Annotated in this window: 55 protein-coding genes and 3 tRNA genes (2 of these 58 cut by a window edge); 25 read left to right on the top strand and 33 right to left on the bottom strand. The window is 66.6% G+C overall.

Annotated features, from left to right (window positions below; all coding sequences use genetic code 11):
* Positions 1–853: the 3' portion of a PQQ-dependent sugar dehydrogenase gene (locus EDC25_RS00565; RefSeq protein WP_243695088.1), read on the top strand. The gene continues 362 nt to the left of window position 1, outside the view; the window shows 853 of its 1215 coding nt (coding positions 363–1215); its start codon lies off the left edge, out of view; it ends in the stop codon at positions 851–853.
* 176 nt (positions 854–1029) lie between these two features.
* Here EDC25_RS00565 and EDC25_RS00560 read toward each other — a convergent pair.
* From EDC25_RS00560 to ppsR, 4 genes are all read right to left on the bottom strand, one after another.
* Positions 1030–1105: transfer RNA gene (locus tag EDC25_RS00560), tRNA-Glu, on the bottom strand.
* Between the two features lie 59 nt (positions 1106–1164).
* Positions 1165–1240 (bottom strand) — tRNA-Ala (locus EDC25_RS00555).
* 132 nt (positions 1241–1372) lie between these two features.
* A complete protein-coding gene (locus EDC25_RS00550) occupies positions 1373–1891 on the bottom strand; it encodes a DUF1249 domain-containing protein (protein WP_123521827.1) in 519 nt (172 codons plus the stop codon).
* A 47-nt stretch (positions 1892–1938) separates the two neighbouring features.
* Positions 1939–2754 carry a posphoenolpyruvate synthetase regulatory kinase/phosphorylase PpsR gene (ppsR, locus tag EDC25_RS00545; protein ID WP_123521828.1) on the bottom strand — a complete coding sequence of 272 codons (816 nt, stop codon included), beginning with the start codon at positions 2752–2754 and terminating at the stop codon, positions 1939–1941.
* Between the two features lie 120 nt (positions 2755–2874).
* Here ppsR and ppsA point away from each other — a divergent pair, with 120 nt between their 5' ends.
* Positions 2875–5247: a phosphoenolpyruvate synthase gene (gene ppsA, locus EDC25_RS00540; protein WP_123521829.1), complete on the top strand. Its 2373-nt coding sequence runs from the start codon at positions 2875–2877 to the stop codon at positions 5245–5247.
* Between the two features lie 57 nt (positions 5248–5304).
* On the opposite strand, the gene orn is transcribed toward ppsA, so the two are convergent.
* On the bottom strand, positions 5305–5874 hold the full coding sequence (gene orn / locus EDC25_RS00535; RefSeq protein WP_123521830.1) for an oligoribonuclease: 570 nt from the start codon (positions 5872–5874) through the stop codon (positions 5305–5307).
* Positions 5875–5924: 50 nt separating this feature from the next.
* On the opposite strand from orn, the gene EDC25_RS00530 reads away from it, so the two are divergent.
* Positions 5925–6383 carry a DUF2721 domain-containing protein gene (locus tag EDC25_RS00530; RefSeq protein WP_123521831.1) on the top strand — a complete coding sequence of 153 codons (459 nt, stop codon included), beginning with the start codon at positions 5925–5927 and terminating at the stop codon, positions 6381–6383.
* Between the two features lie 6 nt (positions 6384–6389).
* On the opposite strand, the gene tadA is transcribed toward EDC25_RS00530, so the two are convergent.
* From tadA to EDC25_RS00495, 7 genes are all read right to left on the bottom strand, one after another.
* Positions 6390–6890 carry a tRNA adenosine(34) deaminase TadA gene (gene tadA, locus EDC25_RS00525; protein ID WP_123521832.1) on the bottom strand — a complete coding sequence of 167 codons (501 nt, stop codon included), beginning with the start codon at positions 6888–6890 and terminating at the stop codon, positions 6390–6392.
* 103 nt (positions 6891–6993) lie between these two features.
* Positions 6994–7068, bottom strand: a tRNA-Val gene (locus EDC25_RS00520).
* Positions 7069–7137: 69 nt separating this feature from the next.
* Complete coding sequence (locus tag EDC25_RS00515) at positions 7138–7560, bottom strand: OsmC family protein (RefSeq protein ID WP_123521833.1); 423 nt, start codon at positions 7558–7560, stop codon at positions 7138–7140.
* 75 nt (positions 7561–7635) lie between these two features.
* The gene (locus EDC25_RS00510) at positions 7636–8652 is read right to left on the bottom strand and encodes an FAD:protein FMN transferase (protein ID WP_240639638.1); all 1017 of its coding nucleotides are present in this window, start codon (positions 8650–8652) and stop codon (positions 7636–7638) included.
* A 31-nt stretch (positions 8653–8683) separates the two neighbouring features.
* Positions 8684–9490 (bottom strand): DUF4198 domain-containing protein, encoded by an 807-nt coding sequence (locus tag EDC25_RS00505; RefSeq protein ID WP_123521834.1) that lies wholly within the window; start codon positions 9488–9490, stop codon positions 8684–8686.
* Between the two features lie 22 nt (positions 9491–9512).
* Entirely contained in the window at positions 9513–10031 is a 519-nt protein-coding gene (locus EDC25_RS00500) for a DUF2271 domain-containing protein (RefSeq protein ID WP_123521835.1), read from the bottom strand.
* Between the two features lie 13 nt (positions 10032–10044).
* Positions 10045–10617, bottom strand: a complete 573-nt coding sequence (locus tag EDC25_RS00495) for a PepSY-associated TM helix domain-containing protein (RefSeq protein ID WP_240639646.1) — start codon at positions 10615–10617, stop codon at positions 10045–10047.
* Between the two features lie 290 nt (positions 10618–10907).
* Between EDC25_RS00495 and EDC25_RS00490 the strand changes: the two genes are divergently transcribed.
* The 9 genes from EDC25_RS00490 to EDC25_RS00450 all read left to right on the top strand — a co-directional run bounded on the left by EDC25_RS00490 (position 10908) and on the right by EDC25_RS00450 (position 19835).
* Positions 10908–11774, top strand: a complete 867-nt coding sequence (locus EDC25_RS00490; RefSeq protein WP_123521837.1) for an SPFH domain-containing protein — start codon at positions 10908–10910, stop codon at positions 11772–11774.
* Positions 11775–11792: 18 nt separating this feature from the next.
* A complete protein-coding gene (locus EDC25_RS00485; protein WP_123521838.1) occupies positions 11793–11978 on the top strand; it encodes a type II toxin-antitoxin system antitoxin in 186 nt (61 codons plus the stop codon).
* Between the two features lie 14 nt (positions 11979–11992).
* Positions 11993–13360 (top strand): alpha/beta hydrolase, encoded by a 1368-nt coding sequence (locus tag EDC25_RS00480; protein ID WP_164484004.1) that lies wholly within the window; start codon positions 11993–11995, stop codon positions 13358–13360.
* A complete protein-coding gene (locus EDC25_RS00475) occupies positions 13357–13608 on the top strand; it encodes a DUF5808 domain-containing protein (protein ID WP_123521840.1) in 252 nt (83 codons plus the stop codon). Before EDC25_RS00480 ends, EDC25_RS00475 begins: the two co-directional genes overlap by 4 nt.
* Before the next feature lie 50 nt (positions 13609–13658).
* Complete coding sequence (locus tag EDC25_RS00470; RefSeq protein ID WP_132577156.1) at positions 13659–15113, top strand: transglutaminase-like domain-containing protein; 1455 nt, start codon at positions 13659–13661, stop codon at positions 15111–15113.
* Between the two features lie 186 nt (positions 15114–15299).
* Positions 15300–16244 carry an AAA family ATPase gene (locus tag EDC25_RS00465; RefSeq protein ID WP_123521842.1) on the top strand — a complete coding sequence of 315 codons (945 nt, stop codon included), beginning with the start codon at positions 15300–15302 and terminating at the stop codon, positions 16242–16244.
* On the top strand, positions 16244–17188 hold the full coding sequence (locus EDC25_RS00460; RefSeq protein ID WP_123521843.1) for a DUF58 domain-containing protein: 945 nt from the start codon (positions 16244–16246) through the stop codon (positions 17186–17188). The genes EDC25_RS00465 and EDC25_RS00460 overlap by 1 nt, the downstream gene beginning before the upstream one ends.
* On the top strand, positions 17185–19275 hold the full coding sequence (locus EDC25_RS00455; RefSeq protein ID WP_123521844.1) for a transglutaminase TgpA family protein: 2091 nt from the start codon (positions 17185–17187) through the stop codon (positions 19273–19275). The genes EDC25_RS00460 and EDC25_RS00455 overlap by 4 nt, the downstream gene beginning before the upstream one ends.
* Positions 19272–19835 carry a Slp family lipoprotein gene (locus EDC25_RS00450; RefSeq protein ID WP_123521845.1) on the top strand — a complete coding sequence of 188 codons (564 nt, stop codon included), beginning with the start codon at positions 19272–19274 and terminating at the stop codon, positions 19833–19835. The genes EDC25_RS00455 and EDC25_RS00450 overlap by 4 nt, the downstream gene beginning before the upstream one ends.
* A 23-nt stretch (positions 19836–19858) precedes the next feature.
* Here the strand turns inward: EDC25_RS00450 and fur are convergent, their stop codons facing one another.
* Complete coding sequence (fur, locus tag EDC25_RS00445) at positions 19859–20275, bottom strand: ferric iron uptake transcriptional regulator (protein WP_377599297.1); 417 nt, start codon at positions 20273–20275, stop codon at positions 19859–19861.
* A gap of 85 nt (positions 20276–20360) precedes the next feature.
* Here fur and EDC25_RS00440 point away from each other — a divergent pair, with 85 nt between their 5' ends.
* Together EDC25_RS00440 and EDC25_RS00435 are read left to right on the top strand one after the other, a co-directional pair.
* Positions 20361–20777 carry an outer membrane protein assembly factor BamE gene (locus EDC25_RS00440; protein WP_123521847.1) on the top strand — a complete coding sequence of 139 codons (417 nt, stop codon included), beginning with the start codon at positions 20361–20363 and terminating at the stop codon, positions 20775–20777.
* 113 nt (positions 20778–20890) lie between these two features.
* On the top strand, positions 20891–23089 hold the full coding sequence (locus EDC25_RS00435; protein WP_123521848.1) for a M3 family metallopeptidase: 2199 nt from the start codon (positions 20891–20893) through the stop codon (positions 23087–23089).
* Positions 23090–23093: 4 nt separating this feature from the next.
* Here the strand turns inward: EDC25_RS00435 and EDC25_RS00430 are convergent, their stop codons facing one another.
* Together EDC25_RS00430 and EDC25_RS00425 are read right to left on the bottom strand one after the other, a co-directional pair.
* Positions 23094–23414 (bottom strand): RnfH family protein, encoded by a 321-nt coding sequence (locus EDC25_RS00430; RefSeq protein WP_205984943.1) that lies wholly within the window; start codon positions 23412–23414, stop codon positions 23094–23096.
* Positions 23411–23860, bottom strand: coding sequence for a type II toxin-antitoxin system RatA family toxin (locus EDC25_RS00425; RefSeq protein WP_123521849.1), 450 nt, complete (start codon positions 23858–23860; stop codon positions 23411–23413). Before EDC25_RS00425 ends, EDC25_RS00430 begins: the two co-directional genes overlap by 4 nt.
* A 116-nt stretch (positions 23861–23976) precedes the next feature.
* Here EDC25_RS00425 and smpB point away from each other — a divergent pair, with 116 nt between their 5' ends.
* A complete protein-coding gene (gene smpB / locus EDC25_RS00420) occupies positions 23977–24480 on the top strand; it encodes an SsrA-binding protein SmpB (RefSeq protein WP_123521850.1) in 504 nt (167 codons plus the stop codon).
* A gap of 274 nt (positions 24481–24754) precedes the next feature.
* Positions 24755–25321: a DUF4124 domain-containing protein gene (locus EDC25_RS00415; protein WP_164484005.1), complete on the top strand. Its 567-nt coding sequence runs from the start codon at positions 24755–24757 to the stop codon at positions 25319–25321.
* Positions 25322–25829: 508 nt separating this feature from the next.
* Here EDC25_RS00415 and EDC25_RS00410 read toward each other — a convergent pair.
* Positions 25830–26375, bottom strand: coding sequence for a GGDEF domain-containing protein (locus EDC25_RS00410; RefSeq protein ID WP_132577155.1), 546 nt, complete (start codon positions 26373–26375; stop codon positions 25830–25832).
* A gap of 107 nt (positions 26376–26482) precedes the next feature.
* Positions 26483–27340 (bottom strand): bifunctional methylenetetrahydrofolate dehydrogenase/methenyltetrahydrofolate cyclohydrolase FolD, encoded by an 858-nt coding sequence (gene folD / locus EDC25_RS00405; protein WP_123521853.1) that lies wholly within the window; start codon positions 27338–27340, stop codon positions 26483–26485.
* Positions 27341–27419: 79 nt separating this feature from the next.
* On the opposite strand from folD, the gene EDC25_RS00400 reads away from it, so the two are divergent.
* Positions 27420–27731, top strand: coding sequence for a DUF1244 domain-containing protein (locus EDC25_RS00400; RefSeq protein ID WP_123521929.1), 312 nt, complete (start codon positions 27420–27422; stop codon positions 27729–27731).
* On the opposite strand, the gene moeB is transcribed toward EDC25_RS00400, so the two are convergent.
* The 10 genes from moeB to ndk form a co-directional block, all read right to left on the bottom strand.
* Complete coding sequence (moeB, locus tag EDC25_RS00395) at positions 27728–28870, bottom strand: molybdopterin-synthase adenylyltransferase MoeB (protein ID WP_123521854.1); 1143 nt, start codon at positions 28868–28870, stop codon at positions 27728–27730. The two genes, EDC25_RS00400 and moeB, sit on opposite strands and share 4 nt — an antisense overlap.
* 9 nt (positions 28871–28879) lie before the next feature.
* Positions 28880–30097: a molybdopterin molybdotransferase MoeA gene (locus EDC25_RS00390; protein WP_123521855.1), complete on the bottom strand. Its 1218-nt coding sequence runs from the start codon at positions 30095–30097 to the stop codon at positions 28880–28882.
* A complete protein-coding gene (gene mobA / locus EDC25_RS00385; RefSeq protein ID WP_123521856.1) occupies positions 30082–30690 on the bottom strand; it encodes a molybdenum cofactor guanylyltransferase in 609 nt (202 codons plus the stop codon). Before mobA ends, EDC25_RS00390 begins: the two co-directional genes overlap by 16 nt.
* Before the next feature lie 103 nt (positions 30691–30793).
* Entirely contained in the window at positions 30794–32221 is a 1428-nt protein-coding gene (gene der, locus EDC25_RS00380; protein ID WP_123521930.1) for a ribosome biogenesis GTPase Der, read from the bottom strand.
* Positions 32222–32289: 68 nt separating this feature from the next.
* The gene (bamB, locus tag EDC25_RS00375) at positions 32290–33429 is read right to left on the bottom strand and encodes an outer membrane protein assembly factor BamB (RefSeq protein ID WP_123521857.1); all 1140 of its coding nucleotides are present in this window, start codon (positions 33427–33429) and stop codon (positions 32290–32292) included.
* Positions 33426–34055, bottom strand: a complete 630-nt coding sequence (locus tag EDC25_RS00370) for a YfgM family protein (protein ID WP_123521858.1) — start codon at positions 34053–34055, stop codon at positions 33426–33428. Before EDC25_RS00370 ends, bamB begins: the two co-directional genes overlap by 4 nt.
* Before the next feature lie 179 nt (positions 34056–34234).
* The gene (locus tag EDC25_RS00365; protein ID WP_164484007.1) at positions 34235–35101 is read right to left on the bottom strand and encodes a helix-turn-helix domain-containing protein; all 867 of its coding nucleotides are present in this window, start codon (positions 35099–35101) and stop codon (positions 34235–34237) included.
* An 89-nt stretch (positions 35102–35190) separates the two neighbouring features.
* Positions 35191–36033 (bottom strand): type IV pilus biogenesis/stability protein PilW, encoded by an 843-nt coding sequence (pilW, locus tag EDC25_RS00360; RefSeq protein ID WP_123521860.1) that lies wholly within the window; start codon positions 36031–36033, stop codon positions 35191–35193.
* Positions 36020–37153 (bottom strand): dual-specificity RNA methyltransferase RlmN, encoded by a 1134-nt coding sequence (rlmN, locus tag EDC25_RS00355; protein WP_123521861.1) that lies wholly within the window; start codon positions 37151–37153, stop codon positions 36020–36022. Before rlmN ends, pilW begins: the two co-directional genes overlap by 14 nt.
* Before the next feature lie 7 nt (positions 37154–37160).
* Positions 37161–37586: a nucleoside-diphosphate kinase gene (gene ndk / locus EDC25_RS00350; protein WP_123521862.1), complete on the bottom strand. Its 426-nt coding sequence runs from the start codon at positions 37584–37586 to the stop codon at positions 37161–37163.
* Between the two features lie 328 nt (positions 37587–37914).
* Between ndk and EDC25_RS00345 the strand changes: the two genes are divergently transcribed.
* Together EDC25_RS00345 and EDC25_RS00340 are read left to right on the top strand one after the other, a co-directional pair.
* On the top strand, positions 37915–40287 hold the full coding sequence (locus EDC25_RS00345) for a 3-hydroxyacyl-CoA dehydrogenase/enoyl-CoA hydratase family protein (RefSeq protein WP_123521863.1): 2373 nt from the start codon (positions 37915–37917) through the stop codon (positions 40285–40287).
* A gap of 19 nt (positions 40288–40306) precedes the next feature.
* The gene (locus EDC25_RS00340) at positions 40307–41503 is read left to right on the top strand and encodes an acetyl-CoA C-acyltransferase (protein WP_123521864.1); all 1197 of its coding nucleotides are present in this window, start codon (positions 40307–40309) and stop codon (positions 41501–41503) included.
* 490 nt (positions 41504–41993) lie between these two features.
* Here the strand turns inward: EDC25_RS00340 and EDC25_RS00335 are convergent, their stop codons facing one another.
* From EDC25_RS00335 to EDC25_RS00325, 3 genes are all read right to left on the bottom strand, one after another.
* On the bottom strand, positions 41994–42899 hold the full coding sequence (locus EDC25_RS00335) for a hypothetical protein (protein ID WP_132577154.1): 906 nt from the start codon (positions 42897–42899) through the stop codon (positions 41994–41996).
* 81 nt (positions 42900–42980) lie between these two features.
* The gene (locus tag EDC25_RS00330) at positions 42981–43973 is read right to left on the bottom strand and encodes an LLM class flavin-dependent oxidoreductase (RefSeq protein ID WP_123521866.1); all 993 of its coding nucleotides are present in this window, start codon (positions 43971–43973) and stop codon (positions 42981–42983) included.
* Between the two features lie 140 nt (positions 43974–44113).
* Positions 44114–45265, bottom strand: coding sequence for an NAD-dependent epimerase/dehydratase family protein (locus EDC25_RS00325; RefSeq protein ID WP_123521867.1), 1152 nt, complete (start codon positions 45263–45265; stop codon positions 44114–44116).
* A gap of 222 nt (positions 45266–45487) precedes the next feature.
* Between EDC25_RS00325 and EDC25_RS00320 the strand changes: the two genes are divergently transcribed.
* Entirely contained in the window at positions 45488–46573 is a 1086-nt protein-coding gene (locus tag EDC25_RS00320) for a sensor domain-containing diguanylate cyclase (protein WP_132577153.1), read from the top strand.
* Between the two features lie 42 nt (positions 46574–46615).
* On the opposite strand, the gene EDC25_RS00315 is transcribed toward EDC25_RS00320, so the two are convergent.
* On the bottom strand, positions 46616–47686 hold the full coding sequence (locus tag EDC25_RS00315) for an NHL repeat-containing protein (RefSeq protein WP_123521869.1): 1071 nt from the start codon (positions 47684–47686) through the stop codon (positions 46616–46618).
* A 189-nt stretch (positions 47687–47875) separates the two neighbouring features.
* Between EDC25_RS00315 and EDC25_RS00310 the strand changes: the two genes are divergently transcribed.
* The 5 genes from EDC25_RS00310 (at position 47876) to EDC25_RS00290 (ending at position 51887) form a co-directional block, all read left to right on the top strand.
* Positions 47876–48664 (top strand): M15 family metallopeptidase, encoded by a 789-nt coding sequence (locus EDC25_RS00310; protein WP_123521870.1) that lies wholly within the window; start codon positions 47876–47878, stop codon positions 48662–48664.
* 46 nt (positions 48665–48710) lie between these two features.
* Positions 48711–49322 (top strand): ZrgA family zinc uptake protein, encoded by a 612-nt coding sequence (locus EDC25_RS00305; RefSeq protein WP_164484009.1) that lies wholly within the window; start codon positions 48711–48713, stop codon positions 49320–49322.
* A gap of 75 nt (positions 49323–49397) precedes the next feature.
* The gene (locus EDC25_RS00300) at positions 49398–50108 is read left to right on the top strand and encodes an ATP-binding cassette domain-containing protein (RefSeq protein ID WP_123521872.1); all 711 of its coding nucleotides are present in this window, start codon (positions 49398–49400) and stop codon (positions 50106–50108) included.
* The gene (locus tag EDC25_RS00295; RefSeq protein ID WP_123521873.1) at positions 50108–51361 is read left to right on the top strand and encodes an ABC transporter permease; all 1254 of its coding nucleotides are present in this window, start codon (positions 50108–50110) and stop codon (positions 51359–51361) included. The genes EDC25_RS00300 and EDC25_RS00295 overlap by 1 nt, the downstream gene beginning before the upstream one ends.
* Before the next feature lie 40 nt (positions 51362–51401).
* Positions 51402–51887: a DUF3299 domain-containing protein gene (locus EDC25_RS00290; RefSeq protein ID WP_123521874.1), complete on the top strand. Its 486-nt coding sequence runs from the start codon at positions 51402–51404 to the stop codon at positions 51885–51887.
* A 530-nt stretch (positions 51888–52417) separates the two neighbouring features.
* Here EDC25_RS00290 and secF read toward each other — a convergent pair.
* Together secF and secD are read right to left on the bottom strand one after the other, a co-directional pair.
* Positions 52418–53407, bottom strand: a complete 990-nt coding sequence (secF, locus tag EDC25_RS00285; RefSeq protein ID WP_123521875.1) for a protein translocase subunit SecF — start codon at positions 53405–53407, stop codon at positions 52418–52420.
* Between the two features lie 18 nt (positions 53408–53425).
* Positions 53426–55071, bottom strand: partial view of a protein translocase subunit SecD gene (secD, locus tag EDC25_RS00280; protein WP_338108951.1) — the 3' portion only. 217 nt of this gene lie beyond the right edge of the window; the window shows 1646 of its 1863 coding nt (coding positions 218–1863); its start codon lies beyond the right edge, outside the window — the gene reads right to left on this strand; the stop codon is at positions 53426–53428.

Raw genomic sequence — 55071 nt, 5'->3', positions numbered from 1 at the left:
CATCGTCCTGCACCCGCGTTTCGCGGAGAACCAGGTGGTGTACCTGAGCTTCGCCGAGCGCGAGGGCGACCTGCTCGGTTCCGCCGTCGCGCGCGCCCGGCTGGCGCTGGACGACAGCGGCACCGGCAGCCTGGATGATCTGCAGGTGATCTGGCGCCAGGTGCCGAAGAAGTCCGGCGATGGCCACTTCGGTTACCGGATCGCCTTCGATGGCGACGGCAAGTTGTGGATCAGTTCCAGCGAACGCAAGGAGTTCGATCCGGCGCAGGACATGGCCAGCAACCTGGGCAAGATTGTCCGCCTCAACGACGACGGCAGCGTTCCCGCGGACAATCCCTTCGCCGACCAGGACGAAGTGGCGGCGCAGGTGTGGTCGCTGGGCCATCGCAACATCCTGGGCCTGGCCTTCGATGGCGACGGTCGCTTGTGGGCGCACGAGATGGGCCCGATGGGCGGCGACGAGCTGAACCTGATCCAGCGTGGCGCCAACTATGGCTACCCGCTGGTCTCCAACGGTGACCACTACGACGGCACGCCGATTCCCGACCATGAAACGCGACCGGAATTCAATGCCCCGGTGATCACCTGGACACCGGTGATCTCGCCGGCCGGTTTCATGATCTACGACGGGGAATCGTTCGCCGACTGGCGCGGCTCCGGCTTCATCGGCGGCATGTCGTCGAAGTCGCTCGTGCGCATCCAGTTCGATGGCGACAGCGCCCGCGAGGCCGAACGTTTCGACATGGGCCGGCGGATCCGCGAGGTTGAACAGGGTCCGGACGGCGCGATCTGGCTGCTGGAAGACGGCACCCGCCAGGGCGGCGGCTGGCTGCTCAAGCTCACGCCGCGGTAAGAGCGGCTGGCGGCGACGGCGTGCCGTTCCGGCATGCCCTGCCCGCCTGGCATCTGGAAATTCGATCGGATCCAGAAACAAAAATGCCGGTGTGCATCCATGCACACCGGCATCCGTCCGGCAGTTGCCGGAGACTGCATCTTTCTTGAAAAAGCGCCCACAAGCGCTTGAAAAGATGGCGTCCCCAAGGGGATTCGAACCCCTGTATCCACCGTGAAAGGGTGGTGTCCTGGGCCTCTAGACGATGGGGACGCAGCGAAAAATATCGCTAACGAGGAGCTAAGACCTTGAATTCTTGAGATTTGACCTGTTGGTGGAGCCAGACGGGATCGAACCGTCGACCTCTACAATGCCATTGTAGCGCTCTCCCAGCTGAGCTATGGCCCCACACGAGGGACGCGCAGAATACCGACGTCGTCCGGGTTCGTCAACACGTCTTTTGAAATTCCTTTGGACTGCGTGACTTGCACTGGAAAGTTTGTGATCAACTTGAACCCGGTGCCGCGTTTTCGTCCATTTTCAGCCCCCCGGAACTGCCCCTGCCTCCTCGCCCGCCGCCAGATCGGCGCCAGCCGCGGCACCATCGATCATGAGCGTATGCGTGCCGTGGCCGTGCCCGGACAGGTAATCGAGCCAGCGGCTCAGGAAGGTATTCATGCGCAGGCGATGCTCGACCACCGTGCGCGCGGCGGGGAAAGGTCCCAGCACGTCAACCAGCTGGCGGCCCGGCAGGCAATGCGTGGCCTCGGCGACGCGGGCGTCCGCATAGATGCGCAGCATGGCGGAAGGCGTATGCAGGCCGGTCGCCGGATCCAGCAGGTCGTAACTCAGGCGCACTTCCGTCGTGTAGGCATGGCGTTCGACGATTTCCAGCAGCACATCGAAACCGTCGTGCACGCTGGAACGGTAGCGGTCCGGCACCAACGTGGAAGGACTGAACAGTTTTTCGAGACGGTTGAAGTTCTCTTCGTACAGGTCCATGAGCCACACGAAGCGCCGGGAAAGCAGGCGTTCGGGGGACAGCTGCAAGGTCGTCATGCGGCCAGCATACGCGAGTGCAGGCGCGGCGCACCACCCTGCCCCGCTCAGTACATGTGTCGCTGGATATCCAGCGCGCTGAGGATCTTGCTGGCGATCTCCTCGATCGAGGAATTGGTCGTGCTGACCCAGGGCAGGCGCTCGACGCGCATCAGCTTTTCGGCGGCAGCGACTTCCCATCGGCACTGTTCGGGCTTTGCATAGCGGCTGCCGGGACGACGGGTTTCCCTCACCTGTGCGAGGCGGACCGGGTCGATGGTGAGACCGTGCAGTCGGGCGCGGTACGCCAGCAGCCGATGCGGGAGCTCCTGCTTTTCCAGGTCTTCCTCGGTGAGCGGATAGTTGGCGGCGCGGATGCCGTAGTGCAGCGCAAGGTACAGGCAGGTCGGCGTCTTGCCGGACCTCGAGACGCCGACCAGGATCACCTCCGCCTCTGCATAGTTCACGTCTATGCCGTCGTCGTGGCTGAGTGCATAGTTCGTGGCGTTGATCCGCGCCTCGTATTCGTCGAAGTTGACCAGGCCATGCGCCTTGCCGACGCGCGGCGATCGCTGCATGCCAAGTTCGTCTTCCAGCGGCGCGATGAATGGCGCGAACACGTCGAGAACCAGTGCCCCGCTCTCGCTGAGCACGGCGGTGATGTCCGGATTGATCACCGAGCTGATCAGGATGGGCCGCAGGCCGCTGCTGCGGACGTGGGCCTCGATCTTCGCGACCGCCATCCGGGCCAGTTCAACGGTATCGACAAAGGGAATGCGGACGGTCTGGAATTCCACCCCTTCGAACTGGGTCAGGATGGTGTGGCCGATGGTTTCGGCGGTGATGCCGGTGCCGTCGGAAACATAGAAAACCAGTCGCCTCATTTCGCGTTCTCCCTGTGGCCGGAATCGCCCCGTCCGGCGGGATTTTCTTGCCCGGGACGCTGCGCCGCATCATCATAAGCGCCCGAGCGTGCCGTTTTGCCTTTCTCAAGGAGATTTCCCTTGTCCGAGCTGATTCTGTGGCTGGATCGCCTGCGCTTGTCCGATCTGACGAAGGTGGGCGGAAAGAACGCCTCGCTGGGTGAAATGATCGGCAACCTGGCCGGTGCCGGCGTCTCGGTGCCAGGTGGTTTCGCGACCACGTCGGCGGCCTTCCAGCGCTTCCTGGCCGATTCCCGCCTGGAGCAGCGCATTGCCGACCTGCTGGCGCCGCTTGACGTCGACGACGTCGAAGCGCTGATGAAGGTGGGCAAGGAAATCCGCGAATTCGTGGTCAACGCGCCGTTGCCGGCCGACCTCGACAGCGCGATCCGGGACGGCTACCGCCAGATGTGCGAACGCGCCGGTGCCGAAGTCGCCGTCGCCGTGCGCTCGTCGGCCACCGCAGAGGACCTTCCCGATGCGTCGTTCGCCGGACAGCAGGAAACCTTCCTCAATGTCCAGGGCGAGGATGCAGTCGTCCAGCGTGTGAAGGATGTCTTCGCGTCGCTTTACAACGACCGCGCCATCGCCTATCGCGTCCACCATGGCTTCAAGCACGAGGACGTTTTCCTTTCTGCGGGCATCCAGCAGATGGTGCGCTCCGACCTGGCCTGCTCCGGCGTGCTGTTCACGCTGGACACCGAGTCCGGTTTCCGGGACGTCGTCTTCATCACCGGCAGCTACGGCCTCGGTGAAATGGTGGTCCAGGGCGCCGTGAATCCGGACGAGTTCTATGTCCACAAGCCGACGCTGGCGAAGGGCAAGCCGGCCATCCTTCGTCGCACGCTCGGCGCGAAGCAGCAGCAGATGGTCTACGCCGAACCGGGCTCGGCCGAGCGCGTGCGCATCGAGCCGGTTGCGGCCGAACGGTCGCGCCGCTACTGCCTGAGCAATCAGGAAGTCGAGGCACTGGCCCGCCAGGCGCTGATCATCGAGCAGCACTATGGCCGGCCCATGGATATCGAATGGGCCAAGGACGGCGTGACCGGCGAATTGTTCATCGTCCAGGCGCGCCCGGAAACCGTGAAGTCGCGTGCCCGTTCGACCACGATCGAGCGCTACCACCTCGAGCGTCGCGGCGAGATCGTCTGCGAAGGCCGTGCCATCGGGCAGCGCATCGGCACGGGGGTCGCCAAGGTGGTGAAGTCGATCGCCGAAATGAACCGCGTGCAGGCTGGCGACATCCTCGTCACCGACATGACCGACCCGGACTGGGAACCGGTGATGAAGCGCGCCGCCGCCATCGTCACCAACCGCGGCGGCCGCACCTGCCACGCGGCGATCATCGCGCGCGAACTGGGCATTCCGGCCGTCGTCGGTTGCGGCAACGCGACCACCGCCATTGCCGACGGCAGCGAAGCGACGGTGTCCTGCGCCGAGGGCGATACCGGTTTCATCTACGCGGGCATCCTGCCTTTCGAACGCAGCGAGACCGAAGTGGACCGCATGCCGGAAGCGCCGCTGAAGATCATGATGAATGTCGGCAACCCCGAGCGCGCCTTCGACTTCGCCATGCTCCCGCATCGCGGCATCGGCCTGGCGCGGCTGGAGTTCATCATCGAACGGCAGATCGGCGTGCATCCGCACGCGCTGCTGGCTTTGGACGAACAGCCGGCCGACATCAAGGCCGCCATCCTCGATCGCATCGCCGGCTACGACGATCCGGTCGAGTATTACGTCGACCGCCTCAAGGAAGGCATCGCCACCTTGACGGCGGCGTTCGCGCCCCACCCCGTCATCGTGCGCCTGTCCGACTTCAAGTCGAACGAATACGCCAACCTGCTCGGCGGCCGAAAGTACGAGCCGCACGAAGAGAACCCGATGATCGGTTTCCGTGGCGCCAGCCGCTACGTGGACGATGCGTTCCGTGCCTGCTTCGCGCTGGAGTGCCAGGCGGTCAAGCGCGTGCGCGACGACATAGGTCTGGACAACTGCTGGGTGATGATCCCCTTCGTGCGCACCGTCGACGAGGCGAGGCATGTCATTGACATCCTCGCCGAGAACGGCCTGCGTCGCGGCGAGAACGGCCTGAAGATCATCATGATGTGCGAGGTGCCGTCCAATGCACTGCTCGCAGACCAGTTCCTCGACCTGTTCGACGGCTTCTCGATCGGCTCGAACGACCTGACCCAGCTGACGCTGGGCCTTGACCGCGACTCCGGCCTGATCGCCCACCTGTTCGACGAACGCAACGAAGCGGTCAAGAAGCTGCTGTCGATGGCGATCAGCGCCTGCCGCGAGCGCGGCAAATACATCGGCATCTGTGGCCAGGGCCCGTCCGACCATCCGGACCTGGCCGAATGGCTGATGGACCAGGGCATCGAGTCGGTGTCGCTGAATCCCGATACCGTCGTCGACACCTGGCTGCGACTGGCGCGACGCCGCAACGCGTAAGCGGCGTATCCGTCTGCAGGATCGATACAACACGCCCCGGCCAGCCGGGGCGTGCTGTCATGTGGCGGCCGGCGGCGGCGCCATGAAGGCGTGGAAATGGTTGCGATAGTGGCGCAGTTCGGCAACGGAATCACGGATGTCCGAGAGTGCGGTATGTGCCGAGGTCTTCTTGCCGGCATCGGCCACCTCGGGTGCCCAGCGTCGCGCCAGTTCCTTCACGGTGGAGACGTCGAGGTTGCGGTAGTGCAGCCAGCGTTCCAGGCGCGGCATGTAGCGGGCCAGGAAACGGCGGTCATGGCCGATCGTGTTGCCGCACAGCGGCGACTTGCCCGCCACTGTCCATTCGCGCAGGAATGCGAGCGTACCCTGCTCCGCCGCCGTCATGTCGTGCGGTGATTCGACGACGCGCTGCCACAGGCCCGAACGGCCGTGCTGGTTGCGGTTCCAGTCGTCCATTGCCTCGAGCCGGACCAGCGGCTGGTGGATGGCGTACACCGGACCTTCGGCAAGGATGTTGAGATCCTTGTCGGTGACCAGCGTGGCGATTTCGATGATGGTGTCGCGATCCGGCTCCAGACCGGTCATCTCGAGGTCCAGCCAGATCAGGTTGTCGTTATGCTTGCTCATGCCGCGTCCACGTCGTCTGCGGTGCGAATGATAGCTGCCGGGAGGACCCCATGTTCGGAAGCAATGCCGGCCAGTACGCCATCCTGCTGTCGATGCTGGCGCCCGCCCTGTTCATGACGGCCACCGGCTCGCTACTGCAGTCGGGAAACAACCGGCTGGCACGCGTCGTCGATCGCATGCGCACGCTGATGCGCGAATGCGAAGCAGCCGACACCTTGCCGGAACGCAGCCGGTTCCTGCGCCAGCACATTGCCGGCCAGCGCGCGCGCTGCCAGCTCATACTCGCCGCCTGCCGCCTGCTTTACCTCGCCCTGGCCGCGTTCGTCGGCAGCAGCCTGGCCGTTGCCGCGGACAGCGCGCTCGGCAACCAGCTGGTGCACCTGCCAACCGCCCTGGCCGTCGCCGGCGTCACGCTGGTCCTGCTCGCCTGCCTGTTCCTCTATCGCGAAGCGGCAATGGCGGTGCGCGCCCTCCACCAGGAACTGGACCGTTTCAGCCGGGAAGGCTGAGGCGGCTCAACGGCGGGCACGGAAGAAGCGACGCAACTGGTCGCCCGCGAGGTCGGCGAACAGCCCGCCTTGCACCTGCACGCGATGGTTGTGCAGCGGACTGACCAATGTGTCGAAAACGCTGCCGGCGGCGCCCGTCTTCGGGTCGGCGGCGCCGAACACCACGCGGCCGACACGCGCATGGACGATCGCGCCGGCACACATCACACAGGGTTCGAGCGTCACATAGAGCGTCGATCCCGGAAGGCGGTAGTTCCCGGCGTGTGCTCCGGCGGCGCGCAGGGCCTGGATCTCTGCGTGGGCACTGGCGTCGAGCGCGCCGATCGGGCGGTTGTGGCCATCGCCGATGCATTCGCCGTCGCGGACCAGGACCGCGCCCACGGGCACCTCGCCTTCGGCTTCCGCCTGCGCGGCCAGTTCCAGGGCACGGAGCATCCAGCGCTCGTCGTCGGCGCTCCAGGGGTGCTGCACCAGCGGGGTTTCCGTGGACGATATCAACGCGGTCATGGGTCGGTCGGGAGCGGCAAGCTTGGCGAGCCGGCGCCTGTCGCGCAACGGCAGCGGCCCCCGAATACGACAAACGGCCCGAAAGGGCCGTTGCTGTCACCTGTGGTGGGCGGTGTAGGGTTCGAACCTACGACCCCTGCCGTGTGAAGGCAGTGCTCTACCGCTGAGCTAACCGCCCGCCGTGAGGTGGGCTGCGAAGTCTAGGCAGGAGTGTCGTCGCGGTCAAGATGTCCGCGAAAATTTCCGCTCAGGCGAGCTTCGCGTCCAGCGTGATCTCGGCATTGAACAGCTTCGACACCGGGCAGCCGCTCTTGGCGGTCTGCGCCAGTTCGTCGAATTTCGCCGCGTCGATGCCCGGCACGCGCGCCGTCAGCGTCAGCGCCGAACGGTTGATGCTGAAGCCGTCACCATCCTTGCCCAGCGACACCGCAGCTTCCGTGCGCAGTTCCTCGGCGGCGAAACCGGCGCGTTCAAGCTGGAAGGCCAGCGCCATGGTGAAGCAGCCGGCGTGGGCGGCGGCCAGCAGTTCTTCGGGGTTGCTGCCCGGACCGTCCTCGAAACGGCTGTTGAAACCGTAAGGGGTCTGGTCGAGTACGCCCGAAGCGGTGTCCAGACGTCCCTTGCCTTCCTTGCCGTTGCCGGTCCAGGTCGCGGTGGCCTTGCGGATCATGGCGCGTCTCCAGGTTCGATGGGTCGGGCCAGCCTAGTACAAGCGCGGCCGCCGGCATGAACGCGGGCGCAACGCTCAGTGCGCGTCGACCAGCGCAGTGAACGCAGGCGTTTCGCGAACGGTGAATCCGGACGGCCCATCCCGGATCACCAGGCGCGCGGCGATGTCGTTGCGCACGGCGTAGTCGAATCCACGTTGCGGCCCGAGCACGCTGAGCGCCGTGGCGGTCGAGCCGGCTTCCATGCAGGTCGAGGCGGACACGGTCACCGCGGCCAACCCGTGCTGCACCGGATAGCCCGTATGCGGATCGATCGCGTGGCTGTAACGCCGGCCCGCGAACTCGAAAAACTTGCGGTAATCACCCGACGTGGCGATCGACAGATCCTGCAACGGTACGACCGTCACAGGCACATCGCCGCTATCCGGCTGCTCGATGGCGACACGCCAGGGCATGCCGTCGGGACGTTTGCCGCGTGCGCGCAATTCGCCGCCGATCTCGACGAGATACGCGTCGATGCCCAGACGTTCCAGCGCCTCCCCCATGCGGTCCACGGCGAAACCTTCGGCGATCGAGGACAGATCGAGCCGTAATCCGCCCGGTTGCAGCAATCGCCGCGTGCCGGCTTCGAACTGGATGCGCTGCCAACCGACGCGCGCCTTCGCAGCGGCGATGTCTGCCGCTGCCGGGGGCTTATCACGGCGCCCACCGGGACCGAATCCCCACAGATCGACCAGCGGTCCGACGGTCGGGTCGTAATGGCCCCCGGTTGCAGCGGCAAGCGCCAGGGCCGCCTCCAGGACGATCGCGAAACTTTCCGGCAGTTCATGCCAGGTTCCCGCCGCCGCGTTGTTGTACCGGCTGATCAGCGAATCCCGGCGCCAGGTGCTCATCTGGACGACGACGTCCTCCAGTTCGGTGCGTATCGCTTGCAGCACGACCTCGCGATCGATGGCACGGTGCGCCGCGAAACGGGCCGACCAGGTCGTGCCCATGGTCGGCCCGTCGAGGCGGACGATTTCCGTCGACTTCCCGCATCCCGACATCTGCGCCAATGAAAGCAGCGCGATCAACAGGCCGGCAATGCGGGACATCTGGCGAGTCCGGGAACGACGCGGAGCCGGATTACTGCGGCAGGACTTCCAGCGTCACCACGTGGCTGGCGCGACGCTGGCTGGCAAGCGCGTCGCCTTCCAGCGTCGAAGAGGCGGACGCCTCCAGCCAGTACATGCCGGGCTCGGACCAGGTGACTTCGAAACGCCCTTCGGCATCGGTCGTGACCCGCTTTTCGCCGAGGCGGCTGCGGTAGCGCGTCGCACCGGCAACGATCTCGACCTCGACGTCGGCTGCCGGCTTTCCGTCCAGCAGGAACTGGTAGCGCGTGGTCTCGCCTGCGTACAGGTCGTTCGGATGCGTGTCGTGCACGAGTTCAAGGCCACTGCCCTGCAGCTTCATCGCCGCGGTGGTCGGGGCACCCGCGGTGACGAAGGTTTCAATGCGACCGTGCGAGCGGGTGACCTGCACGTCGGTCGCGGCAACCGGCAGCGCCTTGGCCAGGTCGGCTTCGCTGCCGCGCCACCGCTTGCTCTCGCCGTTCTCGGTCCAGCTGGCAAACAGGCCTTCATTGATGATGGCAAGCCGCCAGGTGCCCGGCTTGTCGAGCTCGACATCGAACACGCTTCGGTATTTGCCGGTATGACCACCGCTATAGGCGCCCGCGCTGCCGTCGGGTCGCGTGATGACCAGATTGTCGAGGCGAAGCGGCACGTGGTTGAAATAGAACAGGTCGTTCGACACCGCGCCATCGACGGTGATCCACTGCCCTTCACTCAGGACGGTGGCGGAAGGCAGCAGCCAGGCCTTGTGCGCGAACGCGGGTAGTGGCAGCACGACCAGCACGACCAGGACAAGGCGACGCAGGGAAGCATTCATGTGCGGTACTCCAGCAGGTAAATCAGGGAACCAGTTCAAGCGAAACCGTGCCCAGCTCGTGCTCACCGCGCGCATCCAGCGTGCGCGCTTCATCGGCTGGCCATTCGAAAGGAATCTGCAGCAACTCGCGGCCACCCACCTCGCGGGATGCCTCTACAAGCAGCACATAGCTGCCTGGCGCGAGCGCCGCGACTGCCTGGGACCCGGCTCCGAATCGCAGCGTGTGCGTGCCGGGCGCTTTGGTCGCACCGGTCACGCCGTCGACGGGCACGTCCAGCTGGCGTCCGCCGCGACGCCACCATTGGCGCAGGTCGGGCAACCATTTGGTGCCATGGCCTTCGCGCGACTCCGACTGCTGGTACCACACCGCCAGTTGCGCGGCGACGCTGCGATCGGGACGCTCGACCCAGGCGGCGACATACGGACGGTGGTATTCGGCCACATCCAGTCGCGGTATCTCCACCGAGACGGAGAGTTCGGCGGCCTGGGCAGCGCAGGCAGGAAGGATCAGTGCCACCAGGGACAGTGGGGATCTGGACATCGGGGTCCTCGGATCAGTGGAGGAGAAGAACGACAAGCAGCACGGGGATCGCCAGGCCCGCCATGACCATGGGCCAGGTCGACGGACGATGGCCGGCGTGCAGTTTCAGAAGCACAAGCCCGGTCAGGCAGAACACCAGGCAGGCGATCGCGAAGATGTCCAGGAACCACGACCAGGCCGGGCCGGTATTGCGGCCCTTGTGCAGGTCGTTGAAGAGTGCAACCCAGCCACGGTCGGTGCGCTCGTATTCCACCTCGCCCGTTGCGCGGTCGATGCTCAGCCATGCGTCGCCGCCGGCGCGCGGCAGCGAGAGGTAGACCTCGTCGTCCGACCATTCGGCCGGCCGCACCGGGACGCGCTGGCCCGTCTGTTCGCGCAACCAGCGACGAACCTCCATGGGCAACGCGCTGTTGGCAGCCTTCAGTGACAGCGACGGGCGCAATGCCTGCGGAAGGACTCCGGTCCAGTTCTGGACCTGCGGCCGCGCCTCGATGCCGGCGGCATGATTCAGCGTGATGCCGGTGACCGCGAACAGGATCATGCCGACCAGACAGATTGCGGAGCTGACCCAGTGCCAGGCATGCATCCGCTTCAGCCACCGTGCGCGGCGACGGCGTCGGTCTTTGTCCGCGTCACTCGTGGGTGTGGGCTCGACGCCGCCCGCGGGTGACGCGCTCAGCATACCCGAGAGGGCTGAAAGCGCCGCATGATCAACACGTTGCAAGACATCTTCTAGGTTCTGTCATGAAAATCGCGCGGAGGCGAAGCGCGGAGCCGTGAATTGTAAATGCGAATCGATATCAGCCACAAGCGCAAGCGTCTTGCAAGATAGATATCATTTGGATATCGTCTTGATCCTTGCCCAAGGAGACCTTTATGAGTCACGAACGTTCCGTCAAAGCGACCCACGGACTGATCGCGCTGCCGCTGCTGGTGGCCACCATCCCGGCTTCCATCTACGGCATGGTATGGGCCGCGCATCAGAGCATCGGCTGGCTGGTCATCGCCTCGGCGATCGTCTGCTTCGCGACTTTCGTCAGCCTGTTCGGATTGTTCACGGTCGAGCCCAACCAGGGCGTGGTGCTCACCCTGTTCGGTCGTTATGTCGGCACCTGTCGCGAGACCGGGCTGCGTTTCGCCAATCCGTTCTATTCGAAGAAGAAGATCTCCCAGCGCGTCCGCAATTTCGAAAGCGGCCGCCTCAAGGTCAACGAACTGGAAGGATCACCGATCGAGATCGCCGCGGTCGTGGTCTGGCAGGTGGTCGATACCTACGAGGCCGCCTTCGAGGTCGACGACTACGAGAATTTCGTGCAGATCCAGTCCGAATCGGCACTGCGCCAGATGGCCACGCGCTATCCCTATGACATGCACGAAGGCGTGGAGATCGCGCTGCGCAGCCACGGCGAGGAAATCGCCCGCGAGCTGCGGCGGGAAATCCAGGACCGCCTGGCGAAAGCAGGCGTCGAGGTCATCGAGGCGCGCATCAGCCACCTTGCCTACGCGCAGGAAATCGCCCAGGCCATGCTCCAGCGCCAGCAGGCCGGCGCGATCATTGCCGCGCGGGCGCGCATCGTCGAGGGTGCGGTCGGCATGGTGCACATGGCGCTCGAGCAGCTGCGCCAGGGTGGCCAGGTCGAACTCGACGAGGAACGCAAGGCAGCCATGATCAGCAACCTGCTGGTGGTCCTGTGTTCGGACCGCGCCGCGCAACCGGTCATCAATTCCGGCTCGCTGTACTGAGCGCCGCGGTCCGGTTCGATGGCGGAGAAAAAGGCCTATCCCCTGCGCATTTCCCCAGCCGTGCTGGCGGCGGTGCAGCATTGGGCGGACGATGATCTGCGCAGCGTCAACGCGCAGATCGAGTTCCTCCTCCGCGATGCCCTGCGCAAGGCAGGCCGCATGAAACCCGCGGACCGGCCCGAGCCGGTCGATGATGACGAATGAAGGGAGGGCAGCACATGCGCAACGCAATCCTGCTGGTCGGCGCCTGCCTGGCGCTTTCCGGCGCACCAGTCATAGCCGATGAGTCCACGCGTGAGCAACGCGCGACATCCACCCTCGACGCGGTGCTGGCTGGTGACGGGGAGACCGCCACCGCCCATTTCAGCGACACGATGAAGGCGGCATTGCCGCCGCCACGAATCGCCGGCATCGTCGGCGCGCTTACGCAGCAGGTCGGCGCACCGTCCGGGCGCGGCGATTTCCGGCACGGTTGCGAAGCCGGCCGCCACGCCACCTGGCAGCGCATCGATTTCGAACGTGCCGCCCTTGATGCCAAGCTGGTCTTCGATGAGGAGGATCGCGTCGCTGGACTTTTCTTCGTCCCGCCGCAGGAGGCGTCGCCCTGCGCATCGGGGCCGGACACCGCCCCGCTGTCCGGCAGGCCGGACGCTGAAGATGATGACCGTGAGCGACGCGTGACGATTGGTGGCGATGCGTGGCCATTGCCTGCGATCCTGACGCTGCCGGAAGGTGACGGTCCATTTCCAGCCGTCGTCCTGGTCCACGGCTCGGGTCCGCACGACGCCGACGAGACCATCTTCGCCAGCAAGCCCTTCCGCGACCTCGCCCGCGGCCTGGCCGACCGGGGCGTCGCCAGTCTGCGTTACGTCAAGCGCAGCAAGGCGCATGGCACCCGGATGTTGGCGGAAACGCCGGGATTCGGCATCGACCAGGAAGTGACGGATGACGCTGTCGGCGCCATGGCGTGGCTGGCCGGGCAGGCGCGGATCGATAGCGACCGCGTCTTCGTGGTCGGGCACAGCCTGGGCGCAATGATGGGCCCTCGGATCTGCCAGCGATCGGCGTCATGTGCGGGCATGGTCCTGCTTGCCGCGCCATCCCGTCCACTGGAGGATCTGGTCGTTGAACAGGTCCGCCACATCGGACCCGACCAGGGCATGGACAGCGACATGCTCGCCGCCATTGAACAGCAGGCGGACAACGTGCGCCGGCTGCGCCGCGGCGAGCCGGTCGAAGGGCCCCTGCTGCTCGGGTTGAGCGAGGCCTACTGGTCCAGCCTGTCGGACTACAGCGCCCTCGACGTCGCCCGCGATGCCGACCGGCCTGCCCTGGTCCTGCAGGGTGAGCGGGACTATCAGGTGACGATGCTCGATTTCTCCGCCTGGCGCGAACTGGCAGCCCGGCACCCCGGCCTGACCCTGAAGTCGTATCCTTCACTTGACCACCTGTTCATGTCCGGCGAGGGGCCGTCGACACCGCGCGACTACATGGAACCCCGCCACGTCGATGACCGGGTGACCACCGACATCGCCGAATGGATCCACCATCAGGCTGCGGCCAACATCGGAGGGAAGCAACCATGACCGCCCATCAACGCCCGGCGCTTACGGAACAGGAACAGAACGAAAAGGCCTGGAACAATCCCGTCAACTGGACCGGACCAGGCTGGCTGGGCATCTACCACGCCGCGGAAGACAGCCGCGCCATGGTGCCGAAGCGTCCGCGCTACCTGGGCTGGACCCTGAATTTCGCGCACCCGGCCAGTCGCTGGTTCCTGGCAGCCTGTGTGGCGCTCGTCCTGATCGTCCTGACCATCCAGCTTGTTCTCTAGGCCAGGACTTCGGCCGCTGTCGGGATGGCCGCCGTGGCATGATGGCGGCCATGAACCTACTCAAATACACCTTTGCCTTCCTGCTGGCACTGTCCGTCGCCAGCCCTGCCGCGGCCCGCGGAACACCCGCTGCCGCGACGACGGACACCAGCCAGCAATGGCTGACCGTGCTGCTCAGTGGCCGCAAGGTCGGCCACATGCGCATCGAGCGCGAGTTCGCCGACGACAAGGTCACGACGCGCCAGTTCATGAGCTTCGAGATGGGCCGCGCCGGCATCGGCGTGGTCATGACCACGCTGGAGGAACACGAGGAAACACCGGACGGACAACCGCTGGCGTTCAGCAGCCTCAGCACCATCAGCGGTCTGCAGATGCGCAGCGAAGGTCGCCGCATCGATGGCGAGCGCTTCGCATTGAAGTCGGGCGCGGTCGGCGCCATGCGCGAAAGCGAGATGACCTGGCCCGAGGGTGCCCTGCTGTCGTGGGGCATCGAAAGGCAGTTGCGCGGCATGGGCACCGAGCCCGGGACGAAGGTGCAGGTCACCGCGTTCAACGCCATGATGGGACAGGCCATGCAGGTCGAGACGGAGGTGATCGGTCCGTCGATGGTCACGCTGCCCTCCGGCACCGAGGAACTGATCGAGACGCGCGAAACCATGAACATGCCGGGTGGCAGCGTCAGCAGTCGCAGCTGGATGGATGCGCAGTGGCGCATGCAGCGCACGATCATGGAAGTGATGGGTGACGAACTGGAACTGCTTGCCTGCAGCCAGGCCTGCGCGGAAGCGCCGAACCAGCCGGCGGAGATCCTCACGTCATCGCTCGTGCAGGTGCCTGAGGCCATCGACGACAAGCTCCTGGGCCGTCCGCTGACGCTGGTCGTGGAAAGCGAAGTCGAGCTGTCGGGCTGGCCCGGCATCGACGGACAGAAGATCACGGCGTTGGGCAACGGCCGCTACAGGATCGACACGCTGAGCGCCACGGCGGACCCGATGCCGGGACCGGGCGAGCGCGATCTCGCGCGGACCGACTGGCTCGATTACGACACCCCTTCGGTGAAGGCGCTGCTCGAGGAAGCCGTTTCCGAAGCTGGCAATGCCGAGCGTATGCAGATCCTGCAGGACCGGGTCCATCGCCACATCAACCGGAAGAGCCTGAACATCGGCTACGCCTCGGCCGGCGATGCCGCCCGCCTGCGCGAAGGCGACTGCACCGAGCACGCCCTGCTGCTGGCGGCCCTCGGCCGTTCGCTGGGCATTCCCACGCGCGTCGTCAACGGGCTCGCCTACGCCGGGGAGTTCGAAGGAAACCGCTCCGTGTTCGTCCCGCATGCCTGGGTCACCGCATGGACCGGCGAGCGCTGGCAGGCCTTTGATGCGGCCCTGCCGGGCCCACAGCTCCGTATCGCCATGGTCGCCGACGATGGCGATCCATGGCGCTTCTATTCGGGGCTCGAGGCCATCGGTCGTCTCCGCGTCGCGTCGATCAGGGCCCGGGACGAATAAGGCCGGCGCGCTGCCGTCCTGGCGTTTCCCTTCATGCGACGACCGTTTCGGCCGGTCGTCGCGCCGGGCACAGGCGACGGCTTCGCGACAGCGTGAACGTGAATCGCGCGCAGCACGAGCGGGCGCACCTGCAGTTGGCGCCACGCCGCCGGGGTATGATCGTAACGGGAACCACCAACCTGCCCCATGACCCTGCTCGCCAACGCATCCAGTACCCCTGTTGATACACGTCTCGGCCAGACCCTCGCGGAAGTCGAGCGCATCGTGCTCGGCAAACCGCACGAAGTCCGCCTGGCGCTGGCGTGCCTGCTCGCAGGCGGTCATCTGCTGATCGAGGACATTCCGGGCGTCGGCAAGACGACGCTGGCGCACACGCTGGCCACGGTGCTCGGCCTGGAGTTCCAGCGCGTACAGGGCACGGCGGACCTGCTGCCCGCCGATATCGTCGGCATGTCGGTCTACGACCGCACCGACAACCGTTTCCGTTTCCATCCGGGCCCGGTGTTCTCGCAATTGCTGCTGTTCGACGAACTCAACCGCGCGCCGCCGAAGACTCAGAGCGCACTGCTGGAAGCGATGGCCGAAGGACAGGTGTCCATCGACGGCCAGCGCCATGGGCTACCGACGCCGTTCTTCGTGGTCGCGACGCAGAACCCGCTCGACCAGGCCGGCACCTACCCGCTGCCGGAATCGCAACTGGACCGTTTCATGTTCTGCCTCAGCCTGGGCTATCCGGATGCCGATGTGGAACGCGCCCTGCTGAGCGCGGGGTCCACCGCCGGCCAGACGGATGTCCGGACCATCCTCACGCCGCAGCCGCTGCTGGGTCTCATCGCCCATGTCCATGCGATCACCGCGCGTCCGGCGCTGGTCGCCTATGTGCAGGCGTTGCTGGCCGCGAGCCGCAACCATCCGCAGATCCGCCTGGGATTGTCGCCCCGCGCCGGCCTGGCACTGATCGCGGCGGCACGCGCCTGGGCGGTCCTCGATGGCCGCGACCATGTCCTGCCCGAAGACGTGCAGGCGGTCTTCGTGCCGCTGACACGCCACCGCCTGCATCCGCGCGCCGATGCCCTGACCAGCGGCGAGCGCATCGCGCGCCTGCTGCTGGCGGATACCGCCATTCCGTGATGTCGACCGGTGTCCGCACCGGACTGGCGCGGCTCCTGCCAAAGCCGCCTGCCGGGCCGCTGCCACTTGGACTGCCCCGCCGCCGCATCTACATCCTGCCCAGCCGATTCGGCCTGGTGTATGCGACGGCGCTGTTCTTCCTGCAGCTGGGCGCGCTGAACTACAACAACAATGCCGCCATCCTGCTGGCCCTGCTGCTGGCGTCGATCGCGCTGATGAGTGCCGTGGTCTGCGTGCGCTTCCTCAACAGCCTGACCGTGACCGCATTCGACGCCGGTGAAGCCTTTGCCGGCACGGAACAAGACTGCAGCCTCACCGTCCGAAGTGCGCAGGGGCCCCTCCGGGGTGAGCTTCGCCTGCGGGTTGCGGGACTCGACGCCGCCATGAGCTATGACGGCGATTTCGCGACCGGGCGATGGCGCGCCGCGGCCGGCGCCCGCGGGCGCCATCCGCTGGGACGGGTGCGCCTGTCGAGCGGTTACCCGCTCGGCATGTTCCATGCCTGGTGCGACCTGGTGCCGGACGCAGACCGCCTGGTCTATCCGGCACCGGAATCGCCGGCAGTGCGCTGGCCGGCCGAAGCGGATCCGGCCGCGGGTGCGCGTGCAACGCCACGCGGCGGCGACGAGGAATGGCATGCACTGCGCGAGTTCCGGCGCGGCGACAGCCTGCGTGACATCGCCTGGAAGACCAGTGCCCGACATGACCGCTGGCTGGTCGCCGAGACCCGCTCGTCCGCCGAGGCGCCGACATTGCGCTTCAGCCTGTCCATGGTCAGCCACCTCGACCGCGAACACGCGCTGTCGCGGTTGTGCGGCTGGATACTCGTTGCCGAGGCGGAGCAGCTGTCGTGGATCCTCGATCTCGGCAACGCCAAAGTCGGGCCGGGCCGCGGCGAGGTGCAGCGGCGGCACGCACTGGTCATGCTCGCGGAACTGCCATGAGCACCGCCCCCGCTGCCCCCAAGCCCGCAGGATCGCCGCGTCGACGGCGCGGTGGCGATCCCCTGAGCCAGCAGCCGCTGGACGCCGTTCAGTTCCGCCTTTGCTGCCTGACCGTACTCGCCGCGTTGCTGCCGCACGCGACCTGGCTGCCCCTGCCCTTCCTCCTCGTGCTGCTGGCGCTGATCGTCTTCCGCTGGGCGCAACGCGGTCGCCAGACGTCGCCCTGGCCGTGGTGGTTCCATACCGCGCTGATGTTGTGCCTGTGCGCCGCCTCCTGGGTGGCCATCGGCAGCATCAGCGGAACGCAGGGCGCCGGTTTCCTCGCCGCCATGCTGGTGTCGAAGCTCTACGAGGCCGAGCGCGTGCGCGATGCGCGTTCGATCGCGACCTTCGCCAGTTTCCTGGTGATGACGCAGTTCCTGTTCCAGACCGCGTTGTGGGCGATGCTCGCCGGCCTGCCAGGCGTTATCGTCGCGGTGTCGACGCTGGCCAGCCTGCACCGGCCGCAGCCCATGACGGGTACCCGCCGGGAGCGCGCCTGGGCCAGCCTGCGGCAGCCGCTGCGGCTGATGCTGATGGCGCTTCCGCTTACGGCCGTCCTGTTCGTGCTGTTCCCCCGCCTGGAATCGCCGCTCTGGGGAAACGCCTTCGGGCAGAAAGGCGGCATGGGGCTCAGCGACCGCATGGAGCCGGGTCAACTGGGCAGCAGCGCGCTGGACGACCGCACGGCGATGCGCGTCCGTTTTCCCGACGGCGTGCCGCCGCTCAGCCAGCGCTACTTCCGCGGCCTCGTCCTGTGGCGTACCGATGGCCGGATCTGGACACGACCGGAAATGAGCGACGCGCCGGCGCTGGAACTGCCCGCCGTGCCGGATCGCGGCGTCCGCCACGAAGTCACGCTGGAACCGGACGCCGCACCCTGGCTGCCGGCGCTTGACCGTCCGATCGCCGCACCGGAAGGACTGCACCTGTCGCTTGACCACAGCCTGCCGTTGCGCCGTGGAATGCGTGAACTGCGCTACCAGGTCGTCTCCAGCCCGGACCTCGCACTGCAGGCGGATCGACTGCCGGTGCCGGTGCGCAACGCCGGCCTGTCGCTGCCGGCCGACCGCAACCCGCGCACCCTTGCCTACGCGCGCCGGATGCGCGAACGCTATCCCGATCCCGCCGACTTCGCGCGTGTCGTGATCGCGATGTTTCGCAACGACTTCAGCTACAGCCTCGAGCCGCCACCGCTGGGCGGCAACTCGGTGGACGAGTTCCTGTTCGACACGCAGACCGGCTATTGCGAACACTACGCCTCGGCCTATGCGACGCTGTTGCGCGCCGGTGGCGTGCCGGCGCGCGTCGTCCTCGGCTATTACGGCGGTTACTACAACAGCATCGGCGGCTATCTGGTCGTGCGGCGTTCGGATGCCCATGCGTGGGTGGAATACTGGCTGGAGGACCGCGGCTGGATCCGCGCCGATCCGACGTCCATGGTGGCGCCGGAACGGATCGACCGCAGTGCCGGCGCAGTGGGCATCGACAGCCTGGCCGGGCTGCGCCGCGGCAGCCTGATGAACTGGCTGTGGACCCGATGGGATTACATGGAGCTGCGCTGGAACGACTGGGTGGTGAATTTCCAGGCGATCGACCAGAGCCGCATGCTGCAGTCTCTATCCCGGTGGCTGCCGCAGACGCCGCGCCTGCCCGGCCTGTTGCTCGCGATCGCGGTGATTGCGATCGTCGCCTTCGTGGCCTGGAAACTTCGCGGCCAGGCGCCGCGGCGCCGCGACGCGGATCCACTTGCTGCGTGGCTTCAGCGCCTGCGGGCGATGCTTTCAGCCGCCGGCGTATCGTCGCACCCCTCCGAGCCGGTGTCGGTGCTGGTCGCCCGCGCTTCGGCTGCGTATCCTGAGCATGCGCCGCTGCTTGGCCGGCTCGCCCGCCGCTACCAGGCGGCAAGGTACGCCACGGTCGAATCCAGGCCGGCTCGGCTGCCGCTGGCCCAACTCCGGCTGAAGCTCTGGCAAAGCCGCCTGGAACGATTCCTGCGGCTGCGCCGTCGAACTGTCAACGATTCGCCCCAGGGGTCACCGCCATGAAGCGCCTCTCCATTGCCGTCATCCTTTCGTCGCTCTCGGTCGGCTGCGCCAGCGTGCCCAAGCCCCTGGGCGGCGAGTACCTGCCCTCGCAGCCACGCGCCGTTGTCGAAGCAGGCCGGAATGGCGGACCTGTCCGCTGGGGTGGCAGCATCATCGCGGTTGAACCGGAAGCCGAACGCACCTGCATCCAGGTGCTCGCCAGGGAACTCGGTCCGGATGCACGACCGCGCCTGCGCGACCCCGACGAAGGTCGCTTCGTCGCCTGCCGTGCCGGCTTCTACGATCCTGAAGTCTTCACGGAAGGGCGTGAAGTCACGGTCACGGGTATTGTCGCCGCGATGACCACGAGGGTCGTGGGTGAATATCCGTACACGATGCCGGAAGTCGCGGCGGATGTGATCTACCTGTGGCCACCGCGCGTGGAGTACCGCTACGAGCCGCTGCCGCCGACCTGGGCGCTCTGGTTCGGCCCGTCATGGTATGGCTGGCACCACCACCACCTCTGGCACCCGCGCCCCATCCATCGACCGCGCCCCCGACGGAGTGGTCGCGGCAACTGACCGCCGCGCGCTGGTCGCGGTTCTCAGGCGCCGCGACCCGACTTCTTCGGCCTGACGTACAGGACCAGGCTGTGGTCCTCGATGATGTAGCCGTGGCGGTCGGCGATCTCGCGCTGCAGGCGTTCGATTTCGGGGTCGTAGAACTCGATGACCTTGCCGGTGTCGACACAGACCATGTGGTCGTGATGGTCGCCGCGATCCAGCTCGTACACGGCCTGGCCGCCTTCGAAGTGATGCTTGACGACGAGGCCGGCCGCCTCGAACTGCGTCAGCACGCGATAGACCGTCGCCAGGCCGATGTCCTCGGACGACTCGATCAGGGCGCGGTAGATGTCCTCGGCGGTGAGATGACGACCTTCAGCCCGCTCGAGCAGGTCGAGGATGCGGAGCCGGGGATGGGTCACCTTCAGGCCGACCTTGCGCAGTTCCTGCGATTCCATGGACAGTATTCAACCTCGTTGGTAGGGCGGCCCGTGCGGGCGCCCTAGTGTATCATCCGGCACTTTCACCTTCCCCGTTAAAGCCATGCGACTCCTGTCCTGTCTGTTCGCGACGCTGCTCCTGCCCGCCTGCGGGCTGCTCTACAAGGTAGATGTGCCCCAGGGCAACCTGCTCGACCAGGAAGCCATCGCCGACGTCAAAGTGGGCATGAGCAAGCGACAGGTCAGCCTGCTTCTCGGCACGCCAGCCGTCGCCTCGCCTTTCCACCAGTCGCGCTGGGACTATGTCTATTCCCTCCGTCGTCGTGGCCGCGAGGCGGAAGTGCGCAACCTGACGCTGATGTTCGATGGCGAACGCCTGGCCAGCATCGACGGCGATCTGCTGCCGGAGAAGACCGGTGAGGAGGGCCTGCTGGAAGACATCAGCGCCTACGAGCGCTTCGGTCCCCAGCTTGACGATCCGGCCGACACGCGCCGGCGCCGCCGTCAGTCCGAGGACTGAAAAGGCGAATCGGGCCGTCGCAGCCTCGGGCGGCTCTGGCGCTTCAACCGGAAAGCGTCTGCCTGGATGGGCTAATCTCTGTGGTCTAGTCCAGTCACGGAGTATCCGGTTCGATGAAAAAGCATCCCCTTGCGCTGGCCCTGGCGGCCGTTTTGAGCCTGCCCCTTGCTGCCTGCGGTGAACGCGAGTCGACGCAGGCGCCGCAGCCCGCCGCGACCCAGACCGGCAGCGTCACGGCCACCGCCAACAGCGCCATCGATGCGAACCCGTTCAATCAGCCGAGCTCGCTGGATTTCGGCTATCCGCGCTTCGACCTGATCCGCGACGAGCACTTCAAGCCGGCGCTGGATCGCGCCATGGCCGAGCATCGCGTCGAAATCGATGCCATCTCCGGCAACGGCGACGCCCCGACCTTCGACAACACGATCGTCGCCCTCGAGCGCGCCGGCGAGATGCTCGGCCGCACGCAGCGCGTGTTCATGAACCTGGCCGGCGCCCACACGAACGATACCCTGCGCGCGGTGCAGGCGGAGTTCGCGCCAAAGCTTGCCGCGCACATGGACGCCATCCTCCTCGATAACGCCCTGTTCCAGCGCATCAAGTCGCTGTACGAGCAGCGCGCAACGCTGGGCCTCGACGCCGAGCAGATGCAACTGCTGGAGCGCTACCACACCGACTTCGTCCGCGCCGGCGCGAACCTGTCCGCGGAAGAGAAGGCCAAGCTGAAGGAGCTCAACGGGCAGCTGGCATCGCTGCAGACGCGCTTCACGCAGAACGTACAGAAGGAAACCAACGCCTCGGCCGTCCTGTTCGATGACCGCGAGGCGCTGGCAGGTCTTCCGGACAGCGCCATCCAGGCCGCTGCCAAGGCCGCCAGCGACGCCGGTCATGAGGGCAAGTTCATGCTGGCCCTGCAGAACACGTCGGGCCAGCCGGTGCTTGCCCAGCTCAGCAACCGCGCTTCGCGCCAGCGCGTCTACGAAGCGTCCGTGAATCGCGGCGCGAAGGGTGGCGAATTCGACAACCGCGAACTGGTCGCGCAGATCGTCAAGCTGCGTGCGGAGCGAGCCGTCTTGCTGGGCTATCCCAACCACGCCGCCTATGTCCTCGAGGACGGCACCGCCGGCAGCATTGGCGCCGTCAACGGCATGCTGGCGCAGCTGGCGCCGCCGGCCGTTGCCAACGCGCGTCGGGAGGCCGCCGAGATCCAGCAGGCCATCCGCGCCGATGGTGGCGACTTCGAACTCGCGCCCTGGGACTGGGCGTTCTATGCCGAGAAGGTCCGCCAGGCGAAGTACGACTTCGACGCCGATGCGGTGAAGCCGTATTTCGAGCTGAACCGCGTGCTCGTCGATGGCGTCTTCCATGCCGCGAACCAGCTCTACGGCCTGAGCTTCAAGGAACGCACCGACCTGCCGGTCTACCAGGAAGACGTCAAGGTCTGGGAAGTCACCGACGCCAATGGCGAGCCACTGGCGCTGTTCCTGACCGACCTGTACGCACGCCCGTCCAAGCGCGGTGGCGCCTGGATGAATGCCTACGTGCAGCAGTCCGGCCTGCTGGGCACGCGCCCGGTCATCGGCAACCACCTGAACATCCCGAAGCCGCCGGCCGGCCAGCCGACGCTGATGACGTTCGACGAGGTGACCACCCTCTTCCACGAATTCGGTCACGCGCTGCACGGCATGTTCTCGAACGTGACCTATCCGCGCTTCGCCGGCACCTCGGTCCCGCGTGACTTCGTGGAGTTCCCTTCGCAGGTCAATGAAATGTGGGCGACCTGGCCAAGCGTCCTCGCCAACTACGCCAGGCACCATGAAACCGGCGAACCGCTGCCTCAGGCGCTGCTCGACAAGGTGCTGGCCGCCTCCGGCTATGGCGAAGGCTTCCGCACCACGGAATATCTTGCCGCCACGCTGCTGGACCAGGCGTTCCACCAGCTCGGTCCCGATGAAGTGCCGGCCGACGTGATCGCCTTCGAAGCGCAGGCGCTGGCGAAGTACGGGGTCGATTTCGCGCCGGTTCCGCCGCGTTACCGCACCACCTATTTCTCGCACACCTTCTCCGGCGGCTACGCGGCAGGCTATTACTCGTACATCTGGGCCGAGGTGCTCGACGCGGCCACGGTCGAGTGGTTCCAGAACAACGGCGGGCTGACGCGCGAGAACGGCGACCGCTTCCGGCAGGCCCTGCTGTCGCGGGGCGGCTCGGCCCCGGCCATGGATCTGTTCCGCGGCTTCTATGGCAGCGATCCGGCGCTGCAGCCGCTGCTCAAGCGTCGCGGCCTGACCGGCAGCGACGACGCGCGCTGAGTCGTTACGGACCGGTCGCCGCGCTCAGCGGCGGCCGGTGCGCGTGATTGCCGCCGTCCCCCGCCCGCTCCCGTCGGACCTGCTTCGGATCGATCTGCAACGGCCGGTACAGCTCGATCCTGTCGCCAGGCCGGAGGATTTCTCCGGCCCCCACCCGCCGGCCGAATATGCCGGTCCGAAGCGTGTCCTCGTCGAGCCCGGTCGCCTCCTGCCAGGGCACGCGGGAGAGCACCTCGGCGACGGTCGTCCCCACCGCGACGTCGAGTTCGCGTCGCCAGACCAGGACCGGCCAGGCGCAGACGACGCTGACCCGCATCGTGCTCATATCCGCGCGCCGTCGGGATCCAGTTCCCGCAATGCCGCGGCGGAAAAGTCCTCGACCATGCGGTCGGCCAGGCGCTGGAAGGCCAGCGTGGTCGCCAGCCCGAGCAGGCGGCTCCGTGGCTCGAACTGCAGGTGGAGATCGACCCGGCAGCCTCCGTCCCCGTAAGGGGTGAAGCGCCACTCGCCGTCGAGGCTGCGCAGCGGCCCTTCGAGCATGGTCATGCGCATCAGCCCGGGGGGTTCCAGCCGGTTGCGGGTCGCGAAACTGAAGCCGACGCCACCGGCGCGGACATGCAGCCGCGCTGCGACGGTGTCTTCGCCACGTTCCAGGATGTCGACCGCCTGGCACCAGGGAAACAACCTCGGATAGTGCTCCAGGTCGTTCACCAGCGCGAAAAGCGCCGCGGCCGGACGTGCGATGAGCGCCTGCCGCCTGATCTCGGTCACGGTGCCGTCCCCGGTCGCGGATTCACGTTGTCACCTGCACGTCGGTCCATCATCCGGGCTACCATGCGCGACTCACTTGAAAGAACCCCATTGTATCGGCCCGGCCAGACATTCCGATGAGCAGCAACAAAAGCGGCAGCAGCGGCAAGAAGAAGCAGGAAAGCAGCACGATCGGCCTGAACAAGCGCGCGCGCCACGAATACTTCATCGAAGAGCGGGTCGAGGCAGGTGTGGCGTTGCAGGGCTGGGAGGTGAAAAGCCTCCGCGCCGGCCGCCTCAACTTCGCCGACAGCTATGCGCTGATCCGCAATGGCGAACTGTTCCTGTTCGGTGCGCAGATCACGCCACTGAGCACCGTGTCCACGCATGTCGTCGCCGATCCCACGCGCACGCGCAAGCTGCTCCTGCATCGCGAGGAGATCGACCGCCTGATCGGTGCGGTCGAGCGCAAGGGCTACACGCTGGTCCCCACCGCCCTCTACTGGAAAGGAGGGCGTGCGAAAGTCGAACTCGGCCTCGCGCGTGGCAAACAGGCACACGACAAGCGCGAGGCCGAAAAAGAGCGTGACTGGCAGCGCGAAAAGCAGCGCGTCATGCGTCATCACAACCCCAACGCATGAATGTGCGCGACGTCACGCGAACGCAGAAGATCCGGCATTTTCTGTACGCTTGACGATCGTCCGTCCAGATCATCGACTGGCTCATACGGCGCTGCGGTGAACCGTTCGCAACATGTGTTTACACCTGTGAAGCGGGTCACGGTCACCTGCGCACGCGCGGACTATCTTGTCAATCACTGGGGCTCACCTTTCGCACGGGCGCCCTGGTGGTTGGGACGACGTTCCGGCCGGTTGATCGTGCGGGTTCGCGGAGAAGCAGGCGATGTGTCGGTTCATGACGTGCGCCTTTCTGGTGTGTCTGGGTCTGGCGACAGTCAATGCCTCGTACGCACAAGGGGCACGGCTGTACAAGTGGGTGGACGAGCACGGCAACGTCCATTACAGCGACCGCGTCGAAGGATCCACCGTCCAGCACCGTCCCCAGGCGATCAATTCGCATGGCATGCGGGTGCAGGGCGGAAACGAGGATTCCCGCCCCTTGAGCCAGGAAGAACGCCGCCGCCAGCTCGAGGCACGGCGCAGCGCCCAGCTCGATACGATGCTGCTGGCGAACTACCGCAGCGAAATAGACCTGCTGCGCGCCCATGACGAATCCCGGGCCGCGATCGAAGCCGGCGTGCGGACCCAGGAGGAAACGCTCTCCCGCCTCCGCCGCGAACTGGCGCAGCGCGAGCTGCGCAGCGATGTGTCCCCCAACGATCCTGTCGTCGCCCGACTCAAGCAGCAGCTGATCGAGGGTGAAGCCGACCTCGAGCGCCTCCGTACACGGCGCTTCGAAATCCACGAGCAGCAGAACCTCGAAGTCGCCCGGTTCCGCGAACTGACGATGAGCAACAGCTGAGCGGTCCGTCCCCTACGGCCAGTCACTCGACCACGCGCGACACAGTCGGACGGCTTCCTCCGTCGCATCGTCCTACCTTCCCTGTTTCCCTCCTGCCGTGCCCGATCGCGGCCGATGGATGAGGGCATCGGGACACCCGGGAAAGAGCTTGGTGTCTGGCTGCCTACGCGGCCGGAGGGCGCTACCGACAGTGGAAGGGCAGTCTGGCCGCTGCGACTGGCATCGGCCTTCTGTCGGATCGCGGGCTGGCTGCGCCTGATCCGGCGCATCATTCGGCAATCGATCCGCAAAACGACGTAATGTGGGAGCGGCCGATGAACGGTCCCGTCGAGTCCGTCCCTGGGCTCGAGCAGGACCGGAGTCCGTTCCTGTCAGGATCTGTCCACATCCTGTGGCTGACAGGCTCCGGAATACGGCACCGGCGACGGTGATTGCGCCGTCGCATCCTTCCCTGGGGTACAGCTTCAGCCGTCCCGATCCATCGGGATCGCGCCGTCGTAGCCGTGGATCAGAACTCCACGACTTCGATATAACCGTTTTCCTGGAACGAGGCCAGGTCGCAGGCAAGCTGCGCGGTGCGCTGCGCGGCCCGTGCATCGCGGTCGTAAGGCGCGATGCCTGCAGACATCTTCAAGGCGTCATTCGGGCCGTGCACCATTTCAACCGAGAACAGCTTCATCATCAGGGCGATGCTGTTGCGGGCGGACTCGACATTGCAGCCGGTCATGCCGAGCAGGATGTCGTTGTTGTCCCAGCGCAGGCAGAGGTCGCCATCGCGGGCGGCTCGCTCCAGCTTCTGCAAGGACCGCGTCCTGACGACCGTCTTCACGGTCTCGCTGGCTTCGGGACCGAAGCCGATACGGAACATGCAGACGACGGCGGGCTTTCCGGAGGCGGCTACCCGGCGGTCGAAGGCATCCAGGGCATCTTCGAACCCGCTTTCGGCCCGCGTCGGCGCCATCCGCTCGTCCGCCTTGTCCGACGCCGTGGAGGCAAGGGCCCCAAGTTCACCCAGATCGAAATCGAGGATCGCTCCGTCACCGCTGCTGTCCATGGTTCTCCCTCCGAGGGCCTGTTGCAGGCAAGCGTACGGTGGCGAACGTAGCACAAAGCGTGACGCAGGTCACGTTTTAACAAAGGTTTGCTTTTCGTCACACTTGGTTACAAATCACCCGCCCGATCAGCGGCTTCCAACGTGTTCTGCATCAACATCGCAACGGTCATGGGTCCCACACCGCCCGGAACCGGCGTAATCCAGCTGGCGCGCTCGGCAGCGGCCTCGAAGTCCACGTCTCCGCACAGGGAGCCATCTTCGCGCCGGTTGATGCCAACATCGATCACCCGCGCGCCGGGCCGGATCCATTCACCCTTGACGATGCCCGGACGGCCCACCGCCACGACCAGCAGCTCGGCCTCAGCCACGTGGGCGGCCAGGTTGCGCGTGAAGCGGTGGCAACAGGTCACCGTGGCGCCGGCGAGCAGCAGTTCCAGCACCATGGGGCGCCCGACGTGGTTGGAGGCGCCAACGATCACCGCGTGTTCGCCGTAGAAGGTCGCGCCCGAGTGCTTGAGCAGCTCGATCACGCCCTTGGGCGTGCAGGGCCGCAGGCCAGGCTGGCGCAGCACCAGTCGCCCCATGTTCTCGGCATGGAAGCCATCGACATCCTTGCCGGGTGCGATCCGCTGGATCAGCGCTGCAGGATCGATGTGCGGCGGAAGGGGCAGCTGGAGCAGGATGCCGTCGATGGCCGTATCGGCGTTCAGGCGGTCGATGAGCGCGAACAGGTCGTCGCCGGCCACGTCGGCGGGCAGATCGTAGTCCACCGCATCGATGCCGGCCCGGCGCGCGGCACTGCGCTTGTTGCGGACGTAGACGGCGGACGCAGGGTCGTCACCGACCAGGATCACAGCAAGGGCCGGGGCCCGGAGTCCTCGCGCAAGGCGGGCATCGACTTCGCCCCGGATGCGGTCGAGATGGGCATCGGCCAGGCTGCGGCCGTCGAGGATTTGCGCGGGCATGGCGGTGCACGGAAGACGGGGAGCGTGCATTATGCCTTCTGCGGCGCCGCCGCCCTACCCCACTATCGCGGAAATGGACATGGAACTCGACGATCGATTCGCTGCCGCTGCTTTCCGTCGCCTGCTCGGACACCTGCGCTCACGTCCGGAGGTGCAGAACATCGACCTCATGATCCTCGCGGGTTTCTGCCGCAACTGCCTGGCGGACTGGTATCGCGATGCCGCAACCGCTGGCGGCCCTCCCCTGGATCGCGAAGCCGCGCGCGAACTCGTCTATGGCGAGCCCTTCGCCGACTGGCGGATGAAGCACCAGCGTGAAGCGACGCCGGAACAGCTCGCCGCCTTCGAGGCCAGCCAGCGCCGGCATTCCGTCGCTGAGCCGGGTGCCTAGGCGCTGCAGGCACCGCCACCCGTCGCCGGCAGCCTTGACAGCATGGGCGCGCCCTCGGCGCAGCCCGGGCACGCCGGATCGCGTTCCAGCGTCACGCGCCCGAAGCGCATGCTGGCCGCATCGTAGGTGAGCAGCGTTCCGGCGAGCGTCTGTCCCAGGCCGAGCAGGTGCTTGATCGCCTCGGTCGCCTGCAGCAGGCCGATCACACCGGGAAGCACGCCCAGGACGCCCGCTTCGGCACAGTTCGGAGCGAAACCGGGCGGCGGCGGCTCGGGGAACAGGCAGCGATAGCAGGGGCCCGCGCCCGGCACGAACAGGCTGACCTGGCCGCGGAACCGTTCCACCGCCCCATACACCCAGGGAATACCCAGCGTTCCACAGGCGGCGTTGACGAGGTAACGGGTATCGAAATTGTCGGCGCCGTCGATCACCAGGTCGTGCCCCGCCAGCAGCGACAGTACATTCTCGCGGTCCAGGCGTTGCCCGACGGGCTCGACGTGCACCCCGGGATTCAGCGCAGCCAGCCGCTTCGCTGCGGAGAGGACCTTGGCCTGGCCCACGTCACTGTCGCCATGGAGCACCTGGCGCTGCAGGTTGCTGCGTTCAACGTGGTCGTCATCGACCAGCGTCAGCTGTCCTATGCCTGCCGCGGCCAGGTAAAGCGCCGCAGGTGAGCCCAGCCCTCCGGCGCCGACCAGCAGCACCCTCGCGGACAGCAGGCGCTTCTGCCCGGCCAGGCCGACATCCGGCAGGCGCAGGTGCCGGTCATAGCGCTCGGCATCGGCCGGCGGCAGGCCTTCACCCTCCAGCAACGGCAGGCCCGCCGCCAGCCACTGGCCGAAGCCGCCTGTCACGGAGGCGACACGGGCATGGCCGGCGGCTGCCAGATGCTCGGCAACGCGCCGCGAACGCACACCGCCCGCGCAGATGAGGACGATGTCCTGCCCTGGCGACAGTGCCAGATCCGCCAGCGCGGCCTCCAGGGCGCTGCACGGTGCGCTTTCGCTCCGTGCCGGTCGCCCCTGGCTCCATTCCGATGGCTCACGGACATCGACCAGTCGGGCGCCATCCTGCACGCGTCGCCACGCCGTGTGGACATCGATGTCTTCGACGCCGTCCCGGAAAGCAAGAGTACTCATGCCTGAAGTCTATAGGTTGCCGCCGGGCAGTCGGCTGGCCTGCACGACATCGCCCGGCTGGTATTCACGTTGTCCCTCTTCGAGCCGTACCAGTGCCTGCGCCGAAGCCAGCGACGTCAGCGCACCAGAGCCCTGGTGTTCGAGAGGCGTGGCCAGCCATCGTCCTTCCTTGTCGTTCTCCAGCGTTACACGGAGGAATTCCATGCGCGCGTGGTTCTTGCGCAATCCGACGGCCATGCGAACCGGGAAGGTGGCGGCTGAAGATCGACCGAGAAGGCGGTCCAGCAGCGGCCGTGCGAGCAGTTCGAAGGTCACTCCCACGGACACCGGGTTGCCGGGCAGCGCCAGCACGCGCGTCGTACCGATACGCCCATACAGCACCGGCATCCCGGGCTTCATGCGCACCTTCCAGAACACGATCTCACCGAGTGCCGCGATGGTTGCCGGCAGATGGTCGGCGGCGCCCGCGGAAACGCCGCCGCAGGTCAGGATCAGGTCGACCTCGCGCGCCACGAAGTCCTGCAGGGCCCTGCGCAACTGTTCGGGGCAGTCGCCGCAGCAGCGGACCTCGACGATGTCAGCACCGGCGTCCGTGACCAGCCCGCGAAGCAGCGGACCGTTGCTGTCGTAACGCTGCCCGTGGCCAAGCGGCCGCTCGGGCGGAACGAGTTCGTCGCCGGTGGCCAGCACGGCGACCCTGGGCCGCCGGACGACATCGACCTCGGGAAAACCGGCGCTGGCCAGCACGGCGATGCGCGCCGGAGTGAGCGTTTCGCCGGCCGCGGCAACACGCGCTCCCTCTGCGCAATCATCATCGGCGGGCCGCACGTTCGCACCCGGGCGCGCGTCGGCGGGCAGCCACACCTGATCGCCCTCGCGCCGTGCCTGCTCCTGGATCACCACCGTATCCGCCCCCAGCGGCATCGGCGCGCCGGTCATGATCGCGAAGGCGGACCCATCACGGAGTACATGTTCACGGGTATCACCTGCGAGAATGGTGCCGGACACGGGCAAACCCTGAATGGCCGCGCGCTCCAGATCGGCGGCACTCAGCGCGTAGCCATCCATCGCGGCGTTGGCGAAACCCGGCAGTGCGAACCGTGCGTACATGTCCACATCCACGATGCGGCCCAGCGCGGCGTCGAGCACGATGGTCTCGCCCGGCAGCCGCAGCACATCGGACAGGACCAGCCCCTGCGCCTCGTCGAAACTCAATCGGGTCCGCATTTGCCCTCCAGACCGCGCAGGTCCTCCAGACGGTTGATGTTGCTGAATTCATCGGCGCGGATGTCGGGCCAGTCAAGCCAGTGCACGCCCATGGCCTCCAGCCAGACGCGCATCGCGGGCGGCCGCGGCGCACGAAGCGCATCTTCCGCAGCGCCCGCCAGTGAGCCGTGAAGGACGGCGAACAGCGGCTGCTGCCGACCTTCGCAACGCAGCGCGGCGGCACGCGCGTCCGTCTTCACCCGTTCATGCAACGGTTGCACCTGGTCCCGCGGCGCAAGCGGACAATCGATGGGCACAATTGCCAGCACCGCCCCCGGAAACCGGCGCCAGGCACTGGCCAGCGCGGCCAGGGGGCCGCAGTGCAACCACCCGGGTTCATCGGCGATGCTTTGCAGGCCGAGCCGCGCGTAAGCCCAGCGGTGGCGATTGGCACTGATGACCAGGCAACCAACCTGCGGCTGCAGGCGCTCGCGCGCGTGGCAGACCAGGGGCCGGCCATCCAGCCTCAACCAGGCCTTGTCGCGACCCGCACATCGGCTGCCCTTGCCACCGGCGAGGATCAGGCCGATCAGCGGCTCAGCGGATCCGGCCATGGCGTTGCCTGGGCATTGCAGGTGGCCATCGACGCGATGCGAGGCTTTGTCGACGCATGTCGCGATCTGCGGCCGGTGGCGCGGACGGCGCGTCTAGCGCCGATCAGCGGCGCTTGACGTGGCGGATCAGCCGCTTGCGCTTCGCCTTCTGGCGTTCGGTCAGCGGATTGGTCCGGCCGGCAAAGGGATTGTCGCCGTCGCGGAACTCCAGCCGGACCGGTGTGCCCACCAGCCGGTAGTGACGGCGCAGGAAATTTTCCAGATAGCGCTTGTAGCTTTCCGGCAAAGTGGCGAGCCGGTTGCCGTGCAGGACGATGCGCGGCGGCGTGCGTCCGCCCTGGTGGGCATAGCGCAGTTTGGCGGTACGTCCACGCACCAGTGGCGGCTGGGCGCTTTCGAACGCCAGGTTCATCACGTCGGTGAGTTCGTGCGTATTGAACTCGAAGGTGGCGGAGGCATGCGCGCGGGAGATCGCCTTCATCAGCTCGCCCAGGCCGGAGCCATGGCGGGCGGAAATGAACACCGTCTCCGCCCACGATACAAAGGCGAGCTTGCGGTCGAGCTGCTGCTCCACCTGTTCGCGTTCGTCGGGCTTCAAACCATCCCACTTGTTGACGACCACGACCAGCGCACTGCCCGCGTCCAGCGCATGACCGAGGACAGTCGCGTCCTGGTCGGTCACGCCCTCGTGGGCATCAATCAGCACCAGTGCGATCTGTGCCTGCTCCATCGCCTGCAGCGTCTTGATGACACTGAACTTCTCGACGGCATCGTCAACGCGGCCGCGGCGACGGATTCCTGCGGTGTCGATCAGCAGGTAACGGCGACCGTCACGCTCGAAGGGTACTCGAATGGCGTCGCGGGTCGTGCCGGGTTCGTCGCTAGCGACCACGCGTTCCTCGCCAAGCAGGCGATTGACCAGCGTGGACTTGCCGACATTGGGCCGACCGATGATCGCGATGCGCAGGCGGTCGGGATCATTGTCGGATGCCTCTTCCCCCTGCGGCGGCAGCGCATCGACGATGGCTTCACCGAGGCTGGTGACGCCCCGGTTGTGGGAAGCTGCCAGCGCCAGGCCTTCGCCGAGACCCAGCTCGCTGAACTCCGCGCTGGCGATGTCCTCGTCCAGGCCGTCGGTCTTGTTCACCGCCAGCAGGACGCGCTTGCCAGCGCGACGCAGCGCCTGGCTGATCTGGCGGTCGTACGGCGTCAGGCCATCACGCGCATCCAGTACGAAGACAACCACGTCGGCTTCGACGATGGCGGCCTCTGCCTGGCGGGCGGCGAGTTTCGGCAGCTCCTGTTCGAATTCACTCAGGCCACCTGTATCCACCAGCAGGAACGGACGCGAGAACGTACGGCACACGCCGTGGTGGCGATCGCGCGTCACGCCGGGCCGGTCCGCGACGATGGCGTCACGCGTACGCGTCAACACGTTGAACAGCGTCGATTTGCCCACGTTGGGGCGTCCGACCAGGGCGACGACCGGAAGGGTTCCGGTCAGCACCGTGTCGGCTTGGTCAGTCGACATCGCCGGGGTCTCCATGGCCGGCAGCGCCGGGGCTCACCCGCCATTGCCGGCTCAACAGGTTGCGGGCGTCAGCTGCCGCTGACGCGATAGGCGGTAAGGCTGCCGTCGATGGTGGTCACGTAGACGACATCCCCCATGGCCAGCGGCGCGCTGCGGATGGCATCGCGGCCGTTGCGGTCACGGGCGACGATGGCACCGGTGTCCGGATCGAGCCAGTGGACGTAGCCCTCGAGGTCGCCGACCGCCGCATATCGGCCGACGACGGCGGGGGCCGAGAGCTGGCGGTTTTCCAGCGCATCCTGGGTCCAGAGGGCACCACCGGTGTGCTGGTCCAGCGCGACGACCTTGCCGTCGGCGCCACTGACGAACAGGTGCTGCCCGAGGGCGACGCCGGACACGGACGACAGGTCGCGGTTCCAGCGCGTGTGGCCACCGGCGATATCGATGGCCACCGTCTGGCCGTCGTAGCCGGCGGCGTAGAGGACACCGTCGGCAGCCACGATCTCGCCGTCGACGTCTGCAAGCCTTTCCAGATCGGTGCGGCCTTCACCCAGGCCGACCTGCTGCTGCCACACCACCATGCCGTCGTCGGCACGCAGGGCGATCACGCGGCCATCGTCATAGGCATTGAGGAGATAGCCGCGGTCGTAGCGCGGGCTGGAATTGCCCCGCAGGCTCAGCGGCGGAACGGCCTGCTCGTGCAGCCAACGGCGGCGTCCATCCGACAGTTCGTGGGCGGTGGTTCGACCGTCGTGGCTGCGCGCGAAGAGGTGACCTTCGGCGATGACCGGCGCGGCGATGACTTCCGACGTCAACTGCTGGACATAACGCTCTTCCAGCGTCTGCGCGTCGAACACGACGACGGTGCCGTCGAGCGTGCCGACAGCGATCACACCCTCGCCCGCACCCGGCGTACTGGCGAAGCGGTGCTTCGTGCGCAGGCGATTGATCTCGCTGCCGCTGTTCGGATCGATGACCAGCAGCTCACCCTTGGTATTGGCAGCGTACAGGCGGCCCTGGTATGCCGTCACCGACATGTCCAGGCCGGACCTGCCGCCGACATCGCCCAGATTGCGACTCCACAGGCGCTGCACGCTGATCCGGGTCTCGATGTCCTCGAGTTCCTTTGGAGGCTTGATGTTCTCGCGCTTGGCGCTGGAACAGGCCGCCAGAACGCCGACCAGGACGAGCAGCAGCGCCCGCATCATGCCTGGTCCCCTTCGACGGACGGGAACTCGCTCAGCTTCATGTCCAGCGCGGCAGGGTTAGCCGGTCCGGCGGCCTGCGCTTCCAGATAGGCGGTGCGGGCGTCGTCGCGCCGGCCCAGCGCCGCGAGGATGTCGCCCCGCAATTCGGCGCGTTCCGCCGCGAAACCGTCATTGCCGACGGCATCAAGGATCTTCAGTGCCGCATCGGCCTTGCCCGCGGCCAGCTCAAGCCGGGCGAGGCGAAGGTTGACCAGCGAACGCAACGCCGCTTCGTCAGCCTGCCTTGCGGCCCAGGCCAGGTTTTCGCGGGCGCCAGCGATGTTGCCGGATTCGGCCTGCTTGGCCGCCTCGGCCATCGAGGCCAGCACCGCGAAACCGCTGCCCGGATATTCCTCGCGCAGCTGGCGCGCCGCGGCGGCGATCGCTTCCGCCGATGCATCCTCTGCGCGGACGCGCTCGAACAGCTCGGCGGCCGTGTGAGCCTGGCGCAGCTTGTGCTGCTGCCATTGGCCGTAACCGAAAATCGCCCCCAGGCCGATGACGATGCCGGCGATGATGGCGGAAGCGTTGTCCTTCAACCACGAGCGTACACGCTCGCTTTGCTCGTGCTGGTCGTAAATTTCCATGGATGGTCCAAACGGTGGAAGCCGCGACCGAAGTCCGGTCGAATGCGATGGCGAAGCTTACCAGCGGCGCCGCTTTGACGCAGCCGGTAATGCGGACCGGCGGATGGGCCTGCCATCCGCCGTCCTGGGGCGCTCCCGGTTGACCGGCAGCGCGGGCACCTGCTGGCAGGCCGATGGCCTCAGCCTTCGCCGCCAAAAACCTCGACGCGAACGACGTCGTTGGGACTGCGGTGCGCCGACAGGTCGACGGCCGTGCCATTGGTGGTCAGGCGGGCATGCCGGCTGTTGCCGATGGTGAACTGCAGCGGCTGCTCGCTGCGGTACACCCAGCGGCCCGGCGTGCGCAGCGCCTGGTGGACCCGGCGTCCGGACGCGCTGACCTCGACCCAGCTCTTGTCGTCGAGCTCGAGCACGGCCTCGAAGCGGCCGCTGCCGACAATGTTGTCGACGCCATCGGCGCCATCGTCGGCGGGCGTGGATGCTTCCGGTGTGGCGACCGGAAGCGTCGGGCCGACGTTTGCCATCGGCGGCACTGCGATCAGGGACGCGCGCAGCACTTCCGTCTGCTCGGTCGCCATCGACGCCGGTGCCGGACGCTGCGGCAGCGCTACCAGCGCACCGCCCTCACCCGCCAGTGGCGGCTGCAGGTCGAACCGGTTGCCGGCGAGACCTTCGCCCAGCTTGCCGGAGGCGGCCCACCAGACCACGGGCAAGGCGATCAGCGCAGTCAGCGCGATATAGGTCGCCGGACGCACATAACGCTCGATGACGTATTCACTGCGCGGACGGACGCCCGTGGCGACCAGTGCCGGCGCCGGCGCCTGCTCCTGCTGAAGTGCCTGTTCGATTTCGTCCTCGGGCAGCCCGACCAGCCTGCCGAAGCTGCGCAGGTAGCCGCGACGGTAGATCGGCGCACCCAGTCCTTCCAGGTCGCCCTCTTCGACCTGGGCGATCACGCGCGCTGGAAGACGCAACTGCACTCCCACTTCCTCGATGCTCCAGCCACGCGCCAGACGCGCGTCGCGGAGCTTCCCCGCAAATTCCATGTCCCGTCCCCCCGCTGGTTCTGTGAACATCACTCGTCGTCCTGATCCGCACTGCCAAATCGCCGACGGAACCCGCCGGCAAGAAAACTTCAACCACCACTCGACCGCAGGCGCGCGCGATAGGTCGCGGCGGCGCCGGTATCACCAAGCTGCTCTTCGATTCTTGCGGCCAGTTCCAACGCCTGGCGGTCAAGGCCACCACTGGCGTCTGCGCGCTGCACGAATGCGCGCGCGCGCAGGTACTCCTGCTTGCTGAAGGCGACGTTCGCCATGCCCAGCAGCGCCTGCACGTCGTTCGGAAAGCGCGTGAGCACCTGCGACAGGTAGTTCTCGGCCAGGTCCATGCGTCCGCTGGCCAGCGCGCAGGTGCCGGCATTGGCCATCGCCGACTCCGGAGTCTTGTAGAAGGGATCGGCCAGCGCCTGGCGGAACGACTGTTCGGCTTCGGCGTAGTTGCGCTGGCGGCACTGCCAGCTGCCGTAGTTGTTGAGGATGTCGCCCTGGCGGCCACCGTGGCGGACGGACTGCCGGTAATGATGTGCAGCCTGGTCGGAATTGCCGATCGTCTCGTAGAGGATGGCGATGACGGTATGCGCGCTGGCCGAGTTCGGGTCGATGTTCAGTGCGCTGTTGAGCTTTTCCAGCGCGATCTCGTATTCACCGCGGGCGTAATAACGCTGGCCCAGCTCGACGAGGATGTCGGAGTTGTTGCGCCGCGTCTCGCCATCCATCTGGTTGCCGCCGCGCGAGCGGCTGCTGCCGTTCCGGTTGTTGCGGTTGCCGCTGTCGCGGTTGCCGCGGTTCGGCACCGCCGCCACCGTATTGCTGCGCATCTGCGGCTCGTTCATGCGCGGCTGGCTGGCGCAGCCGCTGCCGGCGAGCATGAAGGCCGCCAGGAGGAAGATGAGGACAAGTCGATCAGACGGCTGCATGGCGGTTGCGTTCCTCGACTTCGCGCCGGAACTGCGCCGAGCGCCGCGTCCGGTCGGCGACCTTGCCCGCGAGCTGTCCACAGGCCGCGTCGATGTCCTGCCCACGGGTGCGTCGCAGGGTGGTGATGATCCCGGCGTCGTAGACGATCTGCTGGAACCGCTGGATGACAGCGGGATCCGGACATTCGTACTCGGTGCCGGGAAACGGATTGAATGGAATCAGGTTGAGCTTGGACGGCACCTTGCGCAGCAGCTTGACCAGCGCGCGCGCCTGCGCCTCGCTGTCGTTGACGTCCTTGAGCAGCGTGTATTCGAACGTGATCGACGAACGCGGACGCTTGGCCTGGTAACGCTTGCAGGCCTCCAGCAGCTCGACGATCGGATACTTGCGGTTGATCGGGACCAGGTGGTCGCGCAGCGCGTCGTCAGGTGCGTGAAGCGACACCGCAAGGCTCACGTCGGCGGCGTCCGACAAGCGGTCGATCATCGGCACGACGCCAGCGGTGGACAGTGTCACGCGCTTGTTCGCCAGGCCGAAACCGAAATCGTCGCGCATGATGTTCATTGCCGGCACGACGTTGTCGAAGTTCAGCAGCGGCTCGCCCATGCCCATCATCACCACGTTGGTGATGCGTCGCGTCTGGTGCGTGAGGTGGCCCAGTTCGCGCGCGGCATGCCAGACCTGGCCGACGATTTCCGCCGTCTTAAGGTCGCGGTTGAAGCCCTGCTTGCCGGTCGAACAGAAGCGGCAGTTCAGCGCACAGCCCACCTGCGAGGACACGCACAGCGTGCCGCGCGTGGGCTCCGGGATGTACACCGTCTCGATGCCGTTGGCGCCGTCCAGCGAGAGCAGCCACTTGCGCGTGCCGTCGACCGATTGCTGGTCGACCTGCGCGGTGGGCACGCGCACTTCGGCGATCCCGGCAAGCTTGCCCCGCAAGGCCTTGCCGAGATCGGTCATCTTGTCGAAATCATCGGCGAAGTAATGGTAGATCCACTTCATCACCTGGTGCGCGCGGAAACGTTTCTCGCCGAGCTCTTCGACGAAAAACGCTTCCATGCGGGTCCGGTCGAGACCGAGGAGGTTGACCTTCGACGACGATGTCGACTGCTGCATCATCCGGTGCTCAGCGCGAGGCCAGCTCTGCTTCGGTGAAGAAGTAGGCGATCTCGTTCTTCGCCGTCTCCGGGCCATCCGAACCATGCACGGCATTGGCGTCGATGGAATCCGCGAAGTCCGCGCGGATGGTGCCCGGAGCCGCATCCTTCGGGTTGGTCGCGCCCATCAGCTCGCGATTCCTGGCGATGGCGTCATCGCCTTCCAGCGCCTGGATCATCACCGGCCCGGAAATCATGAATTCCACAAGCGCGCCGAAGAACGGACGCTCGCGATGGACGGCATAGAAACCTTCCGCTTCCTCGCGGGTCAGCTGCTTCATCTTGGCGGCGACAATCTTCAAACCGGCCTTTTCGAAACGGGTGTAGATTTCGCCGATGACATTCTTTGCAACAGCGTCGGGCTTGATGATCGACAGGGTGCGTTCCAGCGCCATGAAAACTCCAGATACCTAGTAGGGTGGGGATGCGAAAGCGGGCCGCTAATCTAACAGCATTGCCGGTGGAATCACAGGCTTAGCCGTGATTTGTGAGGTCCCATCTCGCGCCTCCCCTGCCCGCGCACTGTAGCGTTGAGACTGGACGTGCTGTGTGACTGGCGTCTCAACTTGACCGGCAACGGTGTTGCTGCGAGCATCCATACTGTTGAGTATGGTCAGGTGGCCCGTCCAGCCGGAAAGGGCCGGCCCGTACGGGCGCATCCGGACCATCCATTTCCGACACCCATCCGTTTCACCCGTAACCAACTGACCCTTGGGGATTTCGATGACCACTCCTCGTCTGACCATACGCAAGGCGGCCGTGCTGGGCGCCGGCGTGATGGGCGCACAGATCGCCGCGCACCTGGCCAACGCCAATGTCGATGTCGTCCTGTTTGACCTGCCGGCCAAAGAAGGCAAGCCGAACGGAATAGTCGACAGGGCGATCCAAGGCCTTGCCAAGCTGTCCCCCGCTCCCCTGGCCGAGCCCTCGCGCCTGGGCGCGATTACCGCCGCCAACTACGACCAGCACCTGGAGCTGCTCCGTGACTGCGACCTGGTCATCGAGGCGATCGCCGAACGGATGGACTGGAAGCGCGACCTTTACGTGAAGATCGCCCCGTATGTGTCTGAAACTGCAGTGCTTGCCAGCAATACCTCCGGCCTGTCCATCAATGGTCTGGCCGACGCCATCCCGGCCCAGCTGCGGCCGCGCTTCTGCGGCGTGCACTTCTTCAATCCGCCGCGCTACATGCACCTGGTCGAGCTGATCCCGTGCACCGGCACCGATCCGGCCGTGCTCGACGGTCTTGAAACCTTCCTGACCACGAACCTCGGCAAGGGCGTGGTGCGCGCCAAGGACACGCCGAACTTCATCGGCAACCGTATCGGCGTCTTCTCGATCCTGGCGACCATGCACCACACGCAGGAATCAGGCCTGGGCTTCGATGTCGTCGACGCACTGACCGGGCCGGCCATCGGCCGTCCCAAGAGCGCCACCTACCGCACGGCGGACGTGGTCGGCCTGGACACCATGGCGCACGTCATCAAGACCATGGCCGACACCCTGCCGGATGATCCGTGGCACCGCTACTTCAAGGCGCCGACGTGGCTGCAGGCCCTGATCGACAAGGGTGCGCTCGGCGCCAAGACCGGCGCCGGCTTCTTCCGCAAGACCGGCAAGGACATCCACGTCCTTGATCTGGCAAAGCAGGATTTCCGCCTTGCCGACGGCAAGGCCAGCGACGAGGTCGCCGGCATCCTGGCGATCCGTGACCCGGCCGAGAAGTTCGCGAAGCTCCGTGCCAGCAGCGATCCGCAGGCGCAGTTCCTGTGGGCGGTCTTCCGCGATCTTTTCCACTACACCGCCTTTCACCTGGGCGACATCGCCGATACCGCCCGCGACGTCGATTTCGCCATCCGCTGGGGTTACGGCTGGAAGCTGGGACCCTTCGAAACCTGGCAGGCCGCCGGCTGGAAGCAGGTCGCCGCCTGGATCGACGAGGACATCAAGGCCGGCAAGGCCATGAGCGACGCGCCGCTGCCGGCGTGGGTGCTGGATGGTCGCGACGGCGTGCACGGTGGCGACGGTTCGTGGTCGCCGAATGCCGGCAAGGCCCTGCCCCGCTCGACCCATCCGGTCTATGCACGCCAGCTGTTCCCCGATCCGCTGCTCGGCGAGCGTTTCGACCCGGGCATGACGGTCTGGGAGAACGACGGCGTCCGCCTGTGGACGCTGGGCGACGATGGCGTTGGCATCGTCTCCTTCAAGACCAAGATGAACACCGTCAATGACGCGGTGCTGGACGGCCTGCAGGAATGCGTGCGCATCGCCGAGCGCCAGCTCAAGGCGCTGGTGATCTGGCAGACCGGCGAACCGTTCTCCGCCGGCGCCGATCTCAAGGGCGCACTGGGCCTGCTGCAGGCCGGCCGCTTCGACGATTTCGAGAAGATGGTCGACAACTTCCAGAAGACCTCGATGGCACTCAAGCATTCGCTGGTGCCGACCGTTGCCGCCGTGCGCGGCATGTGCTTCGGCGGCGGCTGCGAGTTCCAGATGCACGCCACTCGCACCGTCGCCGCGCTGGAAAGCTACATTGGCCTGGTCGAGGCCGGCGTCGGCCTGCTGCCGGCCGGTGGCGGCCTCAAGGAACTGGCATTGCGCGCGTCAAGACAGTTCCCGAACGATCCCTTCGAAGGCCTCAAGCGCGTGTTCGAGACCATCGCCATGGCCAAGGTCGGCGGCAGTGCGCTGGACGCGAAGCGCATGGGCCTGCTGCGCGACGCCGATGTTGTCGTCTACAACGCGCACGAACTGTTGTACGTGGCGAAGCAGGTGGCGGCTTCACTGGCCGAAGCCGGCCACCGGCCGCCGCTGCCGGCCCGCGACATCACCGTCGCCGGCGATGTCGGCAGCGCCACCTTCAAGTCGATGCTGGCCAACATGATCGAAGGCCGCTTCATTTCCGAACACGATTTCGACATCGCCGCGCGCATCGCCGACACCTTGTGCGGTGGCCGCATCGAGCGCGGATCACAGGTCGACGAGCAATGGCTGCTGGACCTGGAGCGCAAGCATTTTGTGGAACTGGCGCGCACGGAAAAAACCCAGGCCCGCATCGCCCACACCATGACCACCGGCAAGCCGCTGCGCAACTGAGCGACGAGGACACCACATCATGAGCAGACAGATCCAGGACGCCTACATCGTCGCCGCCACCCGTACGCCGGTCGCCAAGGCACCGCGTGGCGCCTTCCGCAACACCCGCCCCGACGACCTGCTGGCGCATGTCCTCAAGGCGGTGATCGCCCAGGCACCGGGCATCGACGTCAATCGCATCGATGACGCGGTGATCGGCTGTGCCATGCCCGAAGCCGAGCAAGGCATGAACGTGGCCCGCATCGGCGTGCTGCTGGCCGGCCTGCCGCACACGGTTTCGGCGGTCACCATCAACCGCTTCTGTTCGTCCGGCGTGCAGGCCATCGCCATGGCCGCCGACCGCATCCGCACCGGTGACGCCGACCTGATGCTGGCCGGCGGCACCGAATCGATGTCGATGGTGCCGATGATGGGCCACAAGGTGGCGATGAATCCGGCCTTCTTCACCGACGAGAACATCGGCATTGCCTACGGCATGGGCATCACCGCCGAGAAGGTCGCCGAACAGTGGAACGTCAGCCGCGAAGAGCAGGACGCCTTCGCCCTGGCCAGCCACCAGAAGGCCCTGGCCGCCATCGCCGGCGGCGAGTTCAAGGACGAGATCACCCCGTTCCAGCTCGACGACCACTACCCCGACCTGGCTTCGCGCAGCAGCAGGACCGACTCGCGGATCATCGACACCGATGAAGGCCCGCGCGCCGACACCTCGCCGGAAGGCCTGGCGAAACTGCGTACCGTGTTCCGCGCCGGTGGCAGCGTCACCGCCGGCAACGCCTCGCAGATGTCCGACGGTGCCGGCGCGCTGCTGCTGGCCAGCGAGCAGGCGATCAAGGACTACGGCCTGACGCCACTGGCCCGCTTCGTCAGCTTCTCGGTCGCCGGCGTGCCGCCGGAGATCATGGGCATCGGTCCGAAGGAAGCGATCCCGAAGGCGTTGAAGCAGGCCGGTATCACCCTGGACCAGCTCGACTGGATCGAACTCAACGAAGCCTTCGCCGCACAGGCGCTGGCGGTGATCAAGGATCTCGGTCTCGATCCGTCCAAGGTCAATCCCCTCGGTGGCGCCATCGCACTGGGCCATCCGCTGGGCGCTACCGGTGCCATCCGCGCCGCGACGCTGGTACACGGCCTGCGCCGTCGCCAGCAGAAGTACGGCATGGTCACCATGTGCATCGGTACCGGCATGGGCGCAGCCGGCATCTTCGAAGCCGTCTGAGCGCCCTGCCCGTTCCGGCAACAGGACAGCGGTGCCGGAATTACGACGGAACTGAAAGTGGAGCAGACGCCGCCCCTGGGCGGCGTTTTTCACCGGCGCGCTGCCCCTCGCCCAAGGCATCCCGGCAGGGCTGGCATCAGCGGCGGAGGTCTACTGCCGTCATCGTCGAGCCCGCCTGGAAGTGTGGATCACAGCGGATGCCGTGGCGAGGCGGTCGCGCGGCAGGTGATCGCAATGGCTGCCATCCTGCGCCCCCTGGCAACGCCACCCCTGCCAGCACGAACCGACCGAAGGGCACGAAAAAGAACCGTCGCCACCTGGCCATCCCGGATGCCAGGTCGCCCGTGACGTCCTTGACAATGCCAACCCACTGATTACCGGCAGGTGCCGGATACATTCGACGCACACGTCGTTGCCGACAGCATCACCTCGGCGGACGTTGATCACGGCGCCGCGCCTGCCACGTCCCACTACGGGAATGGGACGCCGGTCAGTCGCCGGGCTGCGTATGCGTGCCGTAGACGGCCACGGCAGGCGGCGAAGGCGAGTACGGGCCGAGGTCGACCAGACCGTCATAGTTCTGCGATGGCACGACCCGTTCCATGCGCCAGTCGGGCGTAGAGGCCGCATCATCGCGACCTGGCTGGTCATGGATGCCGCAGCCGTCGGCCATGCACGCCCAGATCCGTCCGCCGTTCCCACGAAATGCGTAAGTGGCCACAGGTCCGTCAAGATGCATCGCCATGGGACGGTACGCCGGGTCACCCGCAAAACCGGCAGTCCGTCTTGCATGCAGATTGCCAGTCAGTGCCAGGGACATGGCGCCTGGATGCGCTGCCCGCGACTTCTGCCACGCCCGCGCCATCATTCTTTCCCGTTCTCCCCGGGCATCGCCGGAGCGGTCGTCGAAGACCGCGACTTGCAGTCGCGAGTCCGCATGTGAAAGTACACGCAGGCCCTCGACGAGTTCGAACATGGCCGCGCTGGTTCGACCATCCTGCTCGCTGCGACGCCAGAAGGCGGTGGACAGCAATGCCGTCCCGTCCGCGGGCCGACCGGCGGAATCGAGATACGCGGCGATCGGTTCCGACTGCTCAAGCGGAAACTCCAGTCCCACCACCACGGCCGGAACACTGCGGTCGCGCAACGCGGAGCACACCGCACCGAGGAAAAACGCCGGCGCTTCGACCGACCCATGCATCTCGCCGAACAGGACCGATCCGGAGCGCGCCTCCGCGGGAAGCAGCACGTCATCGCGTGGACAAACCTCCTGACGAACTGTCGCGTCGTCGGCACTGGCGCCAGCAACAGCATCGAGCAACAGGCAACCTGAAAGAACGGCGGCGATCCGCGTGATCCGGCTTGTCATGAATCCGACCCTGGCGATGGAAGTCACGCTGAGAGGCGACAACCGGCGAAAAGTTCCAGATTCAGCGGAACGGGCTGGATTCGCCGAGCCGGTGCCGGAAGTCGGCGATCAGCCCGACCTCGAAACAGCCCACTCGGCGGCGGCTGAGAGCGACTGTGTTCGTGCTTCCAGGCTGTACAGGTTGCTGACGACGATGAGCTCGTCCGGCCTGTGGCGTTCGACGAACGCATCCAGGCCAGCGGCGACCGAATCCGGATTGCCTACCACGCTGCAGGCCAGCGCATGTTCGACGCCGGCCTTTTCCAGAGGGGTCCACCAGTTTTCGATATCGTCGATGGGCTGTGGCAACAGGCCGATGACGCCGCGGCGCAGGTTTGTGAAGCTCTGTTGCACGGTGGTGAACTGGCGACGTGCTTCCGAATCGGATTCGCCGGCGACGACATTGATGCCTGCAATGGCATACGGCTTCGCGAGCCGCTTCGATGGCTGAAACCCCTCGCGATAGACACGCAAGGCCGCACCCAGCGCATCCGGCGCGAAGTGCGATGCGAAGGCGAACGGCAGGCCCAGCCGGGCCGCCAGTCGGGCACTGAACAGGCTGGAGCCCAGCAGCCAGACATCGACTTCGACCCCTTCACCCGGAATCGCGCGCACGGCCTGGTTGGCCGTGGCCGGCTCGAAATAGGCCAGCAATTCCTGTACGTCGTGCGGGAACTGGTCGGCGCTGTCGAAATAGCGGCGCAGCGCACGCGCGGTCGCTGTATCGGTGCCGGGCGCGCGCCCCAGGCCGAGATCGATGCGACCGGGTGTCAGGGTCGCGAGGGTGCCGAACTGTTCGGCGACCTGCAGGGGCGCGTGATTGGGCAACATGATGCCGCCGGCACCGACGCGGATCCGTTGCGTCCGGCCAGCGATATGACCGATCAGCACGGCGGTCGCCGAACTGGCGATGGCCGGCATGTTGTGGTGTTCGGCAAGCCAATAGCGCCGATAGCCGAGCGCTTCGGCATGCTGTGCCAGTGAAACGGAAGCACGGAAACTGCTGGCGATGTCGCTGCCGTCGGCAACCGGCGCGAGATCTAGCACCGACAAGGGAAACATGCGGACTCCGGAAGCGGCTGTTCAAGAAGGAGACCTGATCAATGGGGTCGCCTGCCGCCGTTTTCCAGCGCTTACGGTCCCGTCGCGCATGCCGCCTTGCAGGATGCCGCGCCAGTCGGGCGCGGCATCGTTGTCATCGTTCAGGCACCACGCGCATGCCAGGCGCGCAGCAGTTCCGCCTCGCGGTCGCGCGTAAGTCCCGCACGCAGCGTGGCCTGGCGTTCGGCCGGGAGACTGCGGAACCAGGCCAGAAGGTCGGCGACCGTCGTCGCCAGCGGCCTGAACGTCAGTCCAGCCTCGAGTGCCCGCGCGTTGCTGACGCGTCCGTAGCCCGAATAGGGACCGGCTTTCGACGACACCCAGATCGGCAGGCCGGCCTCGTTGGCCTCGAGGAATTCCGGCGTGACATGGGTCAAGCGCACCGGCCCGCCGGTCACGGCATGGCAGCCGTGCACCATCGCATCGGTCGTCAGCGTGTAATCCGGACCGACCGCATTGAAAGTACCCGTGGTGCCCGCTTCGGCAAGACGGATCACCCACTCGGCGAGATCGCGGCCATCGATGATCTGCACCGGATCGCTGCCATCACCCGGGACCAGCAGCTCGCCGCCCTGGGCGATGCGATGCGGCCAGTAGGTGAAGCGGTCGGTCTCGTCACGCGGCCCGACGATGTAACCCGGCCGGATGATGGTCACCCGTTCGCCGAACTGCTTGTGCGCTTCCGCTTCGCTCAAGGCCTTCAGCGGGCCGTAGAGGTTGCCCATGTCGGCACGCAGCGTTTCCATGGTTTCGGCCATGGCATCGCTGCCGCGGTACCGGGCCAGCGACGCGTCCTCCTCGATGCCGGCGCGGCTGCCATCGGCATAGACGGAGATCGTCGAGATGAACAGATAGTGGCCGACCTTGCCCTTGAGCACCTTGCCGGCATCACGGACCCAGAACGGCAGTGAAGTCGGATTGTCGATGCACACGTCCCACTCGCGACCTTCCAGGGCCTTGAGATCGCCGGTGTTGCGGTCGCCATGCAGCTGCTCGACTTCGGCCGGCCATTCCGGCGAAGGACGCTGGCCACGATTGAACAGCGTGATCCTGTGGCCACGCGCAAGCGCGTAATCGACCTGGAACGGGCCGGTAAAACCGGTGCCACCGAGAATGAGGATGCGCAGCGGCCGTGCCGCTCTCTGCACTGCAGCCGCGCCCGCTGTGCGCGCGCCTGAAGCGAAGGCAGGCAGCGTGACGGCAGCGGCGGCGGCAAGGGCGCCCAGTTTGAACAGGTCGCGACGTGTGGTCATGGCGGAAGCTCCCGGGGTCGATGGTCGAACGGCGGTCCTGTCAGGGACAGGACCGGCGTAGCGCCGGTATAGCCCACCCGGATCCATCGGCACCCCTGCCGGAAGTCCGACGCTGCGACGAAACGAGGACTCCTGGCGGTTGAATGGCATGGCGTGCGAGGAAGGACACCGCACCGTCCGCTTTAACGAATACTATTGCCGGCGACCGCACAGGAAGTCGTCATGCCGGACCCGATCGACCCGTCGCAACCCACCCGCCGCTCTGCCCGCCTGCGGTCGCTGGCACGACGGGTCTACCCGTTCCGGGTTCTGGGCATGGGCCTGGGCGTCATTCCCGTTCTCGTCACCCTGCACGAGCTCTCGATGCCGTGGCCGGCCTGGGTCTGGACGGTGTTCTGCGGCCTTGTCTGGCCGCACGTGGCCTTTCACCTGCATGCCTGTCGCAGCCGCGACCCCTCCGAAGCGGAGTTGCGCAACCTCACCATCGACTCGGCGCTGACCGCGAGCCTGTTGCCCCTGATGCAGTTCACGCTGCTGCCGTCAGTGATGGTGTTGACGGTCGCCGCGGCCGACAAGATCAGCTCCGGCGTGCGCGGCCTGTGGCGTCACTCGATTCCAGCCATGGTGATCGGACTGCTGGCGACCGGCCTGCTCACCGGCTTCGCGGTGCGACTGGAAACCAGCATGACCGTGCTGATGGCCTGCCTGCCGATGCTGGTGGTGCATACGCTAGCGGTCGCCATGGGCGCCTACCACCTGATCCGCCGTGTGCAGATGCAGAACCTGCGGCTCGATACCTTGAGCCGCTTCGATGTCCTGACCGGGCTGGAAAACCGCGGCCACTGGCAGGAACACGCCGCGGCACTGCTGCAAAGGCATCATGCAGGGCGAAGCGACGCGACGCTGGTCCTGATCGATGCCGACCACTTCAAGTCGGTCAACGACAACTACGGCCATGCGGCCGGCGACGATGTCCTGCGCGGCATCGGCGACGTCCTGCGCCGCGTCGTGCCCGCCGACGGCCATGCCGGCCGACTGGGCGGTGACGAGTTCGCCGTCGTCCTGCCGCTGGCCGAGACCGGGGCGCATGCCGTCGCGGAAGCGATCCGGGCCGGTGTCACGGCCCTGAGCTTTGCGGAGTGGCCGGAACTGCGTGCCACGGTGAGCATCGGCCTGGCTTCGCCAGGGTCTGGTGACGACGACCTCAGGCAGTGGTCGCAACGCGCCGACCGCGCGCTCTACGCCTCGAAATCGCGCGGTCGCAATGCGGTCAGCCAGACGCGCGGGGAAGCCGAAGCCACGGCCTGATGGTGCTGGCTGCTGCGCTGCACCCGGCAGCAGCGGGGCGCATCACAGGCCGCAGTCGCGGCGCAGTGACAGCGCCTCCACGATGTGCTGCCAGTCGAAAGCGACCACGGTGATATCGTTGGACTGCGTGAACAGGACGCCAGCCGGAAAGCGGCCGCTTCGACCCGGCTGGAACCACAGTCCATCGACCATGCGCGCATCGTCGGACCTGAAGCTTCCAACCCGCGCCAGTGACCGCCGTTCGAACAGGTGGAAGGCCTGCTGATCCGGATCCTGGTCTGACACCAGCCAGTAGCCGCCACCGTCATCGCCACACTCGATCAGCGTCAGGCCTTCCGGCTCGCCGGTAAACATGCCCTGGCCGATCACCGCGCCGGTGAATCGTCCCGCCATGTCGAACACCTTGATGTCGCGGTGCTCCGGATATTCGTCGGCGACCAGCAGGCGGTTATGGGGTGGATCACCCCACACGGACTCCACGTAGCGCAAGGCGGCCTCGCCCTCCATCTCGCCGAAGCGGCCTTCCAGCTGCGCTTCCAGTCCGCTGCCGGAAAGGCGCACGGCGTAGCGCTTGACGCGGCCGTCCATGCCGGGTGGTTCGACACCTGGGTCGACGTCGAAGCTGTCGGTCACATAGACATGGTAGAAGCCTCCGCCGTGGACCCGCAGCCACAGGCCGAACGGGCGCCGCAGCGCGTCGTCGCCGAACGTGCCGATCACGTTGCCCGAAGTCAGTTGCAGCACCTGCACGCGCCGGTTGTCGCGGTCGACGACGAATGCCAGGTCGCCATCAATGGCGATGCCGTTGGGTGCGCTGAATTCACCTGGTGCACTGCCGTGCCGCCCCAGTTCGCCGGCGAGTCGCCCGGTATCGGCGTCCAGCAGAACCAGGCGGTGGCCCTTCTTGGCCGTCGCGATGACGTGTGCCGGCGCGTCGTCCCTTCGCCAGACCGATACCGAGTCGATCTCGTCGCCAGGCAGGGGTTCGGCCACCCAGGTCGCCGGGATCGCCGGCATCGATGGCGTCGCCGGCCGTGACCCGGGCGTCGTGGCGCAGGCCGCCAGCAGCAAGGGAAACAGGACCGTGGAGAGGCCGCGTGGGAGGGTCTTCATCGTAAGGAAGTCGACGGAGGACAGCAGGGATGGGCGCCCTGGAGAAAGAGGCGAAGAGTGCGGCGTTGCCGCGCGCAGCGCAAGATGCGGCCGCAATCCGGCGATCCAGCCCGGGCTGGCGGGCCGGCGCCCACGCGTGTCGCGGTCGCCTGACGGATAATACGGCCCCGCCCGGAAAATCCTCTCGCCATGCCCGAGTTGAAACGCAGATGGATCAACGGCCACGCACACGCACTGGTGCTCGATTACCACCAGCGCGGACTGCCCGCTTCGGCCAGCCTTGTGCGCAAGCGCGATGGCGCGGTCCTCGTGCGCTGGAGCCTGGCGAATGGCACGCACCCGCGCATAGCCCGTAAGCGTCCACCCCTTCCGTCCCGCGATCTCCTGGGGGAGATGGCCCGGCTGGAGGCGCGATTCAAAGCCGGCACCGCCGCACAACGCCTGCTTTCACGCCAGCCCAGGCGCAAGGACTGGCTGCAGGGACTGGGCGTACCGACGGAGATCCTGCGCGACTATCGCCTGCAGCGCTGCGATGAACCGGGGGAACTCGTCGAAGCCGGCCGCGATCGTGGCGGACGCTCCCTGTGGCTCACGCCGGCTGCCGCCCGCGCCTGGCTGCGTATGTCGATCGCCGCACGCCGCGATGGCGTCGTGCTGGAACCGGTGTCGGGGTTCCGCAGCGCCGCCTACCAGCGAATGCTGATCGCACGGAAACGCGCGCGCGGGCTTGATTGGGACGCCATCCTTTCCGTCAGCGCCCTGCCCGGTTTCAGCGAGCACCATCTGGGAACGACTCTGGATCTGCATGGCGGCGACGGAGCCGTACTGGAAGAATCCTTTGAAAACACCGCGGCATTCGCCTGGCTGTCGGCGCATGCAGGGCGCTTCAGCTTCCGTCTCAGCTATCCACGCGACAATCCCCATGGCATCGCCTACGAACCCTGGCACTGGCGCTTCCATCCACAGGCCGGGCAGTAGGCTGCGCGCCGCATCGTATCGCCACCCATCCAACCGGAGTCCGTCCATGCGCCCTGCCCTCGTGCCGTTGCTGTTGACCGCCCCGCTGGCCAGCGCCCAGATCGCGCACCAGCACGACAGTCATGAACATGGTCGCGCCGACCTGCAGATCGCCTATGCGGATGGACAGCTCGAGGTCGAATTCACCGCCCCGGGCAGCGACATCGTCGGCTTCGAGCACGCGCCGCGCGATCGACTGCAGCACTCGGGCATCGAGAAATCGCTGGAGACACTGCGCGACGGCAGGATCTGGCTGGCCTTCGAGCCCGCGGACGCCTGTGCATTCACCGACAGCAACGCCCATGTGCACGGCTTCAAGGCGCAGCAGGCATCCAGCGAAGGCGGTCACGGCGAAGATGACGACCACGACCACCGGGACGGCCATGCCGGCCATGACCACGGAGCCGGTCAAGGCGAGGACGCGGACCACCACGGCGGCCATGGTGAATTCCACGCCTCGTTGAAGGCCGAATGCGCAAAGGCGCCGGTCTCCGTACGGGTGAACCTCGGGGGCTATTTCTCCAGCCTCTCCCGGGTCCGCGTCGATTTCCTTGCCGAAGACCACCAGGGTCGCGTGGAGCTGCCGGGCGGCCGCGGCGAGGTGCGCCTGGCTCCCTGACGGCTTCGTCGCGATGTTCGCCCCCTTGACCGCGTCCGGCACGGGCCGGGTGATCCGCCTCGTTACACTGCCGTCATGAACACGCCGACCGCGACCGTCGCCATCGACGACCTTCGCTACGCCTGGCCCGGAAAACCGGCGCTGATCGACATTCCCCACCTGGTCATCGGCGCTGGCGAACGCGTATTCCTGGAAGGCCCGTCGGGCAGCGGCAAGAGCACGCTGCTCGGCCTGCTCGGGGGCGTGCTGCTGCCCGACGCCGGACGACTGGCGATTCTCGGCACCGAACCCGCACGCCTGCGTGCCGGTGCCCGTGACCGCTTCCGTGCCGACCACATCGGCTTCATCTTCCAGCAGTTCAACCTGGTGCCGTATCTGGGACTGGTCGAGAACGTCACCCTGGGTTGCCGGTTCTCCCCGCGCCGCCGTCAACGACTGGGCGCGCGGGTCAACAGCGAGGCCGAACGCCTGCTCGGCGCCCTGGGTCTGGATGTGCAGTCGCTGCGCCACCATTCCGTCACCGAACTCAGCGTCGGTCAGCAGCAGCGCGTCGCCGCCGCACGCGCCCTGATCGGTGCGCCGGAACTGGTGATTGCCGACGAACCGACGTCCGCACTCGATGCGAACGCGCGCGCCGCCTTCATCGAACTGCTGTTCGGCGAATGCGGACGCGCCGGCAGCACGCTGGTGTTCGTCAGCCACGATCCGGCGCTGGCACCGCTGTTTCCGCGCAGCCTGCGCCTGACCGATGTCAACCGCGCAGCCACTCCGGCGGAGGCGGCCTGATGTTCCGCCTTGCGCTGAAAAGCCTGCTCAACCGTCGTGGCACGGTGCTCCTTACCGTTTTCACCATCGCCCTGAGCACCGCGCTGCTGGTCGGCGTCGAACGCGTCCGCAGCGAGGCGCGCAGCAGTTTCGCCAGCACGCTGAGCGGCACCGACCTGATCGTCGGCGCGCGCGCCGGCACGGTGCAGTTGCTGCTGTACTCGGTGTTCCGTCTCGGCGAACCGACAGCCAATGTGTCCTGGGCCACCTACCAGCAGATCGCCGCCGCGCCGGCGGTAGCCTGGACGGTGCCGATCTCGCTGGGCGATTCCCACCGCGGCTATCGCGTGCTCGGCACCACCGGGGCGTATTTCGAGCACTACCGCTTCGGCAACCGACAGCCATTGGCGTTCGCCCACGGCGAGCCGTTCGCGGGCGTTTATGAAGCGGTACTCGGCAGCGAAGTCGCCGCAAAGCTGGGCTACTCGCTGGGCGACGACATCGTCATCGCGCATGGTATCGGTCGCGTCAGTTTTTCCAACCACGACGACAAGCCGTTCCGGATTGCCGGCATCCTGGCGCCAACCGGCACGCCGGTGGACCGCACCGTGCATGTGCCGCTGGCGGCGATCGAGGCCATCCACCTGGACTGGCAGTCCGGTACCCGGCTGCCCGGCCGCGGCATTTCAGCCGAGCAGGCGCTGACCCACGACCTGACACCCAGGTCGATCACTGCATTCCTGGTAGGACTGAAAAGCCGTGTCGCCACGTTCCAGCTGCAACGCCAGATCAACGAATACCGCGGCGAAGCTCTGAGCGCGATCCTGCCCGGCGTCGCCCTGCAGCAGCTCTGGAGCCTGACCGGCGTCGCCGAAAACGCACTGCGCCTTGTCGCTGCCTGCGTCGTGATTGTCGGCATCCTCGGCATGTCGACGGCGCTGCTGACAACGCTGAACGAGCGTCGCCGCGAAATGGCCATCCTGCGCTCGGTCGGCGCCCGGCCAAGGACCATCCTCGGCCTGCTGTGCCTGGAAGCGATGTCACTCACCCTCGCCGGCATCGTCCTGGGCGTGCTGCTGCTGTATGCCATACTCGCCGCCGTGCGCGGTTACGCCGCAAGCCAGTTCGGACTGTTCCTCGGCCTCGGGCTGCCCACGGCCGCGGAACTCTACGCGCTGGCCGCGATCTTCTCGGCCGGACTTGTCGCCGGCATGGTGCCGGCCTGGCTTGGCTATCGCCGCTCCCTCAGCGACGGCCTTGCGGTACGTACCTGATCCGACATCCCTTCCTCCCCGCTTTCGCCAAGAGCCGCACATGAAACCATTTCTGCTCTCCACCCTTCTCACGCTCGTTGCCGGCGTGGTCGTCGCCGCCGACGCGCCGCGCGAACTGGACTGGCTGGAGCTGATGCCCAAGGACGAAGTCGAACTGCTGAACCAGGCGCCGGAGATCAGCCATGACGGCACCTTCCGGATGGAACAGCAGGGTTCGTTCCGCACCATCGCCGGACTCGACGGCCAGCACGTCAAGCTCCCCGGCTACATCGTCCCGGTCGACGTCAGCGAAGACCAGAAGATGAGCAGCTTTTTCCTGGTGCCCTATTTCGGCGCCTGCGTGCACGTGCCACCGCCGCCGCCAAACCAGATCGTGTTCGTGACGCTCAGGGAACCGATGGCGGTCACCGACATGTACGACGCGTTCTGGATCGAAGGCACGCTGAAAGTGCAGAGGGTGCAGAAGGACATCGCCGCCTCGGCCTACGTGCTGGAAGCGGACAAGGTGTCGCTTTACGAGGGCTGATTGCCGAGGGGTCCGCGGTTACGCGCTGACCGCCTGCGTCCCTGCTTTTCCAACCCTGTCGGCGCCGCCGCCCCGGATCGGCGCCGACTTCATTTGCGGGATCCTGTCCCGATGCGCGTTACGGCCGCTTGCGCAGCCGGATAGCAACCGTTATGGCGACCCCGTTGCGGGTCCCCGGGAACGCCTGGTTTCCGGTGACGACCGCGCGCGCGACCTCAGCGGGCGCGTGCAGGTCCGATCCACTGCATGCATCACGCGCTCCACGGGCGACGCGAGGCGCACGCGGGCACCGGCATCTTCGCTCCCGCTTCCACCCGACGGTTCCGACCAGGCCAGGAGTCGACACAGCCGCGATCCCGACCCTTACTCATTGCACGGCGGCACCGCTCGGCTGCTGATGAAACTGCAACTGCCACGTCGCGAACCGGGCGCCCCGGCGCCGGGTCCCAGGGCATTCCCACCCGACAACGGCGGGCAATGAAAAAGGGCTGCCAGCCGGCAGCCCTTTCCCCGATCGCGGACAGTCCGGCTCAGGGCCGGCGTGCCAGTTCGGTTTCGTCGCGCATCTTCGGCATGAGGTCCTGCTTGGTCACGCCCAGGTGCAGCAGCAGCGGCGAAGCGAACAGCACCGACGAATAGGTACCGATCAGGATGCCGACGATCAGCACCAGCGAGAAGCCCCTCAGGGTTTCGCCGCCGAGGAAATACATCACCGTCAACGCCATGATCGTGGTGACGCCGGTGATCACCGTACGCGACAGCGTGTCGCTGCAGGCGGCGTCGATCGTCTCCGCGGGGGTCATCTTCGATGTGGTGCGGAACATCTCCCGGATGCGGTCGAAGATGACGATCTTGTCGTTGATCGAATAACCGGCGACGGTCAGCAGCGCCGCCAGCGCCTGCAGGTCGAACTCCATGCCGACCAGGGCGATGAAGCCCGCCGTCAGCACGGTGTCGTGCACTTCGCCGGCCAGGGCGGCGATACCGAATCGCCACTCGTAGCGGAACGCCACGTAGATCATGATGCCGGCAAGCACGAAGACGATGCCGACGACGCCGTCCTCGGCGAGTTCCTTGCCGATCTGCGGACCGACCGATTCGTTGCGCTTCACGGTCGCTGGCATACCCTTGGATGCCAGCAGCTGGTGGACGCGCTCACCGGCGTTGACGCGTTGGGCGATGCTGTTTTCCGTCGATGCGGCCGCTTCTGCCGGATCGACGCCGACCTGGTCATGGTCGGGACGCAGGCGGATCAGGATGTCGCGCGTGCTGCCGAACGACTGCACCTGTGTGCCGGAGTAACCGGCTTCCTCGAGGACCGACTGTACGGCTTCGGCGTTCGTTTCGGACTGGAACTGCAGCTCCACCACGGTACCGCCGGTGAAGTCGAGGGCGAAATCCAGGCCGGGCTTGAACAGCGCGACCAGCGCAACGACCATGGCCACGGCCGACACGACCAGCGTGACGCGGCTGATACCGATGAAGGGAATGCGCCACTTGGGATTGAACAGCTCAAACATGGTTCGCGTTCCTGCCGGTCAGATGGAAATGGACTTGAGCTTGCGGCGGCGGCCATAGACAAAGGCGGCGATGGCCTCGGACACCGTCACGGCGGTGAACATGGAGGTCAGGATGCCGATGCACATGGTCACCGCGAAACCGCGGATCGGACCGGAGCCGAACGAGAACAGCGCGATACCCGCCAGCAGCGTCGTCAGGTTGGCGTCGAGAATACTGGTCCAGGCCTTGTCGTAGCCGCCCTTGATCGCGCCCAGTGGCGTGTTGCCCAGTCGGAGCTCGCTGCGGATGCGTTCGCAGATCAGCACGTTGGCGTCGACCGCCATGCCCAGCGTCAGCATGATGCCGGCGATGCCGGGCATGGTCAGCGTGGCGCCGATGATGGACAGGATCGCCAGCAGCAGTACCAGGTTCAGCACCAGCGTGACGCAGGTGATCAGGCCGAATGCGCGGTAGTAAATGGCGACGAAGGCCATGATGCACAGCAGGCCTAGAACGATCGCCTTGACGCCGCGGTCGATGTTCTCCTGGCCCAGCGACGGACCGATCACGCGTTCCTCGACGATGTCGATTGGCGCCGCCAGGGCGCCGGCCTTGAGCAGCAGTGCCAGCTCGCTCGCTTCCTGGGCGCTGTCCAGGCCGGAGGTCTGGAAAGTGCGCCCGAATGGCTCGCGAACCGTGGCGACGCTGATCACCTCGCGCTTGATGCGCGAGCTGCGGACCTGCTCGCCGTTGACGGTGCGGACTTCCGGCACGCGTTCGACAAACACCACGGCCATGCCCTTGCCAACGTTCTCGTTGGTGAAGTCGAGCATGCGCCGGGCACCGGCGCTGTTGAGGCGCACCGACACCATCGGGCTGCCATCATCCGGCGCGAACCCGCTGGCCGCGCTGACCAGCTGGTCGCCGGAAGCGATGATGCGCTTGCTGAGCACCACCGGATACCCCTGGCGGTGGTAGAAGAGTTCCGACTGCGGGGGCACGCGACCGGTTTCCGCCACTTCCAGCGGATTCACCGATTCGTCCACGGCGCGGTATTCCAGGGTCGCGGTCGCACCGAGGATGCGCTTGGCGGCGGCAGTGTCCTGTACGCCGGGCAGCTGGACGACGATGCGCGACTCACCCTGGCGCTGGATCACCGGTTCCGACGTGCCCAGCTCGTCGACGCGGTTGCGCAGCGTCGAAAGGTTCTGTTCGACGGCATTCAGCGCCGCCTCGCGCAGGGCGGCCTCGCTGATGCGCGCTTCCAGCACCCAGTCTTCACCGCCGCCGGCACCGCCGGTCAGAACGAGCTCGGGAAGCTGCGAGGAAATCGCGTTGAGCGCCGCCTCGCGGTCCTCGGAAGAACGCAGCACCACCGACAGCGAGCCCTGGGCGCCACGGCTTACGCCCTTGTAGCGGATCCTGCGCTCACGCAGCAGGACACGGATGTCCTCGACGAAGCGGTTTTCCATCCGCTCCTGGGTCGCGCGCTGGTCGACTTCCATGGTGAAGTGGATGCCGCCCTGCAGGTCCAGGCCCATGACCATGGACTTGCCCCCCAGCGCCGCCAGCCAGCCTGGTACGGTGGACGCCAGGTTCAGTGCGCTGGTGTAGTCCTCGCCCAGTTCCTCGCGCAGCACTTCCGAGGCGCGCAGCTGCACGTCGGTGTTGGCGAAATGCGCCA

Origin of the sequence: Pseudofulvimonas gallinarii (genome assembly GCF_004343305.1) — a bacterium.
Classification (GTDB): domain Bacteria; phylum Pseudomonadota; class Gammaproteobacteria; order Xanthomonadales; family UBA2363; genus Pseudofulvimonas; species Pseudofulvimonas gallinarii.
Note: the sequence above shows the minus strand (reverse complement) of the source record. Positions and strands in the feature narration are given on the sequence as shown.

Excerpts from the sequence above, each read along its gene's own strand:
- EDC25_RS00550 (WP_123521827.1), bottom strand. The coding sequence starts at position 1,891 with ATGACGACCTTGCAGCTGTCCCCCGAACGCCTGCTTTCCCGGCGCTTC.
- ppsR (WP_123521828.1), bottom strand. The coding sequence starts at position 2,754 with ATGAGGCGACTGGTTTTCTATGTTTCCGACGGCACCGGCATCACCGCC.
- orn (WP_123521830.1), bottom strand. The coding sequence starts at position 5,874 with ATGAGCAAGCATAACGACAACCTGATCTGGCTGGACCTCGAGATGACC.
- EDC25_RS00530 (WP_123521831.1), top strand. The coding sequence starts at position 5,925 with ATGTTCGGAAGCAATGCCGGCCAGTACGCCATCCTGCTGTCGATGCTG.
- tadA (WP_123521832.1), bottom strand. The coding sequence starts at position 6,890 with ATGACCGCGTTGATATCGTCCACGGAAACCCCGCTGGTGCAGCACCCC.
- EDC25_RS00515 (WP_123521833.1), bottom strand. The coding sequence starts at position 7,560 with ATGATCCGCAAGGCCACCGCGACCTGGACCGGCAACGGCAAGGAAGGC.
- EDC25_RS00510 (WP_240639638.1), bottom strand. The coding sequence starts at position 8,652 with ATGTCCCGCATTGCCGGCCTGTTGATCGCGCTGCTTTCATTGGCGCAG.
- EDC25_RS00505 (WP_123521834.1), bottom strand. The coding sequence starts at position 9,490 with ATGAATGCTTCCCTGCGTCGCCTTGTCCTGGTCGTGCTGGTCGTGCTG.
- EDC25_RS00500 (WP_123521835.1), bottom strand. The coding sequence starts at position 10,031 with ATGTCCAGATCCCCACTGTCCCTGGTGGCACTGATCCTTCCTGCCTGC.
- EDC25_RS00495 (WP_240639646.1), bottom strand. The coding sequence starts at position 10,617 with ATGCATGCCTGGCACTGGGTCAGCTCCGCAATCTGTCTGGTCGGCATG.
- EDC25_RS00490 (WP_123521837.1), top strand. The coding sequence starts at position 10,908 with ATGAGTCACGAACGTTCCGTCAAAGCGACCCACGGACTGATCGCGCTG.
- EDC25_RS00485 (WP_123521838.1), top strand. The coding sequence starts at position 11,793 with ATGGCGGAGAAAAAGGCCTATCCCCTGCGCATTTCCCCAGCCGTGCTG.
- EDC25_RS00480 (WP_164484004.1), top strand. The coding sequence starts at position 11,993 with ATGCGCAACGCAATCCTGCTGGTCGGCGCCTGCCTGGCGCTTTCCGGC.
- EDC25_RS00475 (WP_123521840.1), top strand. The coding sequence starts at position 13,357 with ATGACCGCCCATCAACGCCCGGCGCTTACGGAACAGGAACAGAACGAA.
- EDC25_RS00470 (WP_132577156.1), top strand. The coding sequence starts at position 13,659 with ATGAACCTACTCAAATACACCTTTGCCTTCCTGCTGGCACTGTCCGTC.
- EDC25_RS00465 (WP_123521842.1), top strand. The coding sequence starts at position 15,300 with ATGACCCTGCTCGCCAACGCATCCAGTACCCCTGTTGATACACGTCTC.
- EDC25_RS00460 (WP_123521843.1), top strand. The coding sequence starts at position 16,244 with ATGTCGACCGGTGTCCGCACCGGACTGGCGCGGCTCCTGCCAAAGCCG.
- EDC25_RS00455 (WP_123521844.1), top strand. The coding sequence starts at position 17,185 with ATGAGCACCGCCCCCGCTGCCCCCAAGCCCGCAGGATCGCCGCGTCGA.
- EDC25_RS00450 (WP_123521845.1), top strand. The coding sequence starts at position 19,272 with ATGAAGCGCCTCTCCATTGCCGTCATCCTTTCGTCGCTCTCGGTCGGC.
- fur (WP_377599297.1), bottom strand. The coding sequence starts at position 20,275 with ATGGAATCGCAGGAACTGCGCAAGGTCGGCCTGAAGGTGACCCATCCC.
- EDC25_RS00440 (WP_123521847.1), top strand. The coding sequence starts at position 20,361 with ATGCGACTCCTGTCCTGTCTGTTCGCGACGCTGCTCCTGCCCGCCTGC.
- EDC25_RS00435 (WP_123521848.1), top strand. The coding sequence starts at position 20,891 with ATGAAAAAGCATCCCCTTGCGCTGGCCCTGGCGGCCGTTTTGAGCCTG.
- EDC25_RS00430 (WP_205984943.1), bottom strand. The coding sequence starts at position 23,414 with ATGAGCACGATGCGGGTCAGCGTCGTCTGCGCCTGGCCGGTCCTGGTC.
- smpB (WP_123521850.1), top strand. The coding sequence starts at position 23,977 with ATGAGCAGCAACAAAAGCGGCAGCAGCGGCAAGAAGAAGCAGGAAAGC.
- EDC25_RS00415 (WP_164484005.1), top strand. The coding sequence starts at position 24,755 with ATGACGTGCGCCTTTCTGGTGTGTCTGGGTCTGGCGACAGTCAATGCC.
- EDC25_RS00410 (WP_132577155.1), bottom strand. The coding sequence starts at position 26,375 with ATGGACAGCAGCGGTGACGGAGCGATCCTCGATTTCGATCTGGGTGAA.
- folD (WP_123521853.1), bottom strand. The coding sequence starts at position 27,340 with ATGCCCGCGCAAATCCTCGACGGCCGCAGCCTGGCCGATGCCCATCTC.
- EDC25_RS00400 (WP_123521929.1), top strand. The coding sequence starts at position 27,420 with ATGGAACTCGACGATCGATTCGCTGCCGCTGCTTTCCGTCGCCTGCTC.
- moeB (WP_123521854.1), bottom strand. The coding sequence starts at position 28,870 with ATGAGTACTCTTGCTTTCCGGGACGGCGTCGAAGACATCGATGTCCAC.
- EDC25_RS00390 (WP_123521855.1), bottom strand. The coding sequence starts at position 30,097 with ATGCGGACCCGATTGAGTTTCGACGAGGCGCAGGGGCTGGTCCTGTCC.
- mobA (WP_123521856.1), bottom strand. The coding sequence starts at position 30,690 with ATGGCCGGATCCGCTGAGCCGCTGATCGGCCTGATCCTCGCCGGTGGC.
- der (WP_123521930.1), bottom strand. The coding sequence starts at position 32,221 with ATGTCGACTGACCAAGCCGACACGGTGCTGACCGGAACCCTTCCGGTC.
- bamB (WP_123521857.1), bottom strand. The coding sequence starts at position 33,429 with ATGATGCGGGCGCTGCTGCTCGTCCTGGTCGGCGTTCTGGCGGCCTGT.
- EDC25_RS00370 (WP_123521858.1), bottom strand. The coding sequence starts at position 34,055 with ATGGAAATTTACGACCAGCACGAGCAAAGCGAGCGTGTACGCTCGTGG.
- EDC25_RS00365 (WP_164484007.1), bottom strand. The coding sequence starts at position 35,101 with ATGGAATTTGCGGGGAAGCTCCGCGACGCGCGTCTGGCGCGTGGCTGG.
- pilW (WP_123521860.1), bottom strand. The coding sequence starts at position 36,033 with ATGCAGCCGTCTGATCGACTTGTCCTCATCTTCCTCCTGGCGGCCTTC.
- rlmN (WP_123521861.1), bottom strand. The coding sequence starts at position 37,153 with ATGATGCAGCAGTCGACATCGTCGTCGAAGGTCAACCTCCTCGGTCTC.
- ndk (WP_123521862.1), bottom strand. The coding sequence starts at position 37,586 with ATGGCGCTGGAACGCACCCTGTCGATCATCAAGCCCGACGCTGTTGCA.
- EDC25_RS00345 (WP_123521863.1), top strand. The coding sequence starts at position 37,915 with ATGACCACTCCTCGTCTGACCATACGCAAGGCGGCCGTGCTGGGCGCC.
- EDC25_RS00340 (WP_123521864.1), top strand. The coding sequence starts at position 40,307 with ATGAGCAGACAGATCCAGGACGCCTACATCGTCGCCGCCACCCGTACG.
- EDC25_RS00330 (WP_123521866.1), bottom strand. The coding sequence starts at position 43,973 with ATGTTTCCCTTGTCGGTGCTAGATCTCGCGCCGGTTGCCGACGGCAGC.
- EDC25_RS00325 (WP_123521867.1), bottom strand. The coding sequence starts at position 45,265 with ATGACCACACGTCGCGACCTGTTCAAACTGGGCGCCCTTGCCGCCGCC.
- EDC25_RS00320 (WP_132577153.1), top strand. The coding sequence starts at position 45,488 with ATGCCGGACCCGATCGACCCGTCGCAACCCACCCGCCGCTCTGCCCGC.
- EDC25_RS00315 (WP_123521869.1), bottom strand. The coding sequence starts at position 47,686 with ATGAAGACCCTCCCACGCGGCCTCTCCACGGTCCTGTTTCCCTTGCTG.
- EDC25_RS00310 (WP_123521870.1), top strand. The coding sequence starts at position 47,876 with ATGCCCGAGTTGAAACGCAGATGGATCAACGGCCACGCACACGCACTG.
- EDC25_RS00305 (WP_164484009.1), top strand. The coding sequence starts at position 48,711 with ATGCGCCCTGCCCTCGTGCCGTTGCTGTTGACCGCCCCGCTGGCCAGC.
- EDC25_RS00300 (WP_123521872.1), top strand. The coding sequence starts at position 49,398 with ATGAACACGCCGACCGCGACCGTCGCCATCGACGACCTTCGCTACGCC.
- EDC25_RS00295 (WP_123521873.1), top strand. The coding sequence starts at position 50,108 with ATGTTCCGCCTTGCGCTGAAAAGCCTGCTCAACCGTCGTGGCACGGTG.
- EDC25_RS00290 (WP_123521874.1), top strand. The coding sequence starts at position 51,402 with ATGAAACCATTTCTGCTCTCCACCCTTCTCACGCTCGTTGCCGGCGTG.
- secF (WP_123521875.1), bottom strand. The coding sequence starts at position 53,407 with ATGTTTGAGCTGTTCAATCCCAAGTGGCGCATTCCCTTCATCGGTATC.